The organism is Xanthobacter aminoxidans (assembly GCF_043193615.1).
GTDB classification, from domain to species: domain Bacteria; phylum Pseudomonadota; class Alphaproteobacteria; order Rhizobiales; family Xanthobacteraceae; genus Xanthobacter; species Xanthobacter aminoxidans.
The window spans coordinates 506,292-561,046 of sequence record NZ_JBAFUS010000002.1; the positions used below are offsets into that span (position 1 = coordinate 506,292).

Annotated in this window: 55 protein-coding genes, 1 pseudogene and 1 riboswitch; of the genes and pseudogenes, 19 read left to right on the forward strand and 37 right to left on the reverse strand. The window is 68.7% G+C overall.

All coding sequences use genetic code 11. The features are described 5' to 3' along the window. Positions 1–4: 4 nt before the first annotated feature. From V5F74_RS11355 to V5F74_RS11380, 6 genes are all read left to right on the forward strand, one after another. Positions 5–1,291, forward strand: a complete 1,287-nt coding sequence (locus V5F74_RS11355; RefSeq protein WP_156026202.1) for a hypothetical protein — start codon at positions 5–7, stop codon at positions 1,289–1,291. A gap of 88 nt (positions 1,292–1,379) precedes the next feature. Continuing rightward, on the forward strand, positions 1,380–2,342 hold the full coding sequence (locus V5F74_RS11360) for an amidohydrolase family protein (protein WP_029554871.1): 963 nt from the start codon (positions 1,380–1,382) through the stop codon (positions 2,340–2,342). 237 nt (positions 2,343–2,579) lie between these two features. Continuing rightward, positions 2,580–3,011: a hypothetical protein gene (locus tag V5F74_RS11365; protein WP_394008106.1), complete on the forward strand. Its 432-nt coding sequence runs from the start codon at positions 2,580–2,582 to the stop codon at positions 3,009–3,011. Positions 3,012–3,054: 43 nt separating this feature from the next. Next, positions 3,055–3,966, forward strand: coding sequence for a hypothetical protein (locus tag V5F74_RS11370; protein ID WP_394008108.1), 912 nt, complete (start codon positions 3,055–3,057; stop codon positions 3,964–3,966). 42 nt (positions 3,967–4,008) lie between these two features. Then, positions 4,009–4,374 carry a copper homeostasis periplasmic binding protein CopC gene (gene copC, locus V5F74_RS11375; protein ID WP_374249955.1) on the forward strand — a complete coding sequence of 122 codons (366 nt, stop codon included), beginning with the start codon at positions 4,009–4,011 and terminating at the stop codon, positions 4,372–4,374. Beyond that, on the forward strand, positions 4,374–5,282 hold the full coding sequence (locus V5F74_RS11380; protein WP_394008110.1) for a CopD family protein: 909 nt from the start codon (positions 4,374–4,376) through the stop codon (positions 5,280–5,282). Before copC ends, V5F74_RS11380 begins: the two co-directional genes overlap by 1 nt. Before the next feature lie 10 nt (positions 5,283–5,292). Here the strand turns inward: V5F74_RS11380 and V5F74_RS11385 are convergent, their stop codons facing one another. From V5F74_RS11385 to V5F74_RS11435, 11 genes are all read right to left on the reverse strand, one after another. Beyond that, the gene (locus V5F74_RS11385) at positions 5,293–5,982 is read right to left on the reverse strand and encodes a response regulator transcription factor (RefSeq protein WP_024278219.1); all 690 of its coding nucleotides are present in this window, start codon (positions 5,980–5,982) and stop codon (positions 5,293–5,295) included. Continuing rightward, entirely contained in the window at positions 5,979–8,684 is a 2,706-nt protein-coding gene (locus V5F74_RS11390) for a DUF4118 domain-containing protein (protein ID WP_394008112.1), read from the reverse strand. Before V5F74_RS11390 ends, V5F74_RS11385 begins: the two co-directional genes overlap by 4 nt. Positions 8,685–8,722: 38 nt before the next feature. Further along, positions 8,723–9,331 (reverse strand): K(+)-transporting ATPase subunit C, encoded by a 609-nt coding sequence (locus V5F74_RS11395; RefSeq protein WP_394008114.1) that lies wholly within the window; start codon positions 9,329–9,331, stop codon positions 8,723–8,725. 188 nt (positions 9,332–9,519) lie between these two features. After that, positions 9,520–11,583, reverse strand: coding sequence for a potassium-transporting ATPase subunit KdpB (gene kdpB, locus V5F74_RS11400; protein WP_394008116.1), 2,064 nt, complete (start codon positions 11,581–11,583; stop codon positions 9,520–9,522). A gap of 17 nt (positions 11,584–11,600) precedes the next feature. Continuing rightward, on the reverse strand, positions 11,601–11,732 hold the full coding sequence (locus tag V5F74_RS11405; RefSeq protein WP_394008118.1) for a hypothetical protein: 132 nt from the start codon (positions 11,730–11,732) through the stop codon (positions 11,601–11,603). A 1-nt stretch (position 11,733) separates the two neighbouring features. Beyond that, positions 11,734–13,443 (reverse strand): potassium-transporting ATPase subunit KdpA, encoded by a 1,710-nt coding sequence (kdpA, locus tag V5F74_RS11410; protein WP_394008120.1) that lies wholly within the window; start codon positions 13,441–13,443, stop codon positions 11,734–11,736. A 10-nt stretch (positions 13,444–13,453) separates the two neighbouring features. After that, the gene (locus V5F74_RS11415; RefSeq protein ID WP_081762578.1) at positions 13,454–13,543 is read right to left on the reverse strand and encodes a K(+)-transporting ATPase subunit F; all 90 of its coding nucleotides are present in this window, start codon (positions 13,541–13,543) and stop codon (positions 13,454–13,456) included. Between the two features lie 389 nt (positions 13,544–13,932). Then, a complete protein-coding gene (locus V5F74_RS11420; protein ID WP_024278224.1) occupies positions 13,933–14,655 on the reverse strand; it encodes an ABC transporter ATP-binding protein in 723 nt (240 codons plus the stop codon). Between the two features lie 10 nt (positions 14,656–14,665). Continuing rightward, complete coding sequence (locus tag V5F74_RS11425; RefSeq protein WP_024278225.1) at positions 14,666–16,657, reverse strand: branched-chain amino acid ABC transporter ATP-binding protein/permease; 1,992 nt, start codon at positions 16,655–16,657, stop codon at positions 14,666–14,668. Positions 16,658–16,662: 5 nt separating this feature from the next. After that, positions 16,663–17,562 carry a branched-chain amino acid ABC transporter permease gene (locus tag V5F74_RS11430; RefSeq protein ID WP_029554861.1) on the reverse strand — a complete coding sequence of 300 codons (900 nt, stop codon included), beginning with the start codon at positions 17,560–17,562 and terminating at the stop codon, positions 16,663–16,665. A gap of 316 nt (positions 17,563–17,878) precedes the next feature. After that, the gene (locus tag V5F74_RS11435; RefSeq protein ID WP_029554860.1) at positions 17,879–19,099 is read right to left on the reverse strand and encodes an ABC transporter substrate-binding protein; all 1,221 of its coding nucleotides are present in this window, start codon (positions 19,097–19,099) and stop codon (positions 17,879–17,881) included. Between the two features lie 328 nt (positions 19,100–19,427). After that, positions 19,428–19,626, forward strand: a riboswitch (cobalamin riboswitch). 106 nt (positions 19,627–19,732) lie between these two features. Between V5F74_RS11435 and V5F74_RS11440 the strand changes: the two genes are divergently transcribed. The 4 genes from V5F74_RS11440 to V5F74_RS11455 all read left to right on the forward strand — a co-directional run bounded on the left by V5F74_RS11440 (position 19,733) and on the right by V5F74_RS11455 (position 24,410). After that, on the forward strand, positions 19,733–21,721 hold the full coding sequence (locus tag V5F74_RS11440) for a TonB-dependent receptor plug domain-containing protein (RefSeq protein ID WP_394008124.1): 1,989 nt from the start codon (positions 19,733–19,735) through the stop codon (positions 21,719–21,721). A 63-nt stretch (positions 21,722–21,784) separates the two neighbouring features. After that, a complete protein-coding gene (locus tag V5F74_RS11445) occupies positions 21,785–22,672 on the forward strand; it encodes an ABC transporter substrate-binding protein (protein WP_394008126.1) in 888 nt (295 codons plus the stop codon). Then, entirely contained in the window at positions 22,672–23,658 is a 987-nt protein-coding gene (locus V5F74_RS11450; protein ID WP_394008128.1) for a FecCD family ABC transporter permease, read from the forward strand. The genes V5F74_RS11445 and V5F74_RS11450 overlap by 1 nt, the downstream gene beginning before the upstream one ends. Beyond that, a complete protein-coding gene (locus V5F74_RS11455) occupies positions 23,655–24,410 on the forward strand; it encodes an ABC transporter ATP-binding protein (RefSeq protein WP_394008130.1) in 756 nt (251 codons plus the stop codon). Before V5F74_RS11450 ends, V5F74_RS11455 begins: the two co-directional genes overlap by 4 nt. Before the next feature lie 9 nt (positions 24,411–24,419). Here the strand turns inward: V5F74_RS11455 and V5F74_RS11460 are convergent, their stop codons facing one another. The 3 genes from V5F74_RS11460 to hflK are packed head-to-tail and all read right to left on the reverse strand — an operon-like array spanning position 24,420 to position 27,628. Then, entirely contained in the window at positions 24,420–25,523 is a 1,104-nt protein-coding gene (locus V5F74_RS11460; RefSeq protein ID WP_394008132.1) for a YjbE family putative metal transport protein, read from the reverse strand. A 39-nt stretch (positions 25,524–25,562) separates the two neighbouring features. Then, on the reverse strand, positions 25,563–26,546 hold the full coding sequence (gene hflC / locus V5F74_RS11465; RefSeq protein ID WP_250166345.1) for a protease modulator HflC: 984 nt from the start codon (positions 26,544–26,546) through the stop codon (positions 25,563–25,565). Then, positions 26,543–27,628, reverse strand: a complete 1,086-nt coding sequence (gene hflK, locus V5F74_RS11470; protein WP_374249968.1) for an FtsH protease activity modulator HflK — start codon at positions 27,626–27,628, stop codon at positions 26,543–26,545. Before hflK ends, hflC begins: the two co-directional genes overlap by 4 nt. A 455-nt stretch (positions 27,629–28,083) precedes the next feature. Here hflK and uppP point away from each other — a divergent pair, with 455 nt between their 5' ends. The 3 genes from uppP (at position 28,084) to V5F74_RS11485 (ending at position 31,090) form a co-directional block, all read left to right on the forward strand. Further along, positions 28,084–28,956: an undecaprenyl-diphosphatase UppP gene (gene uppP, locus V5F74_RS11475; protein WP_029554852.1), complete on the forward strand. Its 873-nt coding sequence runs from the start codon at positions 28,084–28,086 to the stop codon at positions 28,954–28,956. 65 nt (positions 28,957–29,021) lie between these two features. Then, positions 29,022–29,624 (forward strand): cation transporter, encoded by a 603-nt coding sequence (locus V5F74_RS11480; protein ID WP_394008136.1) that lies wholly within the window; start codon positions 29,022–29,024, stop codon positions 29,622–29,624. Positions 29,625–29,764: 140 nt separating this feature from the next. Next, complete coding sequence (locus tag V5F74_RS11485) at positions 29,765–31,090, forward strand: MFS transporter (protein WP_394008138.1); 1,326 nt, start codon at positions 29,765–29,767, stop codon at positions 31,088–31,090. Here the strand turns inward: V5F74_RS11485 and V5F74_RS11490 are convergent. The 3 genes from V5F74_RS11490 to V5F74_RS11500 are packed head-to-tail and all read right to left on the reverse strand — an operon-like array spanning position 31,003 to position 32,346. Continuing rightward, positions 31,003–31,470 (reverse strand): nuclear transport factor 2 family protein, encoded by a 468-nt coding sequence (locus V5F74_RS11490; protein WP_051678680.1) that lies wholly within the window; start codon positions 31,468–31,470, stop codon positions 31,003–31,005. The genes V5F74_RS11485 and V5F74_RS11490 overlap by 88 nt on opposite strands. Continuing rightward, positions 31,467–31,865 (reverse strand): VOC family protein, encoded by a 399-nt coding sequence (locus tag V5F74_RS11495; RefSeq protein WP_394008140.1) that lies wholly within the window; start codon positions 31,863–31,865, stop codon positions 31,467–31,469. The genes V5F74_RS11490 and V5F74_RS11495 overlap by 4 nt, the downstream gene beginning before the upstream one ends. A 7-nt stretch (positions 31,866–31,872) precedes the next feature. Continuing rightward, positions 31,873–32,346 (reverse strand): cupin domain-containing protein, encoded by a 474-nt coding sequence (locus V5F74_RS11500; protein ID WP_394008141.1) that lies wholly within the window; start codon positions 32,344–32,346, stop codon positions 31,873–31,875. 97 nt (positions 32,347–32,443) lie between these two features. On the opposite strand from V5F74_RS11500, the gene V5F74_RS11505 reads away from it, so the two are divergent. After that, positions 32,444–33,334 (forward strand): LysR substrate-binding domain-containing protein, encoded by an 891-nt coding sequence (locus tag V5F74_RS11505; protein ID WP_394008143.1) that lies wholly within the window; start codon positions 32,444–32,446, stop codon positions 33,332–33,334. A 37-nt stretch (positions 33,335–33,371) separates the two neighbouring features. Here the strand turns inward: V5F74_RS11505 and V5F74_RS11510 are convergent, their stop codons facing one another. Together V5F74_RS11510 and V5F74_RS11515 are read right to left on the reverse strand one after the other, a co-directional pair. After that, positions 33,372–33,791, reverse strand: a complete 420-nt coding sequence (locus V5F74_RS11510; RefSeq protein ID WP_394008145.1) for a DUF1330 domain-containing protein — start codon at positions 33,789–33,791, stop codon at positions 33,372–33,374. Positions 33,792–33,794: 3 nt separating this feature from the next. Then, entirely contained in the window at positions 33,795–34,604 is an 810-nt protein-coding gene (locus V5F74_RS11515; RefSeq protein ID WP_394008147.1) for a crotonase/enoyl-CoA hydratase family protein, read from the reverse strand. Between the two features lie 84 nt (positions 34,605–34,688). Between V5F74_RS11515 and V5F74_RS11520 the strand changes: the two genes are divergently transcribed. The 3 genes from V5F74_RS11520 (at position 34,689) to V5F74_RS11530 (ending at position 36,753) form a co-directional block, all read left to right on the forward strand. Further along, entirely contained in the window at positions 34,689–35,390 is a 702-nt protein-coding gene (locus V5F74_RS11520) for a TetR/AcrR family transcriptional regulator (protein ID WP_394008149.1), read from the forward strand. A 67-nt stretch (positions 35,391–35,457) separates the two neighbouring features. Then, complete coding sequence (locus V5F74_RS11525; protein WP_394008151.1) at positions 35,458–36,432, forward strand: aldo/keto reductase; 975 nt, start codon at positions 35,458–35,460, stop codon at positions 36,430–36,432. 162 nt (positions 36,433–36,594) lie between these two features. Further along, positions 36,595–36,753: a hypothetical protein gene (locus V5F74_RS11530; RefSeq protein WP_374249979.1), complete on the forward strand. Its 159-nt coding sequence runs from the start codon at positions 36,595–36,597 to the stop codon at positions 36,751–36,753. 9 nt (positions 36,754–36,762) lie between these two features. Here V5F74_RS11530 and V5F74_RS11535 read toward each other — a convergent pair whose 3' ends face one another. The 6 genes and pseudogenes from V5F74_RS11535 to V5F74_RS11560 form a co-directional block, all read right to left on the reverse strand. Beyond that, entirely contained in the window at positions 36,763–37,581 is an 819-nt protein-coding gene (locus V5F74_RS11535; RefSeq protein WP_394008153.1) for an alpha/beta fold hydrolase, read from the reverse strand. Next, entirely contained in the window at positions 37,581–38,297 is a 717-nt protein-coding gene (locus V5F74_RS11540) for an ABC transporter ATP-binding protein (RefSeq protein WP_029876933.1), read from the reverse strand. The genes V5F74_RS11535 and V5F74_RS11540 overlap by 1 nt, the downstream gene beginning before the upstream one ends. Continuing rightward, positions 38,290–38,961: pseudogene (locus V5F74_RS11545) on the reverse strand (ABC transporter ATP-binding protein); the annotation flags it as partial. The pseudogene V5F74_RS11545 and the gene V5F74_RS11540, both read right to left, overlap by 8 nt. 64 nt (positions 38,962–39,025) lie before the next feature. Beyond that, complete coding sequence (locus V5F74_RS11550; protein ID WP_394008157.1) at positions 39,026–40,012, reverse strand: branched-chain amino acid ABC transporter permease; 987 nt, start codon at positions 40,010–40,012, stop codon at positions 39,026–39,028. Next, complete coding sequence (locus V5F74_RS11555; protein WP_029554837.1) at positions 40,009–40,869, reverse strand: branched-chain amino acid ABC transporter permease; 861 nt, start codon at positions 40,867–40,869, stop codon at positions 40,009–40,011. Before V5F74_RS11555 ends, V5F74_RS11550 begins: the two co-directional genes overlap by 4 nt. A 236-nt stretch (positions 40,870–41,105) precedes the next feature. Beyond that, on the reverse strand, positions 41,106–42,353 hold the full coding sequence (locus V5F74_RS11560; RefSeq protein ID WP_250166360.1) for an ABC transporter substrate-binding protein: 1,248 nt from the start codon (positions 42,351–42,353) through the stop codon (positions 41,106–41,108). 147 nt (positions 42,354–42,500) lie between these two features. Between V5F74_RS11560 and V5F74_RS11565 the strand changes: the two genes are divergently transcribed. Next, complete coding sequence (locus tag V5F74_RS11565; protein WP_394008160.1) at positions 42,501–43,184, forward strand: GntR family transcriptional regulator; 684 nt, start codon at positions 42,501–42,503, stop codon at positions 43,182–43,184. A 20-nt stretch (positions 43,185–43,204) separates the two neighbouring features. After that, positions 43,205–44,725: an aldehyde dehydrogenase gene (locus V5F74_RS11570; RefSeq protein ID WP_394008162.1), complete on the forward strand. Its 1,521-nt coding sequence runs from the start codon at positions 43,205–43,207 to the stop codon at positions 44,723–44,725. 65 nt (positions 44,726–44,790) lie between these two features. Here the strand turns inward: V5F74_RS11570 and V5F74_RS11575 are convergent, their stop codons facing one another. The 12 genes from V5F74_RS11575 to moxJ all read right to left on the reverse strand — a co-directional run bounded on the left by V5F74_RS11575 (position 44,791) and on the right by moxJ (position 54,743). Then, a complete protein-coding gene (locus V5F74_RS11575; RefSeq protein WP_394008164.1) occupies positions 44,791–45,579 on the reverse strand; it encodes a bestrophin-like domain in 789 nt (262 codons plus the stop codon). A 144-nt stretch (positions 45,580–45,723) separates the two neighbouring features. Then, positions 45,724–46,671 carry a YncE family protein gene (locus V5F74_RS11580; protein WP_394008166.1) on the reverse strand — a complete coding sequence of 316 codons (948 nt, stop codon included), beginning with the start codon at positions 46,669–46,671 and terminating at the stop codon, positions 45,724–45,726. Continuing rightward, positions 46,668–47,216, reverse strand: a complete 549-nt coding sequence (locus tag V5F74_RS11585) for an SRPBCC family protein (RefSeq protein ID WP_394008168.1) — start codon at positions 47,214–47,216, stop codon at positions 46,668–46,670. Before V5F74_RS11585 ends, V5F74_RS11580 begins: the two co-directional genes overlap by 4 nt. Further along, positions 47,213–48,187 (reverse strand): vWA domain-containing protein, encoded by a 975-nt coding sequence (locus V5F74_RS11590; protein ID WP_394008170.1) that lies wholly within the window; start codon positions 48,185–48,187, stop codon positions 47,213–47,215. Before V5F74_RS11590 ends, V5F74_RS11585 begins: the two co-directional genes overlap by 4 nt. Beyond that, positions 48,187–48,759 carry a hypothetical protein gene (locus V5F74_RS11595; protein ID WP_394008171.1) on the reverse strand — a complete coding sequence of 191 codons (573 nt, stop codon included), beginning with the start codon at positions 48,757–48,759 and terminating at the stop codon, positions 48,187–48,189. Before V5F74_RS11595 ends, V5F74_RS11590 begins: the two co-directional genes overlap by 1 nt. After that, positions 48,756–49,799 (reverse strand): vWA domain-containing protein, encoded by a 1,044-nt coding sequence (locus tag V5F74_RS11600; RefSeq protein WP_394008173.1) that lies wholly within the window; start codon positions 49,797–49,799, stop codon positions 48,756–48,758. Before V5F74_RS11600 ends, V5F74_RS11595 begins: the two co-directional genes overlap by 4 nt. Beyond that, positions 49,799–50,665 carry a nonribosomal peptide synthetase MxaA gene (locus tag V5F74_RS11605; RefSeq protein ID WP_394008175.1) on the reverse strand — a complete coding sequence of 289 codons (867 nt, stop codon included), beginning with the start codon at positions 50,663–50,665 and terminating at the stop codon, positions 49,799–49,801. Before V5F74_RS11605 ends, V5F74_RS11600 begins: the two co-directional genes overlap by 1 nt. Positions 50,666–50,738: 73 nt before the next feature. Further along, positions 50,739–51,611, reverse strand: a complete 873-nt coding sequence (locus V5F74_RS11610) for a DUF58 domain-containing protein (RefSeq protein WP_394008177.1) — start codon at positions 51,609–51,611, stop codon at positions 50,739–50,741. Next, entirely contained in the window at positions 51,608–52,639 is a 1,032-nt protein-coding gene (locus V5F74_RS11615; protein WP_394008179.1) for an AAA family ATPase, read from the reverse strand. Before V5F74_RS11615 ends, V5F74_RS11610 begins: the two co-directional genes overlap by 4 nt. 169 nt (positions 52,640–52,808) lie before the next feature. Then, the gene (locus V5F74_RS11620) at positions 52,809–53,117 is read right to left on the reverse strand and encodes a methanol dehydrogenase (protein ID WP_394008181.1); all 309 of its coding nucleotides are present in this window, start codon (positions 53,115–53,117) and stop codon (positions 52,809–52,811) included. Positions 53,118–53,133: 16 nt separating this feature from the next. Beyond that, positions 53,134–53,736: a cytochrome c(L), periplasmic gene (moxG, locus tag V5F74_RS11625; protein ID WP_029554823.1), complete on the reverse strand. Its 603-nt coding sequence runs from the start codon at positions 53,734–53,736 to the stop codon at positions 53,134–53,136. 47 nt (positions 53,737–53,783) lie between these two features. Further along, complete coding sequence (moxJ, locus tag V5F74_RS11630; protein WP_394008183.1) at positions 53,784–54,743, reverse strand: methanol oxidation system protein MoxJ; 960 nt, start codon at positions 54,741–54,743, stop codon at positions 53,784–53,786. Positions 54,744–54,755: the final 12 nt, after the last annotated feature.

Here is a 54,755-nt window from a genome sequence, read left to right on the forward strand (position 1 = left end):
GGTCATGGCGGCAAAGGCAAAAACCGGCTTCAGCGGGCTCGATAAGAGCAAGACGCTGGCCGAGAACACGGTGAATGCGGGTCCGGTGGTGCTGGATTCGAATGTGACGTTTACGGCGACATCGCCTGATATTTTCACCCAAGGATACTTTCTTGTCGATGTTACCAATTTTGGTGGAAATGACCATTTCTACCTTAAAGACGGTGGGGGTATAAAGGTCGTTTACGGACAAGATTTTGGATCTGTTTATTATAATGATGTGCTGGTCGGAACAGTCACGTCAGGCGGTCCGTACATATCGGTCACTCTTGAGCCGAACGTAACAGCAGAATCTATGACCGCTATGGCGAGAGCGGTCTCATATTACTACGATGGCGACACACCCTCAGCGTTCGGTCGCGTCGTCACTTATAGAGTTTTAAACTCGTCCGGTGCGGATACCTCAGCCACCATGCAGCTCAAGCTGAAGCCCGAGAACGACGCGCCCGTGTTCTCCGGCCTCGATGCCCAGTCGGTCCATTCCGCCTCGCAGGCCGCAGCGGGCGTCGTCATCGACGCCGACGTCCATGTGGCCAATCCCGATTTGACCGGCTTCAAGGGCGGCAAGCTCGCCGTCCATCTCGCCGGCGCGACCGCGACCGATCAGCTTTATCTGTCGGATGGGCATTTCAGCATCACCGGCAAGAAACTCTATCTCGATGGGAAGCAGGTCGGCACGGTCTCGGCCGATGGACACAACGGGCACGACCTCGCCTTCACCTTCTCCGCCGCCATATCGGATGCGCAAGCGAGCCAACTCGCCGAGCAGGTGTCCTATCGCTCCACCGCCGCCTCCGCCCCGAGCGGCGCGCGGGACGTGACCTTCACCGTCACCGACGCCGAGAAGAGTTCGACGAGCGCGCATGTCTCGCTGGGGTTCGAAGCGGATGCGCCGACCCTCCTGTCCGCCAACGCCATGGTCTCCGACCCCTTCGCGACCCTGAAGGCGGCCGCGTCCGGCGCGCCGGACGATCTCTCCGCCGTGTTCGCCACGCTGGAAGCGCGGGCGGCGGGGTTGCTGGAGGCGGCGTCGCACGCTCATGGGGCCTTGGGCGCGGATCATCTGCCGGACCTCCATTTGCCGGCGGCGGTCGCCGACTATCTCGATGCCATCGGCTCATCCATTCTCGACCATGCGCAGTCGGCGCATCCCGCGCTGGTGCACGAGCTGTCCGACCGGGCGGCGGCGCTGGCGGCGCATGTGCATGACGTGCTTCATCCCGTGCACGGGAGCGCGGATGCGCTGATCTGATCCGCGGCCGGCGGCGGTCGATGCTCTTGCCAGAACGGCACGGGCCGTGCCCATCTAGGGCGCGGCTGTTCCGGGCGGGAGGCAGGCGATGTCGCAAAGCGAGGGCCGGGTCGGGGCGCGGGACAGAGGCGGCTTTGATCGCCGCAGCCTGCTGAAAGGCGCGGCGGCACTCGCCGTCGCCGGGGGTATCGCTTCGGGCGCACGGGCCGCGGCCGGCGGGCTCATTGATGCACACAGCCACAGCTGGGGCGGCGATCTCTCCCGCTATCCCATGGTCAACGGCCAGACCGCGCGCGACCGCGATCCGCCGGACTACGATATCGACACCGTGCTGGCGCGGGAGGCGGCCATCGGGGTGTCGCGGGTCGTGCTGGTTCAGCACATCGGCTATTTCGGTTTCGACAGCTCCTACCTGACGGATGCCGCGCGGGCGCACCCCGGCACCTTCGCCGTGGTCGGCGCGGTGGACGATCGGCGGGCCGACGCGCCGGAGGCCATGCAGGCGGCCAAGACGGCGGGCGTGAAGGGGGTCCGCCTGAGGGGCGTCAATACCGCCTCCTGGCTCACCTCTTCCGTGATGGCGACCATCTGGGCGACGGCGGCGGAAGAAAACCTCGTGCTGTGCCCGCTCCTGCGCGACAGCCCGGATATGAGCGACGACGCGCTCGTGCATGTGGCCGAGATGTGTCGGCGCTACCCCGCGACGAATGTCTGCCTCGACCACATGGCCCATGTGAAGCCCGGCGACACCCGGCAGCTGGACAGGCTTCTGGCGCTTTCCGCCTTTCCGGGCGTGACGGTGAAGGTGTCGGGCCTCAACAAGTTCGACACGCCTCCTTACGACCGGGTGATCCCGCAACTCGTCGCCCTCATCGCCACCTTCGGTGCCGGCCGGCTGATGTGGGGCAGCGACATGCCGGTGCTGGAGCGCGAACCGCCCAACACCCTCCAGGCGGCTTTCGATTTCATCGCCCGCCGCGCGCCCCTCGACGATCAACAAAGGGACTTTCTGCTGCGGGGAACGGCCGAGCGGGTGTTCTTCGGCGGATAGGGGCTGCGCGTTCAGGTTGTGTCGGGAGGGGTGGCGTGGTTTTACCTAGCGTCATTTCCGGTTTTTCTCTGTAATTCGACGAAGGCTGCAAGACGAACCGCGCCGTTGGTTGCGTCATCCTCATCTTCGCTGGTATTCTCGCAGCCTTCGGGACACGAACACACGCAGGGCGGGATGCGGGGCGGGGCAGGCAGTGGGGCGCATGACGGCGCGGCCGGATGGGCCGGACGCGCGCGCTTGGCTTTGCGCCTTCCGGTCGTCATGCGCCTTCCCGTTGCGTTGCGTCTGCTTTTTGTCGTCCTGATCCTCGTCAACGGTGTCGCCACCTTCGTTCAGGCCGGCAATGCCGCGGGCCTCAGGTGGAATGCGGTCGAGGTCGAAGGGCTCGTCGCCTCTGGCCTGCTGTGCGAGCACGAGAGCGGGCAGGCGGGCTCTTCCGCCCCCGATCAATCCCCCGCCCATCCCTGCTGCGCGGATTGCATCGCCTGTCCCTGTGCCGACGGGATGCTGGCGCCGCCGCCGACGCCTGTCGCCCTCGGTGCCGTGGGCAGATTCCACATGGTGCGTGCCGATCTTCCGGCCGCCCAGCTGGCCACGCAATTTCCCTTCAAGCGCGGGCCGCCGCCACGCGCACCTCCCCACCTCGTGACCGCCATCACGGCCGCCTGAACCGGCGCGCTCGCGCGCCTTCGGTTTCTCACGAGGATTTTTCATGACCAGGCTTCACGGTGCCGTCAGCCTTTGCGCGCTGACCGGCCTTCTTCTCGCTGCGCATCCGCCCTCCGCGCACGCCCATGGAATCGCGGGCGACCGCGTGTTCCCGGCGACCCTCACCTTCGACGATCCGGCCGTGGCCGATGAGCTCGCCTTGCCCACCGTGCAATATCTGAAGGATAGCGACGGCGTCGGCGGCACCGGCTATTCGTTAGAATATGCCAAGACCATCACCCCGTGGCTCGGCATCTCGGTCGAAAGCGGATGGCTGCAGAACACCCCCGGCCATTCGGGCTTCGACAACATCGAGACGACGCTGAAATGGATGCTCCTCAACAATGCGGAGCATGAATTCATCTTCTCTCTGGGCCTCAGCATCGAATGGGGCGGCACCGGCAATTCCAAGGTGGTGGACAGCTACACCACGGTCTCGCCGAATCTCTATTTCGGCAAGGGCTTCGGCGACCTACCGGACAGCCTCGCCTTGCTCCGCCCCTTCGCCATCACCGGCCAGCTGGGCTATGGCCTTCCCACCCAGCTCACCGATCCGCTGACCTTCGAATCCAACCCGCGCGTGCTTACCTGGGGCCTGTCGCTGCAATACAGCCTGCCCTACCTCAATCAGAACGTGCGCGAGATGACCGGCCAGCCGGATTTCATCAAGCAGCTCACGCCCATCGTGGAAGCGAGCTTCCAGTCGCCGGTCTCCAACATCGGCGACGGCGCGCGCATCACCACGGGCACCATCAATCCCGGTGTCATCTGGTCCAATGGCGCGGTGCAGGTGGGCCTTGAGGCGCTCATTCCCATCAATGCCCAGAGCGGCAGCCATGTGGGCGTGATCGGCCAGCTGCATTTCTTCCTGGACGATATCTTCCCGAACGGCATCGGAAAGCCTCTCTTTCCCTGAGACGCCGTTCCCTTCCCTGATCCCCTTTTCGCGAGATCCATCATGAAGCGCATCGCAACCCTCGTCGCCGCGGCCGCCCTCGGCCTCCTGTCCGCCACCGCCGCCTTCGCCCATGCCCATCTGGAAAAGGCGGTGCCAGGCGTGGGCACCACCGTTTCGGCCGGTCCCAGCGAGGTCCGCCTCGTCTTCAGCGAGGCGGTGGAGCCCCGTTTTTCCTCCATCGTCGTCACCCGTGCGGACGGTTCGGCCGTCGCCTCCGGCGCGGCGGCCGATGCCTCCGATCCCAAGGCGCTGGTGCTGAAGCTGGGGGCGGCGCTGCCGGCCGGCGCCTACAAGGTGCAGTGGAAGATCGTCTCGGTGGACACCCACAAGACCGAGGGCAGCTTCGGCTTCCAGGTCGGCAAATAGTGGACGTCTTCCCCCTCATCCTCGCCGCGCGGTTCGTGCACTTCGCGGCGGGGCTGGTGCTGCTCGGGGCGCCGCTGTTCGTGTTCCCCGCCGTTCCGGTGTGGGCCGGGGCAGCGGGCGCCATAGCCGTGCGGGCGGCGGAGCGGATGGTTTTGCTCGCGCTGCCGGCCGCGCTTGTCTCCGCGCTCATGTGGGCGGGGGCTGCGCTGGTGGACATCACTGGTGCGCCGGCGAGCCTTGCCGATTCGAGCCTCGTCTCCGGCTTCCTGCTGGAAACAGGGTTCGGCCGGGCCATGGCGTTCCGGCTGGCCGTGCTCGTCGTGGCCGCGCTCGCCTGCCTCGCCCCGCGCGGACGCAGAAGGCTGGCGGCGGTCGCCGGCGCGGGGGTGGTGCTGATGGCGAGTGAAAGCCACCTGGGCCATCCCGGTGCCGCCGAAGGGGCGCGGGCGGTGATGCTGGTGGCGGTCCATGCGGTCCATGGCACGGGCGCGGCGGTGTGGATCGGCGGGCTGCTGCCGCTCATCGTGCTGCTGGACGGGTGGGCGAAAGCGCCTGATGAAGCCGCAAAGGCGCCGGGCGCCGTGCTGCGGCGGTTCTCCTGCGTCGGCATCGGGGCGGTGCTGATGGTGGGCTTCGGCGGTAGTCTTGCCGCGATCCTGCACATCGAGACGCCAGCCGCGCTGCCGGGGACGATCTACGGCCGCATCGTTCTGCTGAAGGCGACGGTCTTCGCCGGCCTTGTCTGCCTCGCCTTGCGCAACCGGCATATAGCCCTGCGCCTCGCCCGCTCGGACGCGCGGGGCGCGGACCTTGCGCGCATCGCGATGAACAGCCGGCTGGAGGTGGCGCTGGCCCTTGTCGCCGTCTTCCTCGCCGCGCTGCTGGGCATGAGCGATCCGCAGCTCTAGCCGGGGCGGCTCACTCCGGCTCCGCGAGGCGATAGCCGACGCCCGTCTCGGTGCGGATGTAGCGGGGCTTTTCGGGATTGTCCTCCAGCTTCTGGCGGAGCTGGCGGACATAGACGCGCAGATATTGCAGATCGTGCATCTCGCCCCACACCTGCGAGAGCAGATAATGGTGGGTGAGCACCTTGCCCGCATGCTGCACCAGCACCCGCAGGATGGCGTATTCCTTGGGCGAGAGCTTCACCTCCCGGTCCTTCACCTTCACGATCCGCCGCACCAGATCCACCGAAAGGTCGCCCACCACGAACAGGGGCTTCTCGCCCTGCTGCTGGAGGCGGTGGCGCAAAGCGACGCGGATGCGGGCCACCAGCTCGTTCATGCCGAACGGCTTGGTGACATAATCATCCGCCCCCGCCTCCAGCGCCTCCACGATGCCGGGCTCGTCGGTGCGGCTGGAGAGGATGATGATGGGGCAGGTCAGCCCCTCCTCGCGCCAGCGGCGCAGCAGGTCGCGGCCGGGGATGTCGGGCAGGCCGAGGTCGAGGATGACGAGATCGGGCGCGCCCGCGGCCATGAGCGCCAGTGCCTCGGCGCCGGTGGCGGCGCTCTCCACCCCGTAGCCCTGCGTCGGCAGGCCGGTGGCGAGCAGGCGGCGGATGGCGGGCTCGTCGTCCACCACCAGGAGCTTCACCGCCGCGCTCACGGGGCCGCCTCCAGCATGGGGGCGAGCGCCCGCGCCGGCAGGTCGATGGTGAAGACGGCGCCGGAGCGGTCGGCCCGGTTGGCCACGGCGATGGTGCCGCCCAGGGCTTCGATGAAGCCGCGGCAGATGGCGAGGCCGAGCCCGGTGCCGGCGCGCACCTGATCTTGCTTGCGGGCGCGGAAGAACTTGTCGAACACCTTGTCCACGTCCTCGTCCGGAATGCCCGGCCCTTCGTCCAGCACCTGCAACGTCACATGTCCATTCTCGGCCCAGCCGTGGAGGGAGACGAGGGAGCCGGCGGGCGCGTATTTCGCGGCATTGTCGAGGAGGTTGAACAGCGCCTGCTCGAACAGCACCGGATCGACGTTCAGCATGGGCAGGTCCGGCGCAAGGTCGATCTCCACCCGGTGGTCCTTCAGGATGGAGGCCGCCCGCCGCATGGCGCTGCCGACGATCTCGGCGAGGTCGGTGGGCGAGGCATTGGGCACGATGGCCCCGGATTCGAGCCGCGTCATGTCGAGCAGATTGGCGATGAAGCGGTTGAGCCGCAACGCCTCCTCCTCGATGGTCGCCAGCATCTCCCCGCGCTGGTCCTCGGTGAGGGCGGCGGCGAAGCTCCTCAAGGTGCCCGCTGCGCCGAGGATGGAGGCGAGCGGGGTCTTCAGGTCGTGGGAGATGGAGGTGAGCAGGGCCGAGCGCAGCCGGTCGGTCTCGGCGTCGAGCCGCGCCTTCTCCACGTCGGAGACGAGGTTCGCCCGCTCTACGGCGAGGGCCGCCTGGTCGGCGAGGGCGTCGAGCAGCCGGCGTTCCTCGGGCGAGAGGGGCGGGCCTTCCTTGTCCTTGTCGATGCCCACCACGCCCACCGCCCCGCGCCCGGTGTGCATGGGCAGGAACAGGCGGCGCGCGCCGGGCAGCGTGTCCGCGCCGCGGCCGGCGGGGCGGTTGTTCTCATAGGTCCAGTTGGCGGCGGCGAGATCCGCCGCGTCGATGGCGTCTTCCGGGGGGTAGCCGGCCTTCACGGTGAGCGCGCCATCCTCCGGCAGCAGCATCACCACACGCACCTTCAGCATGGAGGCGATCTGGAAGGCGGTGGCCCAGAGCAGATCGTCGAGGCTCACCGCGCTCGCGAGCTTCTTGGAGAAGAGATAGAGGTCTTCCGTCGTCTTCGCCCGCGCCCGCGCCGCCAGTGCCTGCCCGCGCACCCGCGCCGTGAGGTTGCTGGCAATGGCCGCCACCACCAGGAAGAAGAACAGCGCGATCACGTTTTCCGGATCGGCGATGGTGAAGGTGTAGAGCGGCGGGATGAAGAAGAAATTGAACGCCATCATGGCGGCGACCGAGGTCGCCAGCGCCGGCCACAGGCCGGAGCGCACGGCGCTCACCAGCACGGCGGTGAGGAAGACGAGGGCGACGTTCTGCAGCCCCAGCAGCCGTTGCAGGGCGACGCCCACGAGGGTCGCCGCGGCGACGAGGAACGCGCCCTCCGCATAGGCCCGCACCTCCCGGCGCACCGGCAGCGGGGCGACCGCGCGCGCCTCCTCGGATGCCGGCGGCCCGGCGTCGCCAGCGATCACATGGACGGAGATGTTGCCGGAGCGGCGCACGAGGTCGTGCACCACCGAGCCGTGCAGGATCTCGAACCAGCGTGAGCGGTCCGACTTGCCGATGACGATCTGGGTGACGTTGGCGGAGCGGGCATAGCCGAGCACATCGTCGGCGATATGCGCGCCGCCGGGCACGGTAACGGCCTCCGCCCCCAGCCGCTCGGCGAGGCGCAGCACCTCGGCGATGCGGTCGCGCTCGGTGTCGCCGAGCTGGAAGCTGCGCTGCGTCTCCACATAGAGCGCCACCCACGGCGCCCGCAGCCGGTCGGCGAGGCGCTTGGCATAGCGCACGAGGGCCGCGCAGCGCTTGTCCTCGCTGATGCAGACCAGCACCCGCTCGCCCGCCGCCCACGGGCCGGAGATGGCATGGGCGCGCATGTGGCTGAGCAATTGCTCGTCCACCCTTTGGGCGGTGCGGCGCAGGGCCAGCTCGCGCAAAGCGGTGAGGTTGCCGGGGGAGAAGTAATTGTCCACCGCGCGCCGGGCGGTGTCGGGGACGTAGACCTTGCCGTCGTGCAGCCGCTGGATGAGATCGGAGGGGGTGATGTCGATCACCTCGATCTCGTCGGCGCGGTCGATGATGGCGTCGGGCACCGTCTCGCGCACGCGGATGCGGGTGATCTGCGCCACCACGTCGTTCAGGCTCTCCACATGCTGGATGTTCAGCGTGGAATAGACATTGATGCCGGCGGCGAGCAGTTCCTCCACGTCCATGTAGCGCTTGGCGTGGCGGCTGTCGGGGGCGTTGGTGTGGGCCAGCTCGTCCACCAGCACCAGATCGGGCTTGCGGGCGAGGATGGCGTCGATGTCCATCTCCTCCAGCTGCCGGCCCTTGTAGGAGACCTTCCGGCGGGGGACGATCTCGAAGCCCTCCACCAGCGCCTGCGTCTCGCGCCGGCCGTGGGTCTCCACCACGCCGATCACCACGTCGGCGCCTTCCTTCAGGCGGGTGCGGCCGGAGGCGAGCATCTCATAGGTCTTCCCGACGCCGGGGGCGGCGCCGAGGAAGATCTTCAACTGGCCACGGCTCTCCCGCTGCGCCTCCTTCAGGAGGGCGTCCGGCGAGGGGCGGTGGTCGCTCTCGCGCTCTTCGGGCATTGCCGTCTCCCGGCCGGGCCGCTCAGGTCCCGCCTGTTCTATTTTGCGCCGGCGAAGCGGTCCAGCGCGAGATTGAGGGCGAGCACATTCACCTTGGGCTCGCCGAGGAGGCCGAAGGTGCGCTCGTCCGTCTCGTGCGTCACCAGCCGGCGCAGCACGTCCTCATTGAGGCCGCGCGCCTTGGCGATGCGCGGCACCTGGAACAAGGCGGCCTCCGGCGAGATGTCCGGGTCGAGCCCCGAGGCGGAGGTGGTGACGAGATCGACAGGCACCGCCGCGCCGGGATTCTCGGCCTTCAGCGCCGCCATGTCGCCCTTCACCCGATCCATAAGGGCGGGGTTGGTGGGGCCGAGGTTCGATCCCATGGAATTGGCGGCATTGTAGGGCTGCGGCACGGTTTTGGAGGCGTCCGCCGGATCGGTCCCGGTGGTGGCGGAGGGGCGGCCGTGGAAGTAGCGGTCGGACGTGAAGGTCTGTCCGATGAGGGCGGAGCCGACCACGGTGCCGTTCTTCTCGATGAGGCTGCCATTGGCCTGCGACGGGAAGACGAGCTGCGCGGCGCCGGTCATGGCGAAGGGGTAGGCGAGGCCGGTGATCCCCGTCAGCAGGACGATGAGGACGAAGGCGGGGCGAAGAGTGTTGAGCATGTTCTATCTCCCTGGAGCCGTGGCGCCTGCCTTCACCTGCGTCATGCCCGGGCTTGTCCCGGGCATCCACGTCGTGCCGCTGGTGCGCTGCTCGATTTGCGGGCGCCCAGCCGCCGGACGTGGATGGCCGGGACAAGCCCGGCCATGACGGCGTAAGGGAGAAGGGAGGCGTGCTCCTTTTCAGACGTTCAGACGAGGTGCAGGGCGGTGACGGCCACGTCGATGATCTTGATGCCGGCGAACGGCACCACGATCCCGCCGAGGCCATAGATGAGCAGGTTCCGCTTGAGCAGCGCCGCCGCGCCGATGGGCCGGAACTTCACGCCCTTCAGCGCCAGCGGAATGAGGGCGATGATGATGAGGGCGTTGAAGATGATGGCCGAGAGGATGGCGCTCTGCGGCGAGGCCAGCCCCATCACGTTCAGCGCGCCGAGCTGCGGGTAGAAGGCCACGAACATGGCGGGGATGATGGCGAAATACTTCGCCACGTCGTTGGCGATGGAGAAGGTGGTGAGAGACCCGCGCGTCATCAGCAGCGCCTTGCCGATCTCCACGATCTCGATGAGCTTGGTGGGGTCGCTGTCGAGGTCCACCATGTTGCCGGCCTCGCGGGCGGCCACCGTGCCGGTGTTCATGGCGACGCCCACATCCGCCTGGGCGAGCGCCGGGGCGTCGTTGGTGCCGTCGCCGCACATGGCGACCAGCTTGCCCTTGGCCTGTTCGTCGCGGATGAGCTTCAGCTTCGCCTCGGGGGTGGCCTCGGCGAGGAAGTCGTCCACGCCCGCCTCGGCGGCGATGGCGGCGGCGGTGAGCGGGTTGTCGCCGGTGATCATCACCGTGCGGATGCCCATGCGGCGCAGCTCGGCGAAGCGCTCGCGGATGCCGCCCTTCACGATGTCCTTGAGATAGACGACGCCCAGCACCTTGCCGTCGCGGGCGACGGCCAGCGGCGTTCCGCCGGCCTTGCCGATCTCCTCGGCGATGGCCTGCACCTCGCGCAGTGTCTCCGGAGAGACGGGACGCATGGCCGAGCCGGGGGACTGGAGATCCTTCAGGATGGCATCCACCGCGCCCTTGCGGATCACGGTGCCGTCCACGTCCACGCCGCTCATGCGGGTCTGGGCGGTGAAGGGTACGAAATGGGCGTTGAGGGTCGCCATGTCGCGGCCGCGGATGGCGTATTTCTCCTTCGCCAGCACCACGATGGAGCGGCCCTCCGGCGTCTCGTCGGCGAGCGAGGCGAGCTGTGCCGCGTCCGCCAGCTCCTGCGGGCTCACGCCGCGCACCGGGCGGAATTCGGCCGCCTGACGGTTGCCCAGGGTGATGGTGCCGGTCTTGTCGAGGAGCAGGGTGTCCACGTCGCCCGCCGCCTCCACCGCGCGGCCGGACATGGCGAGCACGTTGAAGCGCACGAGGCGATCCATGCCGGCGATGCCGATGGCTGAGAGCAACGCGCCGATGGTGGTGGGGATCAGCGTCACGAACAGCGCGACCAGCACGACCACGGAGATGGTGCCCCCCGCATAGGCGGCGAAGCTCGGGATGGAGGCGGTGGCGAAGACGAAGATCAGCGTCATGCCCGCGAGCAGGATGTTGAGGGCGATCTCGTTCGGCGTCTTCTGCCGCTCGGCGCCCTCCACCAGGTGGATCATGCGGTCGAGGAAGGTGGAGCCCGCCGCTGCCGTGATGCGCACCTTGATGTGGTCGGAGATGACCGTGGTGCCGCCGGTGACGGCCGAGCGGTCGCCGCCGCTCTCGCGGATCACCGGCGCGCTCTCGCCTGTTATGGCGGCCTCGTTGACCGAGGCGACGCCTTCCACCACCTCGCCGTCGGAGGGGATCACATCGCCCGCCTCCACCAGCACCACGTCGCCGACTTTCAGCGACGTGCCGGCCACTTCGCGCCAGTCATTGCCGGAGCCGGTGAGGAGCTTGGCCTGCGTCTCCGTGCGGGTGCGGCGGAGCGAATCCGCCTGCGCCTTGCCGCGCCCTTCCGCCACCGCTTCCGCGAAATTGGCGAACAGCACGGTGAACCACAGCCACAGGATGATCTGGAAGGAGAAGCCGAGGCCGGCGCCTCCCGTCACGAGGTCGCGCACGAAGAGGACGGTGGTGAGGAGGGCGACCACCTCCACCACGAACATCACCGGGTTCTTCACCATCGCGCGCGGATCGAGCTTCTTGAACGACGCGCCGATGGCCGGCACCAGGATGGCCGGGTCGAGGATGCTGCTGGAACGGGGCTTGGCCATTTATGGCTCCCGATAGATCAGGGTGTGCCGACAACGAGCACCACCATCTGGATGGCGGCGACGAGGACGAAGGCGGCGAGGGTCACGATGAGGATGAGTTCGGAGGTGCGCAGGGCCGGAGCCCGCGCGTGCAGGGAGCGGCGTGCCATCTCAGCCTCCGAAGGTCTGGCCGGCCACGGCCGCGAGGTGCTCCACGATCGGCCCGAGCGCGAGCGCCGGGAAGAAGGTGAGGCCGCCGACGATGAGGATGACGCCCACCAGCAGGCCGACGAACAGCCCGCCATGGGTGGGGAAGGTGCCCGCCGAGGCCGGCACGGTCTTCTTCGCCGCCAGCGATCCCGCCAGCGCCATGGCCGGCACGATCATCATGAAGCGGCCGATGAACATGGAGACGGCCAGCGTCACGTTGTAGAAGGGCGTGTTGGCGGAGAGCCCCGCGAAGGCCGAGCCGTTGTTCGCCGTCGCCGAGGTGAAGGCGTAGAGGATCTCGGAGAAGCCGTGCGGGCCGGGATTGCTGATGGCCGCCACCGTTCCCGGCAGCACCGTCGCGACCGCGGTCCAGCCGAGCATCATCAAAGGCAGGACGAGGATGGCGAGCATGGCCATCTTCACTTCCTTGGCCTCGATCTTCTTGCCGGCATATTCGGGCGTGCGGCCCACCATGAGGCCGGCCACGAACATGGCCACCACCACGAACAGCAGCATGCCGTACATGCCGGCGCCCACGCCGCCGACGATGATCTCGCCCAGCTCCATGTTGATGAGCGGGACCATGCCGCCGAGCGCGGTGAAGCTGTCGTGCATGGCGTTCACCGCGCCGCAGGAGGCGGCGGTGGTGATGACGGCGAACAGGGCGGACGCGACGATGCCGAAGCGCACCTCCTTGCCTTCCATGTTGCCGCCGGTGAGGCCCAGCGCATTCAGCCCCGGCGTGCCTGACGCTTCCGCCCAGTAGGTGACGGCGACGCCCGCGACGAAGATGACGCCCATGGCGGCGAGGATGGCCCAGCCCTTGCGCTCATCCCCCACCATGCGGCCGAACACGTTCGTCAGGCCGGCGCCCAGCGCGAAGATGGAGATCATCTGCACGAAGTTGGAGAGGGCCGTGGGGTTCTCGAACGGGTGGGCGGCATTGGCGTTGAAGAAGCCGCCGCCATTGGTGCCGAGCATCTTGATGGCCACCTGCGAGGCCACGGGGCCGACCGCGATGGTCTGCTTCGCGCCTTCCAGCGTGGTCGCATCCACATAGGGGCCGAACGTCTGCGGGATGCCCTGCCACACCAGGAACAGGGTGTAGGGGATGCAGAGCGGCAGCAGCACGTAGAGGGTGCAGCGGGTGACATCCACCCAGAAATTGCCCACCGTCTGCGCCGAGGCGCGGGAGAAACCGCGGATCAGCGCCACCGCCAGCGCGATGCCGGTGGCGGCGGAGAGGAAGTTCTGGTGGGTCAGCCCCAGCATCTGGGCGAGATAGCTCAGCGTGCTCTCGCCGCCGTAGTTCTGCCAGTTGGTGTTGGTGAGGAAGCTGATGGCCGTGTTCAGCGACAGGTCGGGCGGCACCGCCGCCATCTCCTGCGGGTTCAGCGGCAGCAGGTCCTGCAGGCGCAGGATGGCGTAGAGGATCAGGAAGCCGCCGACATGGAACACCAGCATGGCGAGGGTGTAGCCGAGCCACGTCTGCTCGCGCTTCGGGTCCACGCCGGCGAGGCCGTAGAGTGCGCCTTCCACCGGGCGCAGGACGGGGGAGAGGAAGGTGCGCTCGCCCGCGAACACGCGGGTCATGTAGCCGCCGAGAAGCGGCGTCAGCGCAAGGATGATCGCGCAGAACAGGGCGATCTGGATCCAGCCGTTGGGAGTCATCGGGGCCTCCTCAGAACCGCTCGGGCTTCAGGAGCGCGAGGGTGAGGTAGAAGAGGAGGCCCACGGTGATGAGGCCTCCCAGTGCGAAATCGAGGGTCATTGGAGTTTCCTTCGATACGGCCGCGTTCGCGGCCTGTATTCGGCCGCCTCTAGAGCCGCTCGCAGGCGTAGCCGTAGCCGATGGCCAGGGCGAAAAGCCCTGCCGCCAGGGCGAGCATCAGAATGTCGAGCATGGGACGTTGGTCTCGCAGAAGTGTCGGGCCGCGAAGACGCGGGAAGACCTGCGTCGCGGTCGGCCGCAGCGCCGGGAACCTTTCGCCCGGCCGCTGCTCAGCGATGGGAAGGTGTCACCTTGCGCATAAAGATTCGAGACGGGCCGCAATGGGCCGAAATAAAAAACGCATAAAGAAAAGCGCGGCGGGGAGGCCTGCGCAAAAGCAAAAAGGGCGCCCGTGGGGGCGCCCTTCGCATGGGTTCAGGCGGTTGCCGCTAGTGGGCGTGGCCGAGATAGGCGGCGCGCACGGCGGCGTCGTTGCGCAGGGCTTCGGCCGGGCCTTTCGCGGCGACGCGGCCGTTCTCCAGCACATAGCCGAAGTCGGCCACCTCCAGCGCGGCGGCGGCGAACTGCTCCACCAGCAGCATGGTGATCTTCTGCTCCTTGAGCCGCGCGATGGTGGCGAACACCTCCGCCACGAGGCGCGGGGCGAGGCCCATGGAGGGCTCGTCCAGCAGCAGCACGCGCGGGTTCAGCATCAGCGCGCGGGCCATGGCGAGCATCTGCTGCTCGCCGCCGGAGAGGGTGCCGGCAAGCTGCGCCCGGCGCTCGGCGAGGCGCGGGAAAAGGGTGAACATGCGGTCGAGGTCACCCTCCACGTCGCCGCGCTCCCGCGCCCCGGTGAGGCGGGGGAAGGCGCCGAGCAGGAGGTTGTCCTTGACGCTCTGGGTGGGGAACACGCGCCGCCCCTCGGGCGAGTGGGCGAGGCCCTTCTTGGTGATCTTGAAGGAGGGCTGGCCGGTGAGGTCCTCCCCGCCGAGGCGCACCGTGCCCGATTCCGGCACGATCATGCCGGAGATGGCGCGCAGCGTGGTGGTCTTGCCGGCGCCGTTGGAGCCGATGAGGGTGACGAGCCGGCCTTCCTCCACATGGAGGGAGAGGCCGTGCAGCACCTTCACCTTGCCGTAGCCGGCGACGAGATCGTTCACTTCGAGCATGGCGATCTCCTCATTCCGCCGCAGCGGCGACGCCGCCGAGATAGGCCTCGATGACGCGCTCGTTGGCCTGCACCTCGGCCGGCTTGCCCTCGGCGATCTTCTGGCCGAAATCGAGCACCGTCACCGTGTCGCACAGGCCCATGACCACATCCATGTGATGCTCGATGAGCACGATGGTGAGCCCCGCGTGGCGCACCTTCCGGATGATCTCCACCAGGTGCTTGATATCAGGCGCGGTGAGGCCGGCGGCGGGCTCGTCGAGCAGCAGCAGGGCTGGGTCGAGGGCCAGCGCGCGGGCGATTTCCAGCAGGCGCTGCTTGCCGTAGGGCAGGTTGCGCGCCTCCTCGTTGGCGAGGTCCGCGAGGCCGACGAAGTGGAGCAGGCTCATGGCCCGCTCGCGCGCCGCCTTCTCCTCCCGCCTGATGCGCGGCAGGCCCAGCGCCACCTCGGCAAAGGTCGCCTGATAGGTGTGGTGGAGGCCCACCAGCACGTTCTCGATGAGCGTCAGCTCGGCGAAGAGCTGCACGTTCTGGAAGGTGCGGGCGATGCCCTCGCTGGCGATGTCGGCGGAGGTCTTGCCGGTCACCGCCTGCCCCTTGAACCGGACGGCGCCAGCGGTGGGCACATAGATGCCGGTGAGCACGTTCATCATGGTGCTCTTGCCGGAGCCGTTCGGCCCGATGAGGCCGTGGATGGTGCCGGGCTTCACCTCGATGGACACCTGATCCAGCGCCCTGAGGCCGCCGAACTGCATCACCACATTGTCCACGTGGAGCAGCACGCCTTCATGGCCCTCGTGCGAGGCGGTGACGGCCTTGCCGTGGGTGTCGGCATGGATCACCGCGTGGGTCTGCACCAGGCTCGGCCAGAGCTGGGCGGCGGCGCGCTTCAGGAAGCCGACGATGCCATCCGGCAGGTAGTAGACCACGAACAGGATCATCACGCCGAAGACGGCAAGCTTGTAGTCCGTGATCTTCTGCAGCAGCAGCGAGAAGACGAAGAAGGCGAGGCACAGCACCACGGGGATGGCGTTGCGCACCCGGTTCTCCGGGTCCTTCACGAAGGCCCGCGCCCCGGCGATGACGGCGATCAGCGCGATGGTGCCGGCGATGTAGCGGAACAGCTCGATGTCGGAGAGCAGGTTCGGCAGGAACACGATGATGACGGCGCCGAGGATGGGCCCCAGCCGCGACTTGCGCCCGCCCACCGTGACCGCCAGCAGGAACTGCACCGACAGCTCGAAGCCGAAATTGTTCGGCGCGATATATTGCTCGGAATAGGCGAACAGCGCGCCCGCGAGGCCCGCGAGGCCGGCGGAGACCACGAAGGCCAGCACCTTGTGCTTGTACACCGACACGCCCATGCAGTCGGACGCGATCGGGCTGTCGCGCAGCGCCTCGAACGCCCGGCCGAGGTGGGAGGCGAGGATGCGGTTGATGATGATCAGCGTCAGCACCAGCGCGATGGCGGCGATGTAGTAATATTCCACTTCCTTCATGCGCTTGAGCGACATGTCGAACAGCGGAATGCTGTCGCCCAGCCAGCGCAGGTCGAGGAAGAGGGGCGTCGTCAGCTTGATGCCGAGCGGGCCGTTGGTGAGGTCCGTCATCTCGTTGATGAGGATCTGCACGATCGTGCCGAAGGCCAAAGTCACCATGGCGAGATAGGGGCCGGTGACGCGCAGCGCCGGCAGGGCCAGCACCACGCCGAACACGGAGGCGACGATGATCGCCAGCGGCAGCGCTGGCCAGAAGCCGATGCCGAAATGCATGGCGAGGCAGCCGGCCGTGTAGGCGCCGATGCCGAACAGCGCGGCATGGCCGATGGACACCTCGCCCGTATAGCCGAACACCACATCGAGCCCGAGCAGCAGGATCGAGAAGATGGCGATGGTGACGAGCAGGTGGAGATAATAGGGGCTCGTCACCACGAAGGGCAGAACGACGAGCACCGCGAGGCCGAGGAGCGACCCCGTGGAGGAGAGGAGGCGGCGCGCGAGCATGGGGCTCAGACCTTCTTGATGGTGGCGCGGCCGAACAGGCCCGAGGGCTTCAGCGAGAGCACCAGCAGCAGCAGGACGAGGCCGGGCACGTCCTTGTATCCGGTGGAGATGTAGTAGCCGGTCAGCGTCTCGGTGATGCCGAGGATGAGGCCGCCCACGATGACGCCCATGCCGCTCGACAGGCCGCCGATGATGGCCACCGCGAACGCCTTCAGCCCCAGCACCGCGCCCATGGTGGCGCCGGTGAGGGTGACGGGGGCGATGAGCACGCCGGCGAAGGCGGCGGTCATGGAGGACAGGGCGTAGGAGAAGGTGATGACGCGCCGCGTGTCGATGCCCATCAGGCCCGCCGCGTCGCGGTCATTGGCGGTGGCTACCACGGCCTTGCCGAAGATGGACCGCCGGTTGAAGATTTCCACCGCCAGCATGATGGCGAGCGCGCCGATGACGATGGCGATCTCCATGGGCTGGATGCGCACCGGCCCGATGGTGAGCGCCGCCTCGGGCAGCGGGGAGGGGAAGCGCAAAGCGTCGCGGCCCCAGATGTTCTCGGCGAGATTGCGGAAGATGATGCCCAGCGCGATGGTCGCCATGATCCAGCCGGCTTCCGACTTCGCCTTCACCGCCTGCCGCACGCCGAGCCATTCCACCACCGCGCCCTGCGCGAGGCCGAAGGCGAAGACGATGGGCAGCATGAGCAGGTAGGCCCACAGGGTGCCGAGCGCCTGCCCGATGAGGAAATTGATGGTGGTGAGGCCCACCAGCGCCCCCAGCATCAGGGCCTCGCCCTGGCCGAAGTTCAGGGTTTTCGAGGTGGCGAAGGTGAGCTGGTAGCTGAAGGCGATGACGCCGTAGATCATGCCTACGGCGATGCCGCTCACGATGAGCTGCGACAGGACGTTCATGACGGTCTCCGGAAGGGGGCGCGGCCCCCGCGTCGGGGCAGGGTTCCGGGCGAACCGGCCGCCGCGCTCTATGGCGCGGCGATCCGAATGGTGTGGGCGAAGGGGCGGGTCGTTGGGGAAGGCGGCTGACATTGCTCACCGCTGCCGGCCCCATCACCGCCGTCATGCCCCGGCTTGTCCGGGGCATCCACTTCGCAGCTGGGCCGGCATTAACGGCTCAGGCGCTACTCCCGGTCGCCCCGTGGATCCCCCGGACAAGCCGGGGGATGACGGTGATCGAGTGTCGGGTCGCGCGCTCGAACGCCAGCCCTCAGCCTCAGTTCTTGGGCTTCACACGCACCGCCTTGTCGCCGGCGATGTCTTCGGGATGGGCGGCGACGACGCGGCCGTCCTTGACGAGGCCGAACACCGGGATGTTGGCGGTGATGGCTTCGTGGTCGGTGGCGGAGAAGGGCTTGTCGTAGACGGTGACGACGCCCTCGACCTTGGTGTTGAGGTTTTCCAGCGCGTCGCGGACCTTGCGGCCGTCGGTGGAGCCGGCCTGCTTGATGGCGGCGGCGAGCAGCAGCACCGAATCATAGCCCTGCGCGGCCGAGACCGGCGAAGGCATGCGGTCGATCTTGTAGGCCGCCTGATAGGCCTCGATGAACGCCTTGCGCTTGGGGGTGTCGGGCAGCTGGATGAAGGTCTGCGGCATCATCGCGCCGTTGCCGTTGGCACCGGCGGTGTCGATGAAGTTGGCCATGGAGAGCGTCCACGAGCCGATCATCGGCACCTTCCAGCCGAGCTTGGCCATGCCGTTGGCGATCTGCGCCAGCTCGGGGCCGATGGCGTAGGTCAGCACCACGTCGGCGCCGGCTTCCTTGGCGCGCAGCAGCTGCGCGGTCATGTCGGTGTCGCCGATGTTGAACTTCTCTTCGGCAACCGGCTTCACGCCCATGGTGGCGAGGGCCTTCACCAGATCGGCGCGGCCGAGCTGGCCGTAATTGGTCGAGTCGGCGAGGATGGCCGGCTTCTTGAAGCCCTGCCGCTTCACCGCTTCCTCGGCGATCATGGCGCTCTGGATGGCGTCGTTGGCGGAGGTGCGGAAGATGTAGTTGTTCTTGTTGTCCGGCGGCACGAACTGCTTGGAGATCAGGGTGCCGGTGGCCACGTTGTTGATCACCGGGATCTCGGCTTCCTGATAGAAGCGCTGGGAGGCGAGGGCGACGCCGGTGTTGATGTAGCCGAGGGTGGCGACGACGCCTTCCTTGTTGATCAGCTCCTGGGCGATCTGCACGCCCACCTCGTTCTTGGCCTCGTCATCGCGTTCGATGAGCTGCAGCGGACGGCCGAGCACGCCGCCGGCCTTGTTCACCTCTTCCACGGCGAGCTTCACGCCGTCGCGCATGCTGACGCCCATGGAGGACGAGCCGCCGGTGAAGGGGCCGGTCAGGCCGATTTTGATGGGGTCGGCGGCGTAAGCTGCACCGGAAAAGGCAAGCCCGAAAACGGCAACGCCTGCGGCCAAAGCCGCGACCATGCTCCTCAGTCGCATCTTCTACTCCCTGTGTTCCCGATTATTCGGTTATTATACTTTTGTAGTACCCGCCCGCTCGGTGGCGGGGCGGCTCTCAATCGTTTAAGCGAATTGCGCGGGGCGCGCCACCATAACCTAGCGGAATGTCGGGTGCGGCCTTTGCTGCTGCCGTTTTTGCAGGCAGCCGCACGCTCGCGATACGGGTCGCCGGTGATTTCGGACCACGCATTCTTGAAGCAATGAGCAAGATGTGATCGGGCGATACGCCTCCCGGCGCGGTCTTTCCGCAGTTGCGTTCAGGTTTTTGCATCTGCGAAGGTGCCGTTGACGCAGGGGGCGACCGCCGCCTATGGTCGCGGTGACGGTTCCCGCAAGGGATCAAAAGGGAACGCGGTGCTCCGGCCTTGCCGGAAATGCCGTGGCTGCCCCCGCAACTGTAAGCGGCGAGTCCTCTGCCATCAGCCACTGGGTCGCGAGACCTGGGAAGGCGGCAGTCTGGGCGATGACCCGCGAGCCAGGAGACCTGCCGTCAGCCGTGGTCACGCGCGAGCACGTCGGGCGGGGTTCTCCTGATGGCGGTTTTTCCGGGCCCGATATGGCCGGGGATGCCTCGTTCGCGGTGACGGACCACCCGTGCCGTCGAGTGCCTTCATGTCTTCCGCCGTCCCGTCCCGATCCCGCCGCGCACTGCCGGCCGCGGCCCTGCTCACGCTCGCCTGTGTTCCGCTTGCCTGTGTTTCGCCCGCGCTCGCCCAGACGGCGGACGACCAGAATGCCGGCGATCTGCCCGAACTGGTGGTGAGCGCCACCGGCATTCCCACGCCCGAGACCGAGGTGGCGAGTTCCGTCAGCATCGTCACCGAGCAGGACATCGCCCGCAACCAGCAGCGTACCCTGCCGGACGTGCTGCAATCGCTGCCCGGCCTCAACGTGGTGCAGACGGGCGGGCCGGGCGGCACAACCTCGGTGTTCATCCGCGGCACCAATTCCAACCATGTGAAGGTGCTGATCGACGGCATCGACGCCGGAAATCCCGCCGCCACCAACGGCGCGTTCGATTTCGGCAAGTTGCTCGCCTCCGATCTCGAACGGGTGGAGGTGCTGCGCGGCCCGCAGTCCGGCCTCTACGGCTCGGATGCTATCGGCGGCGTCATCTCCATCACCACCAAGAAGGGGGAGGGGCCGCCCAAGGTGTCCGCCTATGCGGAGGGCGGCGCGCTCGGCACCTTCAACCAGTATGCGAGCCTCACCGGCGCCACCGAGAAGCTGGCCTATTCGTTCAACGTCACCCACTTCTCGTCCACCGAGATCCCGGTGACGCCGCAGAACATCGTGCCCCCCTTCTGGCCGCGCAATCCCAACGCCTATGACAACTGGACCTATTCCACCCGGCTCGACTGGCAGGCCACCGAAACCTTCGCGGTGAATTTCGTCGCCCGCTACATCGACACCAGCCTCGCCTTCACGCCGGACGTCTTCCCCCCGCCCACCTATGCCGGCATCCCGGCGGCGCTGCGCTCCACCGCCTATACGGGGATGTTCTTCACCAAGGGGGAGGGCGTGTGGACCGCGCTGGACGGCGCTCTCGTCACCTCCTTCGGCGCGAGCGAGCTGACCACGTCGAACCCCACCGTGGGGCCGAACCCGAGCGTGAACGGCACCTATGACGGCGACCGGCAGGTCTATTACGTGCGCTCCAACTATCTGATGGCGCCGGGCCAGAACCTGCTGGTGGGCGCCGAGCGGCGGAACGAGTCCATCACCTCCTCCACCGCCTACACCAATGTGGACGCCGCCACCGGCGACACGGGCGTCTATGCCGAGTACCAGGGCAACGTCTGGAACCGGCTCTTCTTCGCCGCCAACGTGCGCTACGACGCCGACGACAGTTTCGGCGACCACACCACCTTCCGCCTCGCCCCGGCGCTGCTGTTCGACGAGACGGGCACCAAGCTGAAGGCGAGCTACGGCACCGGCTTCAAGGCGCCCACCCTCTACCAGCTCTACGCGCCCTACTATGGCAATGTGAACCTCCAGCCGGAGGAGAGCGAAGGCTGGGATGCGGGCTTCGAGCAGAAGGCGTTCGGCGAGCGCGTGCTGTTCGGGGTCACGTACTTCCACAACAACATCACCAATCTCATCAGCTACGATCCGGTGACGTTCCAGAACGTCAACATCTCCAGCGCCGTGACCCAGGGCGTGGAGGCGTTCGTGGCGGTGAAGGTGACGGACCGCATCGATGCGCGGGTGGACTACACCTACACCGACGTGGTGGGCTATGTGCCGCCGGGCCAGCCCTTCGGCGCCGCCTGCGCGCCCATCAACGCCACCTCCTGCTATCCCCTGCGCCGGCCCAACAACAAGGTGAGCCTGACGCTGGGCTGGCGGCCGACCGACGAACTCGATCTGGCGGCGAGCCTCGTCTATGCCTCCTCCTGGTGGGACATCGTGCGCCTCACGTCGAACTACATCGACCAGCCCGGCTATACCGTGGTGAATCTGGCGGCCAACTACCGGCTGAATACCGTCACCACCGTGTTCGGGCGCATCGACAATCTGTTCAACCAGACCTACGAGAACCCCAACGGCTTCCTCGCCCCCGGCTTCGGTGCCTATGGCGGAGTGAAGCTCACCTGGTGAGGTTTGGTTGGTGAGGTTTGATTGGTGAGGAATGATCGGTGAGGTTTGATCGGTGAGGTTTTGGTGAAAGGCGCGGCGGCCGGGCTGATGCTCGCGGCCCTTCTGGCCTGCGCTCCGGCGCGGGCGGAGGAGGCGCTCGCCCGGCCCCGCGTCGTCTCCCTCAATTTGTGCACGGACGAGCTGGCCCTGCGCCTCGCTGATCCCGGACAGGTGCTCTCCGTCACCCATCTCGCGCGCGACCCGCTCGCCTCCAACGTGGCGGACATCGCGCGCGACGTGCCGGTCAATCGCGGGCTGGCGGAAGAGGTGGTGCCGCTGAAGCCGGACCTCGTGCTTGCCGGCGCCTACACCACCCGCACCGCCACCGCCGTGCTGCGCCGCCTCGGCTTCGAGGTGCTGGAGCTGACGGAACCGCAGACCCTCGACGAGGCCTACACCCAGATCCGCATGGTGGCGGCGCGGCTCGGCGTGCCGGAGCGGGGCGTGGCCATGGTGCGGGAGATGCAGCAGGCCTTCGCCCGCCTGCCGCCGGTGGCGGGGCCGCGCCCCACCGCCGTGGTGCTGCGGCCCAACGGCTTCACCACCGGCCGCGGCTCGCTGGCGGACGAACTGATGGAGAAGGCCGGCCTCACCAACCTCGCCGCCCAGCTCCCCACCGACAAGATGGACCAGCTGGCGCTGGAGGAGATCGTGCGCGCCGCGCCCGATCTCGTGGTGGTGAATGCCGATGAGGCGGCGCCGCCCTCGCTCGCCGACGCCCTGCTGCACCACCCCGCGCTCGCCCCCTTCAAGGACCGCACGCTGGCGCTGCCGCTCAAGCTGTGGACCTGCGCCGGGCCGGACCTCGCTGAGGCGGCGGCGCAGCTCGCGGCGGCGCGGGCGCGGCTCGCCGGTCCGGAAGCGGCGCGACCGGCCCCCATCCACCACGCGTCCGCCGAGGGTGTGCGCTGATGCCATCGCGCCTCGTCCTAGCCCTTGGCCTTCTGGTGCTGGTGCTGTTCTGCGCCTCGGTGGCGGTGGGCTATGCGCCGCTCGATCTTAGCGCCGCCTTCGGCGATCTTCTCGCCGGCCGGCAGAGCCTTGCGGCGCTGGTGCTGTCCGAACTGCGCCTGCCGCGCGCCATTCTCGGCGCGGCGGTGGGCTTCAGCCTCGGCCTCACCGGGGCGGCCTTGCAGGGGCTGATGCGCAATCCCCTCGCCGATCCCGGCGTGGTGGGCGTCTCCGGCGCGGCGGCGCTGGGGGCGGTCATCGCCTTCTATTTCGGCTTCTCCGCCTCCTTCGCGCTGGCGCTGCCCTTGGGCGGGCTGATGGGCGCGGCGGCGGCGACCGCCGTGCTGCTCGCGCTCGCGGCACGCGGGGCGGGGACGGTGATGCTGATCCTCGCCGGCGTCGCTCTCTCCAGCCTCGCGGGCGCGCTCACCGCGCTGGCGCTGAACCTCGCGCCGAGCCCCTATGCGGCGCTGGAGCTGGTGTTCTGGCTCATGGGCTCGCTCGCCGACCGCAGCCTCGTGCATGTGGCGCTGGCGCTGCCCTTCATGGTGGTGGGCTGGGGGCTGGTGCTCGCCACCGGCCCGGCGCTCGATGCCCTCACACTGGGCGAGGACGCGGCCGAAAGCCTCGGCTTCCCGCTGCGCCGGGTGCGGCTGCTGGTCATCGGCGGCACGGCGGCGGCGGTGGGGGCGAGCGTGGCGGTGGCGGGGGCCATCGGCTTCGTGGGGCTGGTGGTGCCGCATCTGGTGCGCCCGCTGGTGGGCCACCGGCCCGGCCGGCTGCTGGCGGCGAGCGGGCTTGCCGGCGCGGCGCTGACCCTCGGCGCGGACATTCTGGTGCGGCTCGTGCCCACCCGGCCGGAGCTTCAGCTCGGCGTGGTGACGGCGCTCATCGGCGCGCCCTTCTTCCTGTTCCTCCTCGCCCGTCTCAGGGGGAGGGAGGCATGAGGCTCGCCGCTCGCTCCGTCACCGTCACGCGCGGCGCCGCGACTTTGGTGCGCGACCTCAGCCTCGATGTCGAGGGCGGCACCTTCCTCGGCCTGCTCGGCCCCAACGGTGCCGGCAAGACCAGCCTGATGCGGGTGCTGGCCGGCCTCGAAGTGCCGACCTCGGGCAACGTTCTTTACGATGGCCGCGACGCCGCCGAGATCGGCCGGCGCGGGCTCGGGCGGACCATCGCCTACCTGCCGCAGGACGGGCGAATCCATTGGCCTTTGCCGGTGGAGGAGGTGGTGGCGCTCGGGCGCCTGCCGCACGGCACGGCGGCGGTGGATGAGGCTGCGCGGCGGGCCATGGCGGCGGCCGGGGTGGAGGCGCTCGCCACTCGCTCCGCCGATACCCTCTCCGGCGGCGAGCGGGCGCGGGTGCTGCTCGCCCGCGCGCTGGCGGTGGAGGCACCCATCCTCCTCGCCGACGAGCCCTCCGCCGCGCTCGATCCGCTGCACCAGCTGGAAGTGATGGCCCTGCTGCGCGACACCGCCCGGCGTGGCGCGGTGGTGGTGGCGGTGCTGCACGATCTGACGCTGGCCGGCCGCTTCTGCGATCGCCTCGCTTTGATGAAGGACGGCCGGCTCCTCGCCGAGGGTGCGCCGGCCGCGGTGCTCGACGACGCCTATCTCGCCGAGGCCTTCGGCGTGGACGCCGTGCGCCTCACCCATGACGGCGAGACAGTGGTGCTGCCGTGGGCGCGGCGCCGATAGAGCGCCGTTTCAGCCGACCCCGTGGGCCATGATGAGCACGCTGATCATCACCACGGCGACGAGGCCGAACAGCCCGATCAGCCCGTAGATCATCACCTTGTCCGAATAATCGGGCGCAGGCGGCAGGTTCTGGGACGGCCGCCGCACCGGGGCGGCGGGCCGGGCGGGAGGCGGGGGGGGCGGGGCCGCCGGGATTTCCGCCACCGCGACGACGGGCGCGGCGGGGATGACCGGTTCCGCCGTGCGGACGGGTTCGGCGACGGCAATGGCCATGGGGGCGGGGACGAGGACTGCGGCCGCACTCACGGGCACCGCAACACTCACGGGCACGGCCACGGGTGCCGGCGTTGCGACCGCCGGCAGGATGCGCGCGCGCCTGGGTGGTGGGGCTTGCCTTTTCCCGTCTCCGGCGGTCCGCGCATCCGCCGTGAAGCGCGCGTTGGCGAGCACGAAGATGGCGGCGGCGGGCGGCACCAGCACGAACAGGGCTTCCGCATTGGCCGCGACCCAGCCGGACCAGAGCGGATCGCTGACGATGAGACTGCCCGCGATCCAGCCGAGGAAGGCGGTGCCGATGAAGGTGAGGGCGGGGATGTGCTTCATCGCCTCGGCCATCACGAAGCTGCCGAAGAAGATCAGCGGCACGGAGAGAAGCACGCCACCCACCAGATAGGAGAGATGGCCTTCCGAGACGGCGGCGAGGGCCACCACATTGTCGAGGCTCATGATGGCGTCGGCGATGAGGATCACCAGCGCCGCCCCCAGCAGGCCGCCGCCCTGGCCGAGGGAGGGGTCGAGCTCCACCTCCCGGTCGCCCTCGCGCCGCCGCCGGTATTCCCCCGCCAACAGGTTGATGGAGATGACGGCCAGCAGCAGCCCGCCGCCGATCTTCAAGAGCGGGATGGCCATGAGCGTGCCGGCGAGGGCCGCGATGACCAGCCGGAAGAAGACCGCCCCCGCCGCACCGAGCATCACCGCCTTGCGCACCTGCTCCGCCGGCAGGCTGCGGCAGGCGAGCGCGATGAGCAAGGCGTTGTCGCCGCTCAGCAGGATGTCGATGAGGAAGATCTTCAGGCTCGTGCCGAACCAGGAAAGGTCAGCGCCGAGATCCATCGCCGGGTGTCCTTCTCAAATGCGTCGGGGGGCGGCCGGTCAGGGCTTCGGGGTGCCGGTCGGGGCTGGGCCGGGCAGGGGCGTGCCCTTGGCCGGTCCGCCCGGGCCTGTTGCGCTCACGCCTGTCGCGCTCACGCCTGTTGCGCTCATGCCGTCGGCGAGGGTCGGCCCGCGCGTCAGGGCGCCGAGGAAGTCGGCATCCGGCGAGAGCAGCAGCATGGGCGAGGCGCCCGCGAGCGTCTGCCGGTAGGTCTGCTGGGTGCGCAGGAAGGTGTAGAAGGCGGGGCTGTGGTCATAGGCCTCGCCGAGGATCTGGGAGGCCTTGGCGTCGGCCTCGCCGCGGGCGACCTTGGACTTCTGCTGCGCCTCTGCGAGGATGACGGTGCGCTGGCGGTCGGCGCGGGCCTGGATCTCCTGCGCCCATTCGAAGCCCTGCGCGCGCAGCTCCTTGGCCTCGCGCTGGCGCTCGGACTTCATGCGGTCATAGATGGCCTGGCTGGTCTCGGCCGGCAGATCGGCGCGCAGCAGGCGCACGTCCACCACGTCCACGCCGAGGGAGCGCCCGCGCTCGATCACCTCGTTGCGGATCTTGTCGATGATGCGGTCGCGCTCGGTGGAGAGGAGATCCACCAGCTTGGCCTGTCCCAGCTCCCGCCGGACCGCCGAGCTGACGATCTGCGCGAGCCGCGACTGGCCCTGCTCCACGCCGCCCACCGCCTGGTAGAAGGCGAGCGGATCGGTGATGCGGAAGCGGGTGTAGGTGCTCACTTCGATGCGCTTCTGGTCGCCGAGGATGATCTGCTCGGCGGGCGGCTCCAGCGAGATCAGGCGGCGCTCGAAATAAATCACAGTGTCGATGAACGGCGCCTTGAAGTAGAGCCCGGGCTGATCGTGGATGGCGATGGGCATGCCGAGCCGCACCACCAGCGCGCGCTGGGTCTGCTGCACCGTGAAGGCGAAGGAGGAGGCGAAGGCGACGAGGAGGATGCCCACCCCCAGCGCGATGAAACCGGCGCGCTTCACTTGGAGCCTCCCGTGCTGGCCTGATCCGCGACGGGCGGGGCGGGGAGGGTGGCGGCGCGCTTCTCCGCCTCGGTGAGCGGCAGATAGGGCACGATGCTGCTGCCGTGGGCGGAGAGGTCCACGATGACCCGGCCGGAATGCTTCAGCACCTCGTCCACGCCTTCCAGATAGAGGCGGCGGAGGGTCACGTCCTTGTGCCGCTCATAGGCGGCTTCCACGGCGAGGAAGCTCTGGGCCTCGCCCTTGGCGAGGTCCACCGCCTGCTCGCCATAGGCCTGCGCCTCCTGCACGATGCGCTCGGCCTCGCCGCGGGCGCGGGGCAGGATGTCGTTGCGGTAGGCCTCGGCCTCGTTGCGCGCCCGCTCCTGGTCGGCCCGCGCGCGCTGCACGTCGTTGAAGGCGTCGATGACGGCGGCGGGCGGATCGATGCGCAGCAGCTGCACCTGGGTGATGACGATGCCGGCCTGATACTTGTCGAGCAGGCGCTGGAGCACGACCTCGGTCTGCTGGGCGATCTGCTGGCGCTTGTCGGAAAGCGCCGCCTGGATGGGGTTCTGGCCGATGACCTCGCGCAGGGCGCTCTCGGCGGTCACGCGCAGCGTGCCTTCCGCATCGGCGACATTGAACAGGAACTGGCCGGCGTCGCGGATGCGCCAGAACACCACGCAGTCCACCTCGACGATGTTCTCGTCGCCGGTCAGCATCTGGCTGCGCTCGCGCCGTCCGTCGCGGGAGCCGAGGACCATCTGGTTGATCTGGGTGATCTTGGGCAGGAGGATGGTGTCGATGGGGTAGGGCCAGTGGTAGTGAACGCCGGAGGGCTCCGTCGCCACCCACTTGCCGAAGCGCAGCACGATGCCCTGCTCGTCCGGCTGCACCCGGTAGAAGCCGCTCGCCGCCCACAGCACCGCGATGAGCCCCACCGCCACCAGCGCGCCGCGCCGCCCGAAATGGGGCAGGCGCAGCATCTCCGACACCTGCTCCCGCGCTAGCCCCTCGAACGGCTGCGGACGCGCCGGTTCCGGAACGCCCGCGGGCGGTGAAGTCTCTTCAGTCGGCGGCACGGCTTCAATATTCGCCATTCAGGCTGACCTCAGGTCAGGTAATTTTTGATATTACCTAAAGTAATGGGCGGCGCAGGCCCAATGGATGGCGACGGACCATAGAAGATTTCAATCTCTGTTCGCAATTGCCCGCGTCTCGCCTTGGGTGCGGCATCTCGCGGCCCCGCTTCCGGCACCGGTGAAATGCAATTTTAGTCTATTGGACAGTGTGTTGGCTGATGCTTCTGGAGCCTGGCCGGCGGCGCGCGGCATCCCTTCCGTTCCGCGAGGTGGCGCACCGGGAGGAGCCGGCAACCGCCGTTGCGCAAGTCTTCCGCTGCGGCACTGCGGTGACAACGCGCACCCCGCCCGGTTCCGTCGCGCGTGCGAAGCAGATAGCAAGGGACGCCTGTATTCGCGCGCGCTTGCCCGTGCTTGCGCGCGCTCTTCCTGCGGGCGCCACGCCGTCCTCACAGCAAGCGGAATTCGACACCATGGCCAGCGTCTGCACCAATGGGGTGGACACCGGGTTCGTCGCCCTCGGCACCGGCAAGGTGGCCGTCCTCGGCGTCGTCCAGGGCATCACCGAGCTTCTGCCCATCTCCTCCACGGCGCACATGCGCCTCGTGCCGGCGGTGCTCGGCTGGCCCGATCCCGGCTCCGCCTTCTCGGCGGCCATGCAGCTCGCCGCTCTGTTCGCGGTGGTGACGTATTTCTGGAGCGACCTGCGCGCGCTGGCCTGCGGCTCCATCTCGGCCGTGCGCGCCGGCGATTTCACCGCCCACGCGCCGAAGACCGTGCTCGGCATCATCCTCGGCACCATCCCCATCGTCATCGCCGGCGTGCTCTTGAAGAGCAAGCTGAACGCCTGCGGCTCGTCCTTCCGCGAACTGTGGGTCATCGGCGCGGCCAGCCTCGTCATGGGTCTCCTGCTGGGCATCGCGGAAATGACCAGCCGCCACACTCGCACCTTCGCGCAGATCAAGCTGCCCGACGCGCTGGTGGTGGGCCTCGCTCAGGTGGGCGCCCTCATTCCCGGCGTGTCGCGCTCGGGCTCGACGCTGACGGCGGCCATGTTCCTCGGCCTGCGCCGCGAGGATGCCGCGCGCTTCTCCTTCCTGCTCGGCCTGCCGGCCATCTTCGCCGCGGGCGTGAAGGAATTGCTGGAGCTGCACCACGCCGGCCTCGACATGCAGGGTTGGGAGGTGCTGGGCGTCGGCCTCCTCACCGCCTCGCTCTCCGCTTTCGTCGCCATCTGGACGCTGATGCGGGTGATGGAGCGCCTCTCCTCCTGGCCCTTCGTGTTCTACCGCATCGGCATGGGCGTGTTCCTGCTGGTGGCGGTGTGGCGGGGCGTGCTCTCCTGAGTGCTCGACACACCGGGCGCCTCGCGTAACCTCTGCGCCACGGCCGCGAGGAAAGAGGGGGCGCGATGACGGAGGGGCAGGTTGCGGACCACGCCGGCCTGCGCCGGACCGTGCTGGTGGTGGCGCTGGCGAACCTCGCCTATTTCGGCGTGGAGTTCGCGGTGGCGCTGGCCATCGGCTCGGTCTCGCTGTTCGCCGACAGCGTGGACTTTCTGGAAGACGCCAGCGTCAACCTCCTGATCTTCGTCGCCCTCGCCTGGTCGGCGCGGGCGCGGGCGAAGGTGGGCATGGCGCTGGCGCTGATCCTGCTCATTCCCGGCCTCGCCACGGTGTGGACCGCCTGGGACAAATTCCTCGATCCGGTGGCGCCGCAGCCCCTCGCCTTGTCCCTCACCGGCCTCGGCGCGCTGGGGGTGAACCTTTCCTGCGCCTTTCTTCTTGCCCGCTACCGGCACCATCGCGGCAGCCTGACGAAGGCGGCCTTCCTCTCCGCCCGCAACGATGCCTTCGCCAACGTGGCGATCATCGCGGCGGGCGCCGTCACCGCCTTTCTGTGGCGCTCCGCGTGGCCGGACCTCATCGTCGGCCTTGCCATCGCTGCTCTCAATCTCGATGCCGCCCGCGAAGTCTGGGAAGCCGCCCGCGAGGAGCACCGCGCCGAGCCGTGAACCAGCCGTCGCAATCTTGAGCATGAACTGGATCTGGACAGCACCAAGCGGCGTTGTCACGCTGCCGCTGCTTCCTGCCGGATGGCGGGACGCTTCGGCCGCCTTTTCCGCGCATGGAATGACGAGTTTGGGGGCTGCCGATGGTCACGGGTGATGTTCAAAGGGTGGGGCGGGATGGCGCCGGCGCGGAGACGGCCCACCCGGGGCCGTCCCGGCGTGCGGCGCTGGGGCTCGATGCGCTCAATTTCTTCCTGGCGGACGTGCGCGACGGGCTGGGGCCCTATCTCGCCATCTACCTGCTCGCCGTGCGCGGGCCGGAGCAGGGCTGGACGGAGGCCACCGTCGGTTTCGTCATGACCATCGCCGGCCTCACCGGGCTGCTCGCGCAGACCCCGGCCGGCGCGCTCATCGACAGCAGCCGCAACAAGCCGGCCATTGTCATCGCCGGCGCGCTGGCGGTGACCTTGACCTGCCTCTCGCTGCCCTTCCTGTCGAATTTCTATCTGGTGGCGGGCAGCCAGTCTCTTGCGGCCATGGCGGGGGCGATCTTTCCGCCCGCGCTCTCCGGCATCACGCTGGGCCTCGTGGGGCCGAAGGCGTTCGCGCGGCGCATCGGGCGCAACGAGGCGTTCAACCATCTCGGAAACGCGGTCTCCGCCGCCATCGCCGCCGGAACGGCCGTGATCTTCGGCCCCATCGTGGTGTTCTGGCTCATGGCGGTGCTGGCCGTGCTCAGCATCGGCGCCATGCTGGCGGTGCCGCGCCGGGAGATCGACGACACGCTGGCGCGCGGCCTCTCCCATGATGCCGCCCACCACGAGCAGCCCTCCGGCCTGAAGATGCTGCTGTCGAGCCGGCCGCTGCTGATCTTCGCGCTCACCTGCTTCCTCTTCCACCTCTCCAACGCGGCGATGCTGCCCACCACGGGGCAGTTGCTCACCTATGTGGTGGGCAAGGATCAGGCGACCTCCCTCATCGCGCTCTGCATCGTGGCGGCGCAATGCGTGATGGTGCCCATGGCGATCATGGTGGGCGCGAAGACGGACGCGTGGGGCCGCAAGCCCATCTTCCTGGTTGCCTTCGCGGTGCTGGCGCTGCGCGGCGCGCTCTATCCCTTGTCCAACGATCCGTTCTGGCTGTTCGCCGTGCAGTGCCTCGATGGCGTGGGCGCCGGCATCTTCGGCGCGCTCTTCCCGGTGGTGGTGGCCGATCTCACGCGCGGCACCGGGCGCTTCAATGTCAGCCAGGGGGCAGTGGCCACGGCGCAGGGGCTGGGGGCGGCCTTCTCGGCCTCCATCGCCGGCGTCATCATCGTCTCCGCCGGCTACAGCGCTGCCTTCCTCACCCTCTCCGCCATCGGGGCAGCGGGCTTCCTGCTCTATCTGTTCGCCATGCCGGAGACGGGGGCTGCGGGCACCAAGGAACCCGCCGTGCCGCCGCCCGGCAGCGCGACCGTGTCGCCATAGAGCGCTTCGGCCTCGCTCTTCAGCCCGCCGCGAAAGACGAAGATTTCGCACGCGCGGCGGGTGGTGTCGCCCAGCGTCGCCTCATAGTGGACCACCATGCGCTGGCCCGGCTCGTCGCAGATGGCGGCGAGCAGGCGGAATTCCAGCCGCTCGATCCGCGCCAGCGCGGCGCGCCAATAGGCCTCCATGGCCGGGCGGCCCTCCAGCGTGGGGCTCCCGGTCATCTGCAGGGCGATGGGGCTGCGGAACCGGGCATCGTTGGTGAAGGCGGAGAGGACCGCCTCCACGTCGCGCCGGTTCCAGGCGGCGATCCAGGCATCGGCATGGTGGAGCATCTGCTCGCGCGTGAGCGTCACGGTCGGGTCCTCGGACTGGCTCATGGCGCCTCCGCCGCGTGGCAGCAGACGCAGATCTTGTTGCCGTCGCGGTCGCGGAAATAGGCGCCGTAATAGTTGGGGTGATAATGCGGCCTGAGGCCCGGGCCGCCTTCGTCCGTGCCGCCGGCGGCCAGCGCCATGCGGTGGATGTCGTCCACGCTGGCCCGATCCGGCGCGAGCAGGGCGACCATGGCGCCGTTGCCGGGAACGGCCGGGCCGCCGTCGAAGGGCCGGCACAGCAGGAACAGGGGCCGTCCGCCCGCCACAGGCTCCCACCCCGCCATGCCGCTCTCGCGGTTGAAGAAGCGCAGGCGCCAGCCGAGGCGCGCCATCAGCGGATCATAGAAGGCCTGCGCGGCGACGATATCGTCGGTGCCGACATTCACGTGGGAAATCATGCGGGCCTCACCATGGGGTGCCGTCCTTGCGGGTGAAGGACCAGCCGGTGGCGGAGAAATGCGCCACGAGATCGTCCTCGGGATAGGTGCCGGCATCCTGCGGGTCGCGGTCGCCGATTTCCAGATAGCGGACCTCCGCCTCGCTGCGGTTGACGAGGTGGTGGGCGAGCCCGTTGGCGGGAAAGCCGATGCACATGCCGGGGCCGAGCGGGAATTCGCCCGCGTCCGTGCGCAGAGTGGGCGTGCCGGAGAGGATATAGACGAACTCCTCCTGCCTCGAGTGCCGGTGCAGCAGCGCGGACTGGGCGCCGGGCGCCAGCGTGGTGAGATTCACGCCGAAGCGGGAGAGGCCGAACGCATCGCCGAGCTGCCTTTTCTCCCGGCCCGCCATGCGCGCGGCGAAGGGGGCGGGATAGTTCGAGGGCTTGGTGCGGGGCGGCACAGCCTCGGCGGCGAGGGGCGTGCGGGCGGGGCCTGTCATCGGGTGTCCTCATCAAGAACTTGCTGGAAGCTAGCGGATGTTTGGGCTCAAATGGGTGAGAAATTCTCACCTGTCCGATGCGTGCGGGGAAGCGTCCATGTCGTCCAATCTGCCTTCGCTCCGGGGCCTTGCGGCCCTCGATGCGCTGGCGCGGCACAAAAGGCAGGGGGCGGCGGCCGAGGCGCTGGGCATCTCGCGCTCGGCTCTCTCCCACCGCATCGCGGATCTGGAGGCGGAACTCGGCGCGCGGCTCGTCACCCGTTCGGGCCGCGTCTCCATGCTGACCGACGAGGGCACCGCTCTGCTCGCCGCCATGGGCGATGCCATCGGCCGGATCGAGGCGGCGGTGGCGCCCTTGCAGCGGCGGCTGCGGCAGATCCGGCTCTCCACCGTGAACACGCTGGCGGCCAACTGGCTGCTGCCGCGCCTGCCGCGTTTCCAGCGCGCCCATCCGGACATCGAGATCGCGGTGCTGACCACCCAGCGGGTGGTGGACCTCGACGGCGAGGATGTGGACTGCGCCATCCGCAATGGCATGGGCGACTGGCCCGGCATTCAGGCGCGGCTGCTCTTCCGCGAGACGCTGGTGCCCGCCGCCGCGCCCGGTCTCGCGCTGGGCCGGCCGTCCGATTGGCCGGTCATCCGCGCCCGCGCCCGCTTCCGCGACTGGCCGCTGTGGTGGCAACAGGCACGGCAGAAGGGGGAGGCTCCGGCCGGCGGCATGGTGGTGGAAAACCGGGCGCAGGCGCTGGAGGCGGCGCTGGCCGGCGCCGGCGTCGTCCTCACCGACGCGCGATATCTGGACACGCACCTCGCCGCCGGCCGCCTGCGGGTGCTGGGGCCGGTGATCGCGCTGGAGAGTGGCTTTTATTTCGTCCGCAGCCAGGCGCCGCGCAATCCGCGCAATGTGGAGGCCCTCGCGCGCTGGCTGGAAGAGGAGGGCCGGGCGACCCCGCAGGCCGGGTGGCCGCCGGGCGCTGCCGACTGAGAGCGAGGCGCGGCACCGGGCGATGCCGCGCCGCCGATCATCCCGCAAAGCCGGCACCGGCCGGCAGCGGATCGAAGCGCACGAGCCGGCTGTCGGCGACGCCCGCCTGCCGGTGCGCCATGGCCTCGCGATAACGCGGATCGCGCAGCATCTGCACGAACGCATCGGGGCTGGGATATTCGGCGATGAAGGCGATGTCCCAATGGGTCTCCGGCGGCCCGACGAGGGACAGCTCGAAGTCGCCACGCCACACGATGCGCCCGCCGATCTCCGCCAGCACCGGCGCGCTGAGGCGGCTGTAGGCCTCATAGGCCTCGGCGCCGGTGGTGACGCGGCCGTCCGCATACGTCACGCGCGGGCGCAGGCGGATGAGGTTTAGCAGATGCACCGGGCCGGGGCGGTCGTTGGCGGCGAAGGCGGCGAACGTCTCGCGGGTGAAGCTGGTGTGTCCCTCCATGGCTCAGCCCTCCGCCGAAGCCGTCCAGAGGCCGGGATAGGCCGGTGCGCGGCGGGCGATCCAGGCGTCCAGCCCCTCGCGCAGGTCGGCGGTGGGGGCCATGCGTGCGAACTGTTCAGCCTCCACCAGCAGGCCCTCGGCGATGGGCAGATTGATGCCGCGCGTCACCGCCGTGAGGATGGTCGAAACCGCGAGCGGGGAGTGGACGAGGATGCGCTCCAGCAGGTCGCGGGCGCGGGGCAGCAGCTCGTCATGGGGCACCACGGCGTTCACCAGCCCCAGCTCCAGCGCGCGCTCAGGCGAGAAGGTCTCGCCGGTGAGCAGCAATTCCATCGCCCGCTTGCGGCCGGCGAGGCGGGGCAGGCGCTGGGTGCCGCCGAAGGTGGGGGGCATGCCGAGCCGGATCTCCGGCTTGGCGAACACCGCGCGGTCGCTGGCGATGGCGAGCGGCGCGGCCTCCGTCACCTCGCAGCCGCCGCCGTAGGCGAGGCCGTTGACCGCCACCACCAGCGGCTTGCGGAACGCCTCCACCCGCGCCGTCAGCCTTTGGCCCCGCGCCACGAAATCCCGCAGCGCCGCCTCGGGGCTCTGCGCCACCGAGCGGGAGAATTCGGGAATGTCGCCGCCCGCCGAGAAGGCCCGCCCGGTACCGGTGAGGATGACGCCGCGGATACCGTCGTCGCCCTCGATTTCGTCGAGGTGGCGCAGCAGCGTCTCGATGGTGGCGTAGCTCAGGGCGTTGAGCTTTTCCGGGCGGTTGAGGGTGAGGGTGGCGATGGCGCCGTCGACCGTCTTCAGCACAAGGTCCGTCATGAGGGAACTCCCCGTTCGATGAGGCCCCGACCATGCCTGCGGCGTCCGGTTGAGTATACTCACTGTACGGTATACCTTGCGGCCATGCCGAAGCCCCCCAATGCCCGCGTTCAAGACAAGCGTGCCCAAGAAGCCCGCGCCCAAAATGCCCGTTCCCAGGACCGGCGCGCTCAGGACGGCCGGGCCCAGGACATCCGCGCCAAGGACACACGGGCGAAGATCGTCCAGGCCGCCTCCAAGCTGTTCTATGCGGAGGGGATCGGCCGGGTGAGCATGGATGCGGTGGCGGAGACGGCGGGCGTCACCAAGCGCACGCTCTACTATCATTTCGACAGCAAGGACGACCTCGTCGCCGCCTATCTCGACGCCCGCGACCAGCCCAACCTGACGCAGATGGCGGGGTGGTTCGCCGCCGCCGAGGGCGGGGTGGATACGAAGGTCGCGGCCATCTTCGCGGCGCTTGCCAAGAGCGCGCGGCATCCCAAATGGAAGGGCTGCGGCTTCCTGCGCACCACGGCCGAACTCGCCGCCTTGCCGGGACATCCGGCGGTGAAGATCGGTGCCCGCCACAAGGCAGCCTTCGCCACGTGGCTGGCGGGCGAACTGGAGAGCGCCGGCTTCGAGACGCCGACCGCCCTCGCGCGGCAGATCCTGCTGCTGCTGGACGGCGCCTTCTCCGCCTCGCTGGTGCACCGGGATGCGAGCTGGTTCGAGGAGGCGGGCGCTGCCGCCGGCGCGCTGGTGCGCGCCCATCCGCGCCAGCCGAGCCCGAGCGCGGTATCGTGATGCATTGAGTGCTTGCAAGTCCGCCGCCGGCGGCGATGGTAGGCGCCTCAATCGCGGGAGACGGGCAGTGGACTACGTGAAATTCGGCGCGACCGGCCTCGAAGTCTCGAAGCTGTGCCTCGGCTGCATGACGTTCGGCGAGCCGAACCGCGGCTCCCACGCCTGGCCCCTCAAGGAGGAGGAGAGCCGCCCGCTCATCCGCCAGGCGCTCGACCTCGGCATCACCTTCCTCGACACCGCCAACGTCTATTCGGACGGCACGTCGGAAGAAATCGTCGGCCGCGCGCTGAAGGATTTCGTGCGGCGCGAGGAGGTGGTGCTCGCCACCAAGGTGTTCAACCGCATGCGCCCCGGCCCCAATGGCGCGGGCCTGTCGCGCAAGGCCATCATGGCCGAGATCGACGCCAGCCTGCGGCGCCTCGGCACGGACTATGTGGACCTCTACCAGATCCACCGTTTCGACCACGCCACTCCCATCGAGGAGACACTGGAGGCGCTGCACGACGTGGTGAAGGCGGGCAAGGCGCGCTACATCGGCGCCTCCTCCATGCCGGCATGGCGCTTCGCCAAGGCGATCTACATCTCCCGCCTCAATGGCTGGACCCGCTTCGTGAGCATGCAGAACCACATGAACCTCCTCTATCGCGAGGAGGAGCGCGAGATGCTGCCCCTTTGCATCGAGGAAGGGGTTGCGGTGATCCCCTGGAGCCCGCTGGCGCGTGGCCGGCTGGCGCGGGCGTGGGACGAGGCGACCTATCGGCTGGAGAGCGACGAATTCGGCAAGACGCTCTATGTGGCGGGCGACCGCGAGGTGGTGGACGCGGTGGGCGCCATCGCCGCCAACAGGGGCGTGCCGCGCGCGCAGGTGGCCCTCGCGTGGCTGCTGCAGAAGAAGGGCGTCACCGCCCCCATCATCGGCGCCTCGAAGCCCGGCCATCTCACGGATGCCGTGGCCGCCCTCTCGCTGACCCTGACGGCGGAGGAGATCGCGGCGCTGGAGGCGCCTTACGTGCCCCACGGCGTCGCCGGCTTCACGGACTGAGCCCCCGCGTCCGCCGTGGCGAAAAGATCACGTTTCGTCGATCTGTGGGCGCCCGCTCCGCCCGCAGCAAAGTCGCCGCTTTGCCGTCGAAATTCCGCCCGCCGTCCGGAGCATCAGACGAGAGCGGGCAGGTTGGCCCGATCGTGTTTCTGGACAAGACCCATGAAGGGCATCGCTTTCGGAATTCTCCTCACCCTCGTCGCCGGTCTGCTGAGCGTCGGCGTCACCTTTGTGTTCGGCGGCAGCGGCGGTCTCAACTTCCTGCTGGCGCTCGGCGCCACGCTGGTGGCCCTCGCCATGGACGTGCCGACCGTCGCCTGACGCGCGCGCTCAGCCCGCCTGGGCGGCGGCGACCGGCTCCGGCGGCGCTTCCACGGTGCTGACGAACCCTGTGAGCAGCACCGCCACCTCGGCCGGCGCCTGAAGGGTCGGTACGTGCGCGCAATCGGGGATCTCGTGGAAGGTGCCGTTGGGCACGAGGTCGGCGAGTTCCCGCGCCATCACCGGCGGCGTCGCCGCATCCAGCGTCCCGGCGCAGGCGAACACGGGCACGGCGAGATGCCGGGCCGCGTCCTTCAGATCCAGAGTCGCGAGAATCCCGCAGGCCTCGCCGAACACCTCCGGATTGGTGGCGACGAAGGCCGCGCGCCGCTCCGCCAGCGTCTGCGGCACCCGCGCCGCCATGGCCGCCGGGAACAGGCGCAGCATGGCGGTCTCGGCGATGGCCTCCAGCCCGTCCTTACCGGCCTTCGCGGCCATGAAGCGGAACGCCCCGCGCCCCTCCTCGGTGAAGCCGGCGCCGCAGCCGGCCAGGAACAGGCCGCTCGACAGCTGCGGATGGCGCAGCGCCGTGGCGAGGGCGAGGAACGAGCCGTAGCCGTTGCCGAACAGGATCGGCATCTCGCCGGGACAGGCCGCCGCCACCGCCGCCGCCACCGCATCTGCCTGCCCATCGAGCCCGCCCGCGCGCGGTGAGCCGCCGAAGCCCGGCAGATCGAGCAGCACCAGCCGGAACCTGTCGGACAGCAGCGGCACCATGGGTTCGAGGCTGCCGCGATCGGACAGCAGGGAATGCAGAAACACGATGCTGGGGCCGGTGCCGGTGATGTGCGCGGAGAGGCCGGCGGCGCTTGTATTGGCGGTGAGCATCAGTGCACTCCCAGATGTTGGGCCATGAGGGCGGGATCGTCGGCGAGAACCTGCGGCGGTCCGCGCCAGACCACCTCTCCCGAAGACAGGACGACGCAGGTGTCGGCGAGCCGCAGCGCCAGCGGCAAATTGTGTTCCACGAGGAGGATGGAAAGTCCGTCCGCCTTGAGGGCAGCGATGGCGTCGGCCACCTCGGCGACGATCTGCGGGGCGAGCCCTTCCGCCGGCTCGTCCAGCAGCAGCACGCGCGGATTGGTCACGAGCGCGCGGGCGATGGCCAGCATCTGCTGCTCGCCGCCGGACATGGAGCCGGCGAGCTGCCGACGCCTTTCCTTGAGGCGCGGGAAGAGGGTCTCCACCGAGGCGATGTCGAACACCCGCGCAGCCGTGTGTCGGGGCGGCCGGTAGGCGATGGCGAGGTGTTCCTGCACGGTGAGGGAGGGGAAGATGCGCCGCCCCTGCGGCACCAGCCCCACGCCCAGCCGGCAGATGGCCTCCGGCTTGCGGTTCTCCAGCGCCGTGCCGAACAGTTCGATGCGGCCCTGCCGGGCGTCGTTGAGGCCGGCGATGGCCGAGAGGGTCGTGGACTTGCCCGCGCCGTTGCGGCCGAGCAGGGCGGTCACGGCGCCTTCCGCGCAGGTGATGTCCAGCCCGCGCACGGCGCAGATCTCGCCATGATAGACGTGGAGGTTGGACAAAGTGAGGGCTTCAGGCACCGAGATACACCTCCCGTGTGCGGGGATCGGCGGCGATGTCGGCGCGCGATCCGGTGGTCACGACCCGGCCGTGATGAAGAAGGGTGATGCGCTCGGCGAAGGCGAGGGCGACGTCCATGTCGTGCTCGATAAGGACGACCGTCATCTCTTCCGGGAGGTTGGCGAGGAGGTCCTGCACCATCACCCGCTCGTCGCGGGAGAGGCCGGCGAGGGGCTCGTCCAGCAGCAGCACGCGCGGGGCAAGGGCGAGGGCCATGGCGATTTCCAGCCGCCGCCGGTCGCCATAGGCGGTCTGGGACACCGGCCGGTCCGCGAGGTCGGCGAGCTTCACCCGGTCGAGGATGGCGAGCGCCTCGGCGCGCAGCGACGCATCGGCGCCGAAGGGGGACCAGGCCCGCCACTTGTCACGGCGCAGGCCGTTCAGGGCCAGCATCACGTTCCGGCAGAGGGTCTCGTGCGGGAAGAGCGTGAGGATCTGGTAGGTGCGGGCGAGGCCGAAGCCGGTGCGCTTGCGCGGCGGCAGGCCCACGAGTTCCGATCCGAACAGCCGGATGGAGCCGCCGGTGGGGGTGAGGTCGCCGCAGATCAGGTTGAACAGCGTGGTCTTGCCCGCGCCGTTGGGGCCGAGCAGCAGGTGCCGCTCGCCGGGCATGATGTCGAGGCTGACGTCCGCGATGGCGGGCAGGCCGCCGAACTGCTTGGTCAGGCCGTCGATGCGGAGTGCGGGCTCAGCCATCGGCGCGCTCCCTCGGCACGAGTTTGGGGGCGGGGCCGGGCTTGAGCCGCTTCAAAGACGCGGTGAGGCGGTTGAAGCCCGGCACGATGCCGTCCGGCATCAGGAGGACGATGACGACGAAGGTGAAGCCGAGCAGCATCACCCAGCGGTCGATCCAGATGGAGGCGAGGTTCTTCAGGAGCACCACCAGCGCCGCGCCGATGAGCGGGCCGGCCAGCGTCCCGGCCCCGCCCGCCACCACCATCAGCAGCACCTCGGCGGAGGCCGTCACCGCCATCATGTGGGGGCTGACGAACTGGTGGTACCAGGCATAGAGCAGGCCGGCGGCAGCGCCCCAGGCGGCGGCGAGCATCCAGGCGACGAAGCGGATGCGCCACACGTCATAGCCCACCGCGCCCATGCGGCGCGGCTGGTCCCGCGTGCCGCGCAGCGCCACGCCGAGCGGGCTGTCGAAGAAGCGGCCGAGCTGGACGAGAGCCAGCGCCAGCACCGCGAGGCACAGCCACAGGAAGTATTCCGGCTTTTCCAGCGGCAGCCACGCGCCGCCGGGGCGCGGCACGCCGGAGAGGCCGTTGTCGCCGCCCGTCACCGAGGTCCAGCGATAGGCGGCGCCCCAGACGATCTGGCAGAGCGCCATGGTGATCATCACGAAGCCGAGGCCGGTGGTGCGCAAAGCGACGAGGGCGAACAGCGCGGCCACCGCCAGCGTCCCGCCCAGCGCCACCAGCGCCGCGAAAACCGGATCGATCCCGCCCACGGTGGAGAGCCACGCCACCAGATAGGCGGCGAGGCCCGGAAATACCGCGAAGCCCAGCGAATTCAGCCCCGCATGGCCGACCAGCACGTTCAGCCCCAGCGCGCCGATGGCGGCGATGGTCACCTGGCTGGTCAGGTTCACGTAGAAGGGCGAGGTGGAGAACAGCGGCACCATGGCCATGGCGGCCAGCGCCACCGCGAAGGGGAGGGCGCGCGCACTCATCCGAGCCTCCGGCCGAACAGGCCCTGCGGCGCCACGGAGAGCACTGCGATCATGGGCAGAAACAGGATCACATAGGCAAGGTCGGGCACGAGCACCTGTCCGAATGTGTAGATGAAACCGATGGCGTAGGCGCCGACGAACGCCCCGGCGAGGCTCCCGGCGCCGCCGAGGATCACGACCAGCAGCGCCAGCGGCAGCATGTCCTGATCGAGGCTGGGATAGACCGAGAGGATGGGGCCGCCGATGACCCCGCCGAGGCCGGCCAGCGCCGTGCCGAGGCAGAAGACGGCGGTGAAGAGGGTGGAGGCGGAGACGCCGATGGCGCGGGCCATGCCCACGTCGTCCACCGCCGCGCGGATCATGGCGCCGGCGCGGGTGCGCTCCACCAGCAGCCACAGCCCCAGCGCCACCGCCGCCGAGGCGCCGATGACGAACAGCCGGTAGCGCGGGAACACCGCATCGCCGATGCGCACCGCGCCGGAGAGTTCCGGCGGCGGCGGAAGACGCATGGGGTCGCCACCCCACATCATCAGGCAGGCATCGGCGATGATGAAGGCGAGGCCCAGCGTCAGCAGCACCTGCGGCAGGGTGCGCCCGGCGAGCCGCCGCAGCAGCGTGCGCTCGATGATGCCGCCGAGCAGCCCCACCGCCACCGCGGCCGAAGCCGCCGCCGCCCAGAAGCCGAACCCGGCCTTCACCGCGGCAAGGCCGAGATAGGCGCCGAGCATGAACAGCGCGCCGTGGGCGAGGTTCGCCACCCGCATCAGCCCGAAGATCAGGCTGAAGCCCGACGCCAGCATGAACAGGAGCCCGCCGAGCGCGAGGGCGTTGAGGCTTTGGCTGACCCAGAAGGTCATGATTGGTCCTCGGATAAGGTGCGGAAACGAGACCGGCTGTCGCTCATCGAGCTGTCATCCCCCGGCTTGTCCGGGGGATCCACGGTGGGGCTGGGCTGGCTCCGGGGCGCCAGTCAGCCGACGGGCGGCGGGGTGGATGCCCCAGAACTCGGCTGTTGCCGAGTTCCGACTCTGCGAACGGAAGTCGGCAACAGCCGACTTCCGGACGAGCCGGGGCATGACGGCTCTATTGACGATCACTTCCCCAGATTCTTGGCCGGCGGGTAGTCGCGGCTGTAGACCGGCTCGGCGAGGAAGGCCTTGGGGTCGTAGGTCCAGAACTGCGTCACCTTCGGATAGGTCTTGATGACCACGTTCTGCAGCCGCCCGTCCTTCTCTTCGGTCTTGCGGATGGTGACGTTCATGATGGGGTTGCCGTATTCGTCGAGGGTGACCTCGCCATACGGACCCTTCTCCAGCTTGACGGAGCGCAGCGCCTTCATGAGCGCCTGCTTGTCCTCCACCTTGCCGTCGATGGCCTTCACGGCCGCATCGAGGAAGGCGCACGCCTCGTAGGCGCCGGCGGTGTAGTAGCCGGGGTCGGCGCCGTACTTGGCGCGGATGCCGGCGGCGAATTCCTTGTTGCCGGGCACGTCCTGGGTCGCCGTGTACCAGCCGGAGGAGATGACGCCGACGGCTTCCTTGCCCATGGACTTGAGGATGCCCTCGTCCACCGTGGTCATCTGCGCGATCACCTTCACCGGCGCGCCGTATTCGGCGTACTGCTGGAGGAAGCGCAGGCCGTTGCCGCCGGCGAAGGCGGCGTAGACCGCGTCCACGTCGGTGCGGATCTGGCTGATGTAGCTGCCGTAGTCGGCGACGTTCAGCGGCGGCCACAGCTTCTGCACCACCTGTCCGCCATTGTCCTCGAAGGCGCGCTGGAAGCCGGCGGTGGCCTCGTGGCCGAAGGCGAAGTCGTCGCCAATGGTGACGACGCGCTTCAGCTTGAGGTCCTTGGCGGCATATTCGCCGAGCGCATGGTTGGCCTGGGCCGAGGTGCCCACGGCGCGCACGAACCACGGATTCTGCTTGCGCTGGGTGAGGTCTTCCGCCGCCGCCGAGGGCGAGATGACCGGCACGCCCACCTGCCGGATGTAGTCGTCGATGGCCAGCGCCTCGAAGGCGGCCAGCGGGCCGATGATGGCGTTGACGCGCTCGCGCTCCACCAGCTCCTGGGCGCGGGTCTTGGTGGTGGCGGGCTGGCCGGCGGTGTCCACCGTGATGAGCTCCACCTTGCGGCCGCCCATCATGCCATTCCGCTCGGCAAGGCAATATTCCATGCCCTGCTCCATCTGCTTGCCGCCGGCCGCCAGCGCGCCGGAACGCACGGTCATGAAGCCGATCTTGATGGGCGGCTGCTGCGCCGCCGCGGGCAGGGCCGCGAGCGCGGACAGCGCCGTCGCGGCGAGCCACGAGGCTGTTGTGCGCTTCGTGAGTGTGGGCATTTTTTCTCTCCCTGAGATGCTCTTGACGGCTAAATTTTTTGTCGTGATATTTCAGACAGAACCGAAAACCCACGTCAAGCGACATTTTTTCGTTGTTCTGTCGTTATCTCTCCTCCAAACTTCCGCCAGTTCGTCAGGTCATGAAATATGTTGATCGATCAAAACATCGCCTCTGATAAGGCCATGGGCGGCTCCGGGCTGCTGCGGGACGCGGTCTATGCGCGGCTGAAGGACGAGATTCTCGGCTGCCATCTCCAGCCCGGCGAGGAGCTGCGCGAGCAGGAGCTGGCCGGCCGTTTCGAGGTGAGCAAGCAGCCCGTGCGGGAGGCCCTGCTGCGGCTGGAGCAGGAGCGCCTCATCACCGTGCTGCCGCGCCAGGGCTACCGGGTGAACCCGGTGTCGCTGGCCGACGCGCGGGACATCTTCCGCTTTCGCGAGGTGATGGAGCCGGCCTGCGCGGCCGACGCCGCCCGCCACGCGACCGACGAGGTGCTGGCCGCCCTTGATTCCTTCCGCACCTTCGATGCGTCGAAGTCCGATTTCATCCGCTACAACCGCGCCTTCCATGTCGCGGTGGCCATGTGCTCGCCCCATCGGCGCATGCGGGAAGAGGTGGTGGATCTGGTCGCGCAGGCGGATCGTCTGGTGCTGGTCAGCATCGGCACCATGCAGGGGCGCGACCCCGATCGGCTGATCGCCGAGCACGTCGCCATCATCGAGGCGCTCCAGTCCCGCGACGGCCGCAAGGCCGCCCGCCTGCTGCGGGACCATATCGCCGATGCCGAGAAACGGGTGGTCGCGGCCCTGTCGCGCCACGCCGTCGTCCTTTGAGAAAAAACCGGAGAAACGTCATGAACGCCAAAGCCGAAGCCGCCGTCGCGGCGCGGGGCAATTTCATCGATGGCCGCGAGGTGGAGAGCATCGGCGGCGGCACGGTGGAGGTGAAGAACCCCGCCACCGGCGCCGTCATCGCCATCATTCCCGACAGCACCCGCGAGGACGTGGATGCGGCGGTGAAGAGCGCCCGCGCCGCCTTCAACGGCGACGCCTGGGGCGGCATGGCCATCCGCGAGCGGGTGAAGCTCATCAACCGCATCGCCGACGCCTTCGAGACCGCGCTGCCCGAGCTGTACCAGCTCGAAACCCAAAACAACGGTCGGCCGGTGAACGAGACTCGCGCCCAGCTCGGCCGCCTGCCGGACTTCCTGCGCTATTTCGGCGGCCTCGCGCTCGCCCGCCGGGATGACGTGATCCCGGTGGAAGGCAATTATCTCAACTACACCCGCCGCACGCCCATCGGCGTGGTGGCCAATTGCACGCCCTTCAACCACCCGCTGATGATCCTGTGCAAGTCGCTGGCGGCGGTGCTCGCCTCCGGCTGCACCACGGTGGTGAAGCCCTCGGAATACACGCCCCTCACCACGCTGCGCCTGGCGAAGCTGATGAGCGACAACGGTCTGCCGCCCGGCGTTTTCAATGTGGTGAACGGCATCGGCGCCAGTTCCGGCCGCTTCCTCGCCGAGCATCACGACATCAACAAGCTGGTGCTCACCGGCGGCACCGAGGCCGGCCGCATCGCCGGTTCTGCGGCGGCGAAGGTCTTCGCCCACCAGACGCTGGAGCTGGGCGGCAAGACGCCGGTGATGGTGTTCGACGATTACGATGTGGAGCAGGCGGTGAACTATGCCGCCTTCGGCGCCTTCGTGGGCGCGGGCCAGACCTGCGTCTGCGCCGCTCGGCACATTGTGCAGAAGACCATCTATGACGAGTTCGTGGAGCGCCTCGCCGCCAAGACCAAGGCCATCCGCATCGGCGATCCCCGTGATCCCGAGACCCAGCTCGGCCCCGTGGTCTCCCAGCGCCAGCTCGACCGCGTGCTCTCCTTCGTGCAAGCGGGCCATGACGATGGTGCGCGCCTCGTGGCCGGCGGCCAGCGGCGCATCGTGCCCGGCCACGAGAACGGCTTCTTCGTGGAGCCCACCGTGTTCGCCGATGTGGCCCCCCACATGCGTATCGCCCGCGAGGAGGTGTTCGGCCCCTTCACGGTGGTGATCCCCTTCGAGACGGAGGAGGAGGCGCTGGCCATCGCCAATGACAGCCCGTTCGGTCTTGCCGCCGCCATCCGCACCCGCGATGTGCACCGCGCCCATCGCGTGGCGGCGAAGGTGAAGGCCGGCATCGTCTGGATCAACGACCACCACCGTCTCGATCCCGCCTCGCCGTGGGGCGGCGTGGACGACAGCGGCATCGGCCGCGAGTTCGGCATCGAGAGCTTCAACGACCATTTCGACGTGAAGTCGGTGATGCTCTCCACCGAGGGCAAGGCCTTCGACTGGTACAAGGGTACGTCGCAGCAGCCGCGCCTGAACTGAGGCGGCTTCCCTCAAGGACGTGTCGGCGGCCGGGTCGTGCCTTGCGCGATCCGGCCGTCGCCGTTTCAGCCCTGCGGCGGGGTGGGGCAGGTTTGCGCCTGCATCCGCTGGAGCAGCCGCTCGACCGGCGCCGGCGACACCTTGATGGGGCCGGTGAAGGGCTGGCCCATCTCCATCACCAGGAAGATGGCGGCGGAGATGCCGATCATGCCCAGCGCATGGCCCGTGAGCACCAGCGCGTTGCGCGGCGCGAACACGCCGGAATAGAGGAAGATCAGCGCGAACCAGCAGATGACCACGAAGATGAAGCCGGCCGGCGTGGTGGTGCGGGCGACGCCCGTCACCTTCCAGCGATACTCCACCAATTGCCGCGAGAGAGCGAGCAGGGTGCCCCGCACATCCTGCTGGTCGGCGGTCTCGCTCTTGAGGTTCCGCACGCCGGCATCGAACCGCAGGAGCGCGGTGAGGGCCGACACCTGCGCGGAGCCTGAGGCCTCATCCTCGCCCGTGGTCCAGGTCTCCGCCACGAGCTGGCGGGCATAGGCCTGGAGGTCGCCCCGGAGCGGGCAGGCGGGCGCGCCGAAGCTGAGCAGGTTGAGGTCGGTGATCTGGAGGACGGCGGCATATTTCTGGACGTCGGAATAGGCGTCGCTGAAATTGTAGCGGGCCGAGTTCACCATTAGACCCAGCAGCAGGGACGACATGGTCGCGATGATGGCGACGCTGGTCCGCAGGTTCTTGACCGAGCCGTCCTCGTAGCGGGAGTCCGACAGCCGGCTGCCGATGGCCATCCCCGCCGCCATCGTCACGGCCATGGTGACGAATGCAACCCCGGCTGCAACCCATGCGTTCATGTGCGACTCTTCATCCGTTCCGGGCGGGGGGCGGCGCGAGAATCTGACTCTCGCGCTGACTGTCCGCTGACACCGGCCCGAACATACCGATTCCGGTGGTGAAACGCAGCCGAATGCAGCTGAATCCGGCCATGCCGGGAAGGGTCAGGGCACGAGCGCCATCACCCGCGGCCCGTCGCAGACCGGGATGCGCGCCGCGATGGAAAAATCGTCGAGATTCAAGTCGGTTACGCGGTTGGCGAACCATTCGGCGACATAGGCCCGCCCCGCCGCCGCATCTACCACCACCCCCTCCGGGGAGCCGCCCAGCCGGATGCGGTGGATGATGGTTTCTGTTGCAATATCAATGACATCCAGCATGCCTGCCTGCTGGTCTGTCGCCAGCAGGAGCCCCCGGCCGGGCACGAATGCGACGCCATAGGGCATCTTCATGCCGGCGATGCGTTTGATGTCGTGTTTTTCCTTTGTTATCAATGCAATATCGCCACTCCGCACATCCGCCACCGCCACCAGCTCGGGATGGGAGGCATCCAGCGCATAAGGCGCCCGTCCGACCGGGATGACGGCCGTCCGGGTGAAGTCTAAGGCGTTGATAGTGCTCACTTCATCGCTCTCACGATCGGCGCTGTAGAGCGTGCGCCCATCCGGATCGATGGCGAGATGCGCCGGCGACCGCCCTACCGCAAGGGTGCCGGTGACGGCGAGGCTGCGGGCGTCAATGCGCAGAATTCTGTCGCCAGACCAGTCACTTACATACAGAACTCCGCCGTCCGGCGCCGCCACGATGCCGAACGGTTGCCCACCGATATGGGCGGTGCCCGCGACCGTCCATGTCTTCACATCGAGGCGCGTGAGAAGGCCGATGTCCGGGTGGGTGATGTAAGCCGCTGTGCCGTCAGAAGAAATCGCGATCCCGGCCGGCACCTTGTCCACCTTCACCCGCGTCGACACCGCACCGGTCGCGGTGTCGATCACGTCCACCTCCGCGGCCCCTTGGCACAGGGCGAGGAGCGTGCCGGCGGTCGCGGGCGCGCTCCAGCCGAGGAGCAGGGCGGCGAGGAAGGAAAAGACAAGCGCCGCCAGTAACTTCACTTGCCCTCGGCCTTGGCCTTGAGCCCGTTGACGCCGGCCTCGAAGAACGCCGTCATGGCCGCGACGGCGGCTTCGTCATTAAGTTCGTCGGGTGGGAAGTTGGAGGTATCGCCGCGATAGAAGCGGCCAGCCATCACCACCTCGCTCTTGCCGCCGCCGGCATCGTTCACGCTGAGGGAGATGGTGTAGAAGCTGACCGGCAGCGCCTCCACATTCTCGGTGTTGAGCCGCCACGAGAGGCTGCGCTGGGCGGCATCTACATCATCGAGCCCGTCGGTGATCTCGCCCTTTTCCAGCACCAGCACACGCTCCGCGCCGGCCACATTGCCGCCCTTGGCTTTCACCGCCTTCACCATGGGATGCCAGGCGCCGATACCGGCGAAGTCGCCGGCGATCTTCCATACGGCGTCTGGCGTCGCGGCGATGGTGGCCTTGGCCTCGGCCTTCTGCGGCGTCGGGCCGTGGGCCTGTGCGGGCGCGGCAAGCGCGACGAGGACGCCGAGGGCGGGCAGGACGGCGCGGCGGGAGAGGCGGGCAAAAATCATGAAGTGGAAATCCTTCGGTTGCGCAGGAAAGTCGGGCGCCGGTCCCACACTTGGGCGAGGTAGAGCCCGGTGAGCAGCAGCAAGGCGAGGGCGGCCGGTAGGGGCGCGGTGTCCATGATGCCGGCTACCGGATGGGGGCGGGCCGATGCCTCGACTTCGGCGGCAAGGGTCGCGGCATCGGCCAGCGGCGCGTAGGCAAGGCCCGTCGCCTCGGCGAGATCCTTGAGGTGGTCGGTGCGGACGGCGCTGAGATGTTCCTGCCCAGTCGCCTCGTCGGCGCCCCACGGAGCGTTGCGCGGGTGCCAACCCTCCCGCTGCTCCGAGCCGGAGGGCGGCAGGCCGTGTCGGTTCTCCTGCGGCACGTCGGTCATGGCGTAGAAGCCGATTTCCCGCCCGTCCCGGTCGAATTTGGGAATGGGTGCCGGCTCGATACCGCCGACGCCGACGACCAAGCCGTGCACCTTGCCCGGCTCGCCGGAAAAGGCAGGCGCGCCCGAGGTTGGCAGCGGTGGCGCCTCCTGTCCGTCGGTGAAGAAAATGAGGTCGGCGTCGAGCGGTCCGGCGAGGTCGATGGCGGAATAGAGGCCGGAATAGATGTAGCTGTCCCCCTCCCACGCCATCCGCCAGTTGAGCGCACCGATGGCACCATCCAGCGGCGCGAAGTCGGCGCAGACCTCGATCGGCTCGAAGAGCAGATAGGTGCGCCGCTCGGTGAAGATACCGAGCCCCATGCGCGAGCCGCACGGCAGCCGGGCGGCGAGGCCGCTGAGAGCCCGCTTCACGGTGTCGAGTCGCGAGGCCGGGCGGCCCTCGAAGCTGTAGTCGCGCACATTCATGGAGCCGGTGATGTCCACCACCGCCAGCAGCCGGTAGGCGTCGGTTGGCCGTTGGAGCCTCGGCGCGACGATGGCAGACAGGGCCAGTAGGAATGCCGCGGCGAGGGTGAGGCTGCGGGCGTCCGGTCGCCCCATCACGGCAGTCCCTTGGGCAGGCCGGGAAGGTCGGTCCAGAGCCGCTTCGGCGTCTCCTGCGCCTCGTCCTGCTGGTCCTGCTCGATCTGCGGGAAATCGCGCACGAGGCGCATGGCGATATCTAGATTGTACTTGGCGTCCCAGAAGTCCGGCGCGCGCACCAGCGCCGCGCGATAGCCCGCCTTGGCGAGACGCACCTGCGGCACGGCGGGATCGATCTCTGTCTTCTCCAGAAACGAGATGGCGGTCGCGAGGCGGGCGTTGGCGAGATCATAGAGTGCGGCCACCGCAAGCGGGCTGCGGTCCGCGGCGAGCCGATCCACAAGCGGCTGCGCCTCGTCCAGCCGGTCGCGGATCATGAGGAAATGCGCGCGGGCCATGAGCAGTCGATCCGGCGCATCGAGTTCGACCGGCAGGTCGCGGCCTGCAGCGAGCGCCGCGATGGTGCGGTTGGCTTTGGCATGGAGGGCCATGCGGGTTCCCGTTATGACCAGCGCCGCCAGTGCCACTGTCATCACCGCGAGGGAGGCCAGTGCGGCAATGCGGCGGAGGCTGAGGATACGCAGCTTCATGCTGCCCTCCGCGTGTCGATGCCGGGCAGGTCGGCAGCGGTACGCCGTCGGGCGCCGAGGCCGCGTTCGGCCAGGCGGGCAGCGAGCAGCAATGCGCACGCGGCGGCGGCAAGCCCATAGCAGAGCCGCGTGAGGTCGCGGCGCGGGATGCGCTCCAGATAGGGGATGGGTTGGCTCTCCTGCCGGTCGATCTCGGCGATGGCATCGGCAACGGCCTGCGGGCTGCCGGCCTCGAAGGCGCGATAGGGCACGCCGAGGCTCGCGAGGAAGAGATTGAGGTGGCGCTCCGGCATGGCCTGCGGCGTGTCCTCGCCAGGCACGCGCGGCTTGTCGAAGATGCCGGGCGAACCAACGGTGCGCAGGAACAGCCAATAGAGCCGCACCGGCGAGCGCTTCAGGGAATCGCGCAGCGCTGCCTGTACCCGTGGATCGATGACGGCCGCGCCGTCCGACACCAGCAGAACGGCGCGCGAGCCGCCGGAAGCGGCTGATGCGTCGAAGCTGTCGAGGGCGAGCGAGAGGCCCCGCCCCACGTCGGTCAATGCGAGGCCCGGCCGGTCTATGGCGGCCACGGCTGCGGCGACGGCCTCGTGATGGTCGGTCAGTGGCAGCACCGGGATGGGTGACGTGGAGAAGGCGGCGATGCCGATGCGATCCCGCGGGCGGCGACCCAGAAACTCCGTGAGCAGGCGCTTGGCGGCAGCGGATTTCGACTCCTCCCCGGCGCCCGGCGCGCGATCGGCGAAGGTGTTGTCCATGCTGGCCGAGCGGTCGATGAGCAACATCAGGTTGGCGCCGGAGCCGATGCGCTCGACCTCCCGCGCCTTCAGGTTCAGCCCCGCAAGGCCGAGAACGAGGGCGCCGATGGCGAAGATGCCGGCGAGGCGTATTCCGAGGGAAACAGCGATCGAAAGTCCGTCGCGCGGGACTAGCGCCACCGACGGCAGCGCGGCGCCGCGCAGGGGCAATGCGCCGAGCGGGAGCAAGGCGAGCGCGAGCAGGAACAGGAGCGCGGGATGATCCACATCGAGGCCGAGCATCAGGCCGCCTCCTTTCGCGTTCCCTGCCCCGTGCCGCCCCGCCGCTCGACGGCGGCGAGCTTGCGGGCGAGATCGATCAGCGCTTCGGGCGGCAGCAAGGCCATGGCCGTCTCAGGCGCATCGCCGAAGAAGGCGATGCGGGAGGCTGTGAAGAAGCGGTCGATCGCTTCAGCCTCGCCTGCGAGCGCGGGTCGTAGCGCGAGGAAGCCTGGCACATCCTCGGCGAACAGCCGTTGTCCCGCTGCCTCGTCGAAGGCGCGGTGGAGGAGTTGGAGGGCGTCCTCATAGCCGAGCTGTGCGTCGAGGTCGGGAAGCCGTCGCATGTGGCGCAAAGCGGTCGCAAATGGCCGGCTCCGGCCGGCGAACGGGCCCCATCCCGAGGCCGCCGCGAAGACGAGGAGGCTTGCCGCGGCCACGGCCGCCGCAGCAGCGGCGAGTTGCGCATCCCCGGCGAGAGGATAGGGGCGGGGGCGGATATCCGGCTGCAGTGCCATGGGGTTGCCCCGCTGGCTCGCGACCAGTTCGCGCAAGGGTGAAGAGACGAAGGTCCAGACCGGAATGGTCAGCGTCTGTCGCGCGTCGCCCTTGCGCGCGGCGAGGGGTACGGCGGGAATGTCGAGCGCGCGCGGCTCCAGAGGGGAATAGAAGGTCTGGTAGGTGAGGGTGAGGCGATAGCGCGGAGCGCCATCCGGCGCGGTTTCCGGCTTTACGTCGAGGCGCTTCAGGTCGAGCCAGTAGGTGACGGGGCGGGGACGGGGCAGGGCGCTTTCGTCGAGCCGCCAGCCGGCATCGAGGGTTACGACCGCTTCCAGCGAAATGGTGTCGCCGATGAGATAGCCGAAGGCGCGCGGTGCGTAGAGGTCCACCCCCGCCGCGTGGGCGGGCGCACCTGCCAGAAGCGCGCCGAAGAGTAGCGCCAGGGCTACCGTGCGACAGTGCCTAGCGGCCGGCAAGGAACGCGACCAGCGCATCGGCATCGAACCGGTTCACGAGGTGGAAGGGCGCGTATCCACGCGTGACAAAGCGGGCCTCCAGGGCGGCGATCCTCGCCCGCGCCGTCGCCTGCCACCTTGCCCTCAGCCCTGGGCGCATGAACACCAGCCGCCGCCCGCCAGTCTCCGCATCGGCAACTTCCATCAGTCCCCAGGCCGGCACGTCGCCCTCGGTGCGGCTGTCGCGCACCAGCACCGGCACCACATCGTGCCGCCACAGAGCATCGAGGGTCAGGTCGAGATCGGCCTCGGGCATGAGGAAGTCGGAGACGAGGAAAACGAGGCAGCGGCGCCGCGGCAGGCGCTCCGCCGCGGTGGCGAGACCCTTCGTGCTCGTCCCGGACGGCGTCGCATCCGAGATAGCAGCCGCCACCTGTGCGCCGAGCCCCCGGCGTCGCGTGGCGGGAATGAAGGCATCCTCCCGCAGGTCGCCACCAGCGCCGATGAGGGTGAATTCATCCCCCGTCGCGGCGGCCGAAGCTGCGAGCGTCGCGGCGAGGCGTGCGACCTCAGCGCCCGTGCCGTCGAAACCCATGGAGCGGGACAGATCGGTGAGCACCGCGACGGTCGTGGCGCGTCGTGGGGCGAAGGTGCGGACATGCACGCCTTCGAACGGGTCGCGCAGCGAGGCACGCAGGTCGATGCGGCGCGGGTCCGGCCGCGCCACCAGCGGCACGAGGGTGCGGAAGGTGCCGTCACCGCCGTCGCCCTGGCCCGGGTGCGCGCCGGGCCGCACCCCGCGCGGGCGCCACTTGAGACGATAAGGCACGACGTTGCCGCCGTATTCCTCTTCGGGTTCCCCGGTCGTGACGGGGCTCATGGTGCTGGCACCGTGGCGAAAGCGGCGCGGCAGAGGTCGGCGGAAATCTCCTCGCGCCGCATTTCATAGACCGGATCGAAGAAGATGCGGTGGGCCATCACCTCGGGAAAGACGGCGCGCAGATCCTCCGGAACGATGATGTCCCTCCCCTCCAGCCACGCACGCACACGCGCGGCACGGATGAGGTAGGACATGCCGCGCGGGCTGGCGCCGCCCTGAACCAGGCGGTCCATCCGCACGCCGGGAACGGCAATGCCGGCCTTGTCGGGGGTGCGGATCGCATCCCACAGCGCGATTGTGTAGGCGACGATGGCGTCGCTGGCGGGGATCGCGTTCTGGATCTCGCGGGAGACCTGATCGAGGCTCCGGTAGTCGATGATCGCCTCGGGCACTTCCGCGATCAGGAGATCGGTGTCGTGGAAGCGCGGGTCGAACACCAGCGCGCGGCGGGCGGCGAAATCTTCCGGCGCCTTCACCTGCACTTCCATGAAGAAGCGGTCGCGGGCGGCGGCGGGCAGCTCGAAGGTCTCCTCCCGCTCCACGCGGTTGCGGTCGGCGAACACCTGGAGGAAGGGGAAGACGTATTCGCGCCCGAAGGCGGAAACGGTGCGCTCGGCCATCAGCCTGAGCAGCATGGCGTGGACCTGCGGCCGCGCCCGGTTGATCTCGTTGAAGAAGAAGACGGAGAGCTCCGGCCCCCGGCGCAGGAGCGGGCCGGGATCGACCCGTGGACGTCCGTCCTCGCCGACGCGGGCGTCATAGACGAGGTCGGCCGGCATGAGGTCGATGGTGCCTTCCACCCGCTCATAGGCGCCGCCGATGGCGCGGGCGAGCGCGCGCAGCAGCGTCGTCTTGCCGACGCCGACGTCGCCTTCCAGCAGCACATGGCCGCGGGCGAACACCGCGATGGTCAGGAGACGGATGACCCGCTCCTGGCCGAGCACGATGCGCCCGACCGCCCGTTCGAAATCGAGCGCGCGGTCGCGCCACAAGGCGAGCGCGCCGTCCGGATCGGCGATGGCGTGCATCAGATGTCCCCTTGGCCTTGCGGCAAGAAAGGCGCAGCCGACGGGAGCGGGGGATGTTGGTCCCGCGCGGAGGTCCCGAGCGGCCGCGCCAGTTGCCCACCATCCATCGGAGGATTGCCCGGCTTCGCGGAAGGCTCAGCCTTGCTGGTGGGGGTCGGGAAAGGCCAAATCAGTTGGACGGAATCTTGCTCACGTCATAGACGAACTGGCCGGTCTTCTGAAAATACTCAACGCGCTTCTTGTTGCGCGCTTCCATCTGGGTGATGGATTCGCCCTGCTTCGCCAGCTCTGCCGGGTTGTGCTTGGGGTCGTATTTGCTGCCGGCCACCTTGTCGGGATAGCCGGGCTTCGGCTCCCAGCAGTTGCCGGGCGCCTTGCAATTGGTGCCGTCATAGGCAGCGGCACCGCCGGCGGCGAGGGCCATGACCGCGAACGCGGCAGCGGCGGCGAGCATGGGCATGCGAACCTTATGCTTCATCTGTTGTCCTCCCTTCTCACTTGCTCCCGGCCGCGCTCGCGGCCGTCGCCTTGCACACCGGTGCCTTGTCGAGATCCGGCGTTTGATCTTCCTTTTCGTTGAAGCGCTTGAAGGCCGCGCGCTGGGCCGGGGTCAGCCACACCGCGTCGTTGGGATCGTCCTTGTAGAAGTGGCGCACCCAGGCCATCACCAGCAGCATCTCGTCGAGATTGAGCGCGCCGTACATGGGCCCCATCTGCCCCTGCGCGCCGCCGAAGATGGTCTCGAACAGGCCCTGATCGGTCATGTTCTTCGGGTAGGTCCAGTAGCTGTCGTTGAGGCCGGGGCCGATCTTGCCCTCGCCATAATGACCGTGGCAGCCGGAGCACATGGAGAGGAACAGGTCCTTGCCCTTGGGCAGGCAGGTGGGATTCTCCACGTAGACGTTCACGCCGGTGGCGAGGAACTTCTTCACCGCTTCGGTATCGCGGCCCTCCGCGGGAGCGTCCGACAGGTCCAGTGGCTGGCCAGTCACCGTATTGGTGAAGTTGAGCGTGGCCTGCGCGGCAAGGGCGAAGCCGGACACGAACGCGACGGCGAGGAGGGCCTTGACGCCCCGCGACAGAAAACGGCTGTGCATTGGACCTTCCAGAAAAGTTCCGATGGAAATGACGGCTTTGGGCCGGATCAGGAATTGGGCTTGAGCAGGGGGATGCCCTCGTCGGCCAGGATCTCGTCGATCTGCGGCCGTGCCTTCACCAGCGCCGCGTCGATCTCGGCGAGAAGCGCGGTGTCGCCAAGGCGAACGGCGACCGACTGGTCGTAGTGGAGGGGCATCTCGGTGCCGTCGAATTTGGTGACGGAGTTGCCGGCAAGGCTCATGCGCAGCGGCACTTGGGACGATTTCACATAGCGGGCCACTTCCGGCGCGAAGGCGAAGGCGATGTCCGCCTCGCCATTGGCGACCTCGGAGACGACGCGCTCGCCGGGCACCTGCACATACTGGTTCCGCGGCGAGCGGAAGTTCACCAAGCTGTAGAGATAGGCGGCATTGTCCTCATACTTGCCGAGGCGCTTCAGCACGGTCTCGCCCGGCGAGTAGAAGCGGACGACGAAGCGGTTGAGCGCCTTGACCTGCGGGTCGTTCCAGTCGGTGGCGGTGATGTTGCGGTCGGCCTTGGTCACCAGCACATAGGACGTGCGGTAATAGGGCTTGGAGCTGAGCACCCGCGCGTCGCCGGTGTCGACGCCCATCACCACGTCGCAAAGCTTTGCGTCAAGCTGGTCGCGCACCTGGTAGATGGCGGGCTTGGAAGTCCATACGAAGACGGCCTTGCGGCCCATGGCCTGCGCCAGCACCCCGGCGATGCGGTTCTCGAAGCCCTTGCCGTCCTTCTGCGAGAACGGAGCTTCCACCTCGGAGGCGCAGACGCGCAGGATCGAGGGATCGGGCGGAGTCGCGGCCTGCGCTGGCGCGGCCGAGCCCCCGGCGGCTGTCTGCGGCGACATCTTGCCGGATTCCGCCGTCTGGGCGAGCGCTGGCGCGGCGAAGAGGGCCAGTGTCCCGGCGACCAGGGCTCCGGCGACGAAATGGCTGGTGGCGGACGTCGCGGCGTGGCGCGCGGGGGTGCTCGCAGAACAGGTCATCGGTTCGGCCTC

Excerpts from the sequence above, each read along its gene's own strand:
- V5F74_RS11415 (WP_081762578.1), bottom strand. The coding sequence starts at position 13,543 with ATGACCCTCGATTTCGCACTGGGAGGCCTCATCACCGTGGGCCTCCTC.
- copC (WP_374249955.1), top strand. The coding sequence starts at position 4,009 with ATGAAGCGCATCGCAACCCTCGTCGCCGCGGCCGCCCTCGGCCTCCTG.
- V5F74_RS11495 (WP_394008140.1), bottom strand. The coding sequence starts at position 31,865 with ATGATTTCCCACGTGAATGTCGGCACCGACGATATCGTCGCCGCGCAG.
- V5F74_RS11480 (WP_394008136.1), top strand. The coding sequence starts at position 29,022 with ATGACGGAGGGGCAGGTTGCGGACCACGCCGGCCTGCGCCGGACCGTG.
- V5F74_RS11530 (WP_374249979.1), top strand. The coding sequence starts at position 36,595 with ATGAAGGGCATCGCTTTCGGAATTCTCCTCACCCTCGTCGCCGGTCTG.
- kdpB (WP_394008116.1), bottom strand. The coding sequence starts at position 11,583 with ATGGCCAAGCCCCGTTCCAGCAGCATCCTCGACCCGGCCATCCTGGTG.
- V5F74_RS11360 (WP_029554871.1), top strand. The coding sequence starts at position 1,380 with ATGTCGCAAAGCGAGGGCCGGGTCGGGGCGCGGGACAGAGGCGGCTTT.
- hflK (WP_374249968.1), bottom strand. The coding sequence starts at position 27,628 with ATGGCGAATATTGAAGCCGTGCCGCCGACTGAAGAGACTTCACCGCCC.
- moxJ (WP_394008183.1), bottom strand. The coding sequence starts at position 54,743 with ATGACCTGTTCTGCGAGCACCCCCGCGCGCCACGCCGCGACGTCCGCC.
- V5F74_RS11510 (WP_394008145.1), bottom strand. The coding sequence starts at position 33,791 with ATGGAGGGACACACCAGCTTCACCCGCGAGACGTTCGCCGCCTTCGCC.
- V5F74_RS11460 (WP_394008132.1), bottom strand. The coding sequence starts at position 25,523 with ATGGATCTCGGCGCTGACCTTTCCTGGTTCGGCACGAGCCTGAAGATC.
- V5F74_RS11420 (WP_024278224.1), bottom strand. The coding sequence starts at position 14,655 with ATGCTCGAAGTGAACGATCTCGTCGCCGGCTACGGCAAGGTGAAGGTG.
- moxG (WP_029554823.1), bottom strand. The coding sequence starts at position 53,736 with ATGCACAGCCGTTTTCTGTCGCGGGGCGTCAAGGCCCTCCTCGCCGTC.
- V5F74_RS11595 (WP_394008171.1), bottom strand. The coding sequence starts at position 48,759 with ATGAAGCTGCGTATCCTCAGCCTCCGCCGCATTGCCGCACTGGCCTCC.
- V5F74_RS11440 (WP_394008124.1), top strand. The coding sequence starts at position 19,733 with ATGTCTTCCGCCGTCCCGTCCCGATCCCGCCGCGCACTGCCGGCCGCG.
- V5F74_RS11560 (WP_250166360.1), bottom strand. The coding sequence starts at position 42,353 with ATGCCCACACTCACGAAGCGCACAACAGCCTCGTGGCTCGCCGCGACG.
- V5F74_RS11515 (WP_394008147.1), bottom strand. The coding sequence starts at position 34,604 with ATGACGGACCTTGTGCTGAAGACGGTCGACGGCGCCATCGCCACCCTC.
- V5F74_RS11570 (WP_394008162.1), top strand. The coding sequence starts at position 43,205 with ATGAACGCCAAAGCCGAAGCCGCCGTCGCGGCGCGGGGCAATTTCATC.
- V5F74_RS11390 (WP_394008112.1), bottom strand. The coding sequence starts at position 8,684 with ATGCCCGAAGAGCGCGAGAGCGACCACCGCCCCTCGCCGGACGCCCTC.
- V5F74_RS11590 (WP_394008170.1), bottom strand. The coding sequence starts at position 48,187 with ATGGGGCGACCGGACGCCCGCAGCCTCACCCTCGCCGCGGCATTCCTA.
- V5F74_RS11405 (WP_394008118.1), bottom strand. The coding sequence starts at position 11,732 with ATGGCACGCCGCTCCCTGCACGCGCGGGCTCCGGCCCTGCGCACCTCC.
- kdpA (WP_394008120.1), bottom strand. The coding sequence starts at position 13,443 with ATGACTCCCAACGGCTGGATCCAGATCGCCCTGTTCTGCGCGATCATC.
- V5F74_RS11505 (WP_394008143.1), top strand. The coding sequence starts at position 32,444 with ATGTCGTCCAATCTGCCTTCGCTCCGGGGCCTTGCGGCCCTCGATGCG.
- V5F74_RS11370 (WP_394008108.1), top strand. The coding sequence starts at position 3,055 with ATGACCAGGCTTCACGGTGCCGTCAGCCTTTGCGCGCTGACCGGCCTT.
- V5F74_RS11550 (WP_394008157.1), bottom strand. The coding sequence starts at position 40,012 with ATGAGTGCGCGCGCCCTCCCCTTCGCGGTGGCGCTGGCCGCCATGGCC.
- V5F74_RS11615 (WP_394008179.1), bottom strand. The coding sequence starts at position 52,639 with ATGCACGCCATCGCCGATCCGGACGGCGCGCTCGCCTTGTGGCGCGAC.
- uppP (WP_029554852.1), top strand. The coding sequence starts at position 28,084 with ATGGCCAGCGTCTGCACCAATGGGGTGGACACCGGGTTCGTCGCCCTC.
- V5F74_RS11585 (WP_394008168.1), bottom strand. The coding sequence starts at position 47,216 with ATGATTTTTGCCCGCCTCTCCCGCCGCGCCGTCCTGCCCGCCCTCGGC.
- V5F74_RS11500 (WP_394008141.1), bottom strand. The coding sequence starts at position 32,346 with ATGACAGGCCCCGCCCGCACGCCCCTCGCCGCCGAGGCTGTGCCGCCC.
- V5F74_RS11535 (WP_394008153.1), bottom strand. The coding sequence starts at position 37,581 with ATGCTCACCGCCAATACAAGCGCCGCCGGCCTCTCCGCGCACATCACC.
- V5F74_RS11610 (WP_394008177.1), bottom strand. The coding sequence starts at position 51,611 with ATGAGCCCCGTCACGACCGGGGAACCCGAAGAGGAATACGGCGGCAAC.
- V5F74_RS11600 (WP_394008173.1), bottom strand. The coding sequence starts at position 49,799 with ATGCTCGGCCTCGATGTGGATCATCCCGCGCTCCTGTTCCTGCTCGCG.
- V5F74_RS11575 (WP_394008164.1), bottom strand. The coding sequence starts at position 45,579 with ATGAACGCATGGGTTGCAGCCGGGGTTGCATTCGTCACCATGGCCGTG.
- V5F74_RS11520 (WP_394008149.1), top strand. The coding sequence starts at position 34,689 with ATGCCGAAGCCCCCCAATGCCCGCGTTCAAGACAAGCGTGCCCAAGAA.
- V5F74_RS11565 (WP_394008160.1), top strand. The coding sequence starts at position 42,501 with ATGTTGATCGATCAAAACATCGCCTCTGATAAGGCCATGGGCGGCTCC.
- V5F74_RS11555 (WP_029554837.1), bottom strand. The coding sequence starts at position 40,869 with ATGACCTTCTGGGTCAGCCAAAGCCTCAACGCCCTCGCGCTCGGCGGG.
- V5F74_RS11425 (WP_024278225.1), bottom strand. The coding sequence starts at position 16,657 with ATGCTCGCGCGCCGCCTCCTCTCCTCCACGGGGTCGCTCCTCGGCCTC.
- V5F74_RS11355 (WP_156026202.1), top strand. The coding sequence starts at position 5 with ATGGCGGCAAAGGCAAAAACCGGCTTCAGCGGGCTCGATAAGAGCAAG.
- V5F74_RS11435 (WP_029554860.1), bottom strand. The coding sequence starts at position 19,099 with ATGCGACTGAGGAGCATGGTCGCGGCTTTGGCCGCAGGCGTTGCCGTT.
- V5F74_RS11450 (WP_394008128.1), top strand. The coding sequence starts at position 22,672 with ATGCCATCGCGCCTCGTCCTAGCCCTTGGCCTTCTGGTGCTGGTGCTG.
- V5F74_RS11620 (WP_394008181.1), bottom strand. The coding sequence starts at position 53,117 with ATGAAGCATAAGGTTCGCATGCCCATGCTCGCCGCCGCTGCCGCGTTC.
- V5F74_RS11430 (WP_029554861.1), bottom strand. The coding sequence starts at position 17,562 with ATGAACGTCCTGTCGCAGCTCATCGTGAGCGGCATCGCCGTAGGCATG.
- V5F74_RS11455 (WP_394008130.1), top strand. The coding sequence starts at position 23,655 with ATGAGGCTCGCCGCTCGCTCCGTCACCGTCACGCGCGGCGCCGCGACT.
- V5F74_RS11490 (WP_051678680.1), bottom strand. The coding sequence starts at position 31,470 with ATGAGCCAGTCCGAGGACCCGACCGTGACGCTCACGCGCGAGCAGATG.
- V5F74_RS11395 (WP_394008114.1), bottom strand. The coding sequence starts at position 9,331 with ATGCTCAACACTCTTCGCCCCGCCTTCGTCCTCATCGTCCTGCTGACG.
- V5F74_RS11485 (WP_394008138.1), top strand. The coding sequence starts at position 29,765 with ATGGTCACGGGTGATGTTCAAAGGGTGGGGCGGGATGGCGCCGGCGCG.